Consider the following 57,671-nt stretch of genomic DNA (forward strand, 5'->3'; position numbering starts at 1 on the left):
CGGCCCACAACCGGCGCGAGATCCACGGAACCTGACCAGGCGAATACCTGCACCACCCACAACCGGACCGGTTGCGGCCGAGACACACTCGGCCGCAACCGGTCCGCGCCGCATCCAGGGTCGCGGTGACCAGATCGACGCCCAGTCCCCAGGTGCGGGCCCACGCCCTGCCCCCAATGCACCCGATTTCCGCCAGCTGTTGTGCCCGATGCCAACAGGGCGTTTCATGACATGGTGAGCGAATCCACCGGGATCGACCCCACCGCCACGCCAAGCGGCACCGGCTGCGCCGAGTGCCTCGACAACGACGGCTGGTGGTTCCACCTCCGCCGCTGCGCCCAGTGCGGCCACATCGGCTGCTGCGACAGCTCCCCCGGCCAGCACGCCACCGGGCATGCCGAGGCCACCGGACATCCGTTGATCACCAGCTTCGAACCCGACGAGGACTGGTACTACGACTTCCGGGACCAGCAGATGTACGAGGGCCCGGCACTGGCACCGCCACATCACCACCCGCTGGACCAGCCCACACCCGGACCCGCCGGGCGAGTGCCTCCCGACTGGACGCAGCGACTGCACTGACCGACGGATCCGTCACCGGCCCGTACCCCTCGGCCGTCGACACCGACCGACCGCGGGCAGTCTCGAACCGGCAACGATCGACACGGCGACGCTGTTTCGTCCCCCCACTCGGCGCCCGATTCATCCACACTGAGTGGACGACATCAGCCGAGGGGGCAGCAAGATGACGTCAGCTCAGGTTCGCCGCGCCACCATCGCGATCGCCATCACGCTCACCGCAGGCCTGCTCGTCACACCCGCTCAGGCGCAACCCGCCTCGCCACCGAGTCCCGTTGCCGCCCAGCACCGACCCGGCAGCGTGGTCACCACCACCGCACTGTCCGGCAGTGCGGTGCCGGCCGGCGTCGCGCACGCGTCGATCCTCGAGTACTGGACCACCGGTCCGCAGAACGCGCCGGCGCTGAGCACCGGCGCGGTGTTCGTACCCCCGGGCACCCCGCCGCCCGGCGGGTGGCCGGTGATCTCGTGGGCGCACGGGACCCTCGGGATCGCCGACGCCTGCGCCCCGACCGTCTCCGGGAAGATCGTCGGCCCGTACCTGCAGCGCTGGCTGGCGCAGGGATACGCCCTGGTGGCAACGGACTACGTGGGACTTGGCACCCCCGGCGTGCATCCCTACCTGGATGGTCCGTCCGAGGCGCACAGCGTGATCGACATGGTGCGGGCCTCCCGCGCCGTGACGCCGTCGCTGTCGGACCGATGGGTGGCACTGGGCCAGTCGCAGGGCGGGCAGGCCGCCATGGTCACGGCGTCCATCGCCACCGCCTACGCCCCGGAACTGGACTACCGCGGCGTCGTCGCGACCGGCGTCCCGGCGAACCTGGACCGCGTCGCCCCATTGGCCGGACCGGGATTCCCGGAACTCCCGCTCGAGGGCACGACGGTGTTCATCGCGTACGCCCTCGCCGGTCTGCGTGCGGCGCAACCGAATCTGGGACTCGACAGCTACCTGAGTCCGGTCGGCCTGCGGGTCCTCGATCAGGTGGAGTCGCTGTGCTACGCGGACGCCGCTCCCGTGCTGGCGGGCATCTCGATCGGCGACCTGATGTCCCGTCAGTTGAACGATCCCGTGGTGCTCGACGCGGTGCGGCAGTCGCTGCACGTGCCCTCGTCCGGCTACGACCGGCCGGTGTTCCTGGGGCAGGGACTGACCGACGTGATGGTGCCGGCGCCGTTCGCGCTGACCCTCGCCGCCGAGATGGCGGTCAACCGTCAGGACATGGTGTTCCGCACGTACCCGTTGGGCCACATCGACACCATGCTGGCGGCGCAACCTGAGGCCATGGACTTCGTGCGCGGACTGTTCGCCGGCTGACCGAGACTCAGCTACCCAATCACGATGACCTTGAGCTTGCGCCAGAACCCGTGCGTCGACGCGACCTTCGCACTCCAGCGGAGGTGGTAGTCGTAACTCGCGTCCGTCGCCCCCGCATAGCCGCGGGCGGCGATGCCCTTGCCGACCGCGGTCTCGGGTGGGTCGCCCCCCAGCAGCGACGCTCCGGCACCGCCGTACATCGCCAGTTCCTCGTGCGTGAGCTTCCGCCGTGGTGCGACTGGGGCTTTCTCCGGCCTGTGTCGACGCATCGCTACCAACCTCCACTTTTCGTCGAGTCTGTCACGCGGTGACCGCTCGCGGCCGAACCAGTGGGGTCGGCGACCCGGCCGGTCAGCGCCGCCGCACGTACTCGACGACGGCGACACCGGAGTCGAAGGTGCGGGTGTCCACCACGCCGAACAGGAAGCTGCTGGCAGACGCAGGTCTGCAAGTCCTGGCCGACGAGAGTTCGAGGCGGTGCCCAGGGGGACGTCGGCGGCGCGATCGACTGCGCGGTGCGTGAGCCCGCGCGCGCCGACTTCCGCAGCCGCGGCGCCCTGGTCGCCGGACTGGTCGAGCGCATCGGCGAGCGACTGACACCGAGCGAGGACGTGCTCGCCTCGCTGGCCGGCCGGGAGCCCAACCGTGAGTTGTTCGCCGACTACGTGCGCTACATCGTCCGGCGACTGACCGAGAATCGTGAGGTCACGTTGGCGCTCTTCGAGCTCCGACTCGAGAGCACGCGCCGCCCCGAGATCGCCGAGATGATCTCGGACTGGGGCGATCGGTCTTCGAGGCGGACGTAGCCTTCAACTCCGCGGCAGGCCTGCCCGGCGGCGGCCGCGAGATCACGCTGCTGCACTACGCCGTCGACGGGCTCGTCTTCGACCGGCTCACCACGCCACTGATGCCCGACCGGTCGACCGACGAGATCATCGACGACCTGGTCGCGGGCCTCCTCCCGCGGTGAGCAGCGCTCGACTCACCACGCGATGTTGATCGGCCCCGGGGTCCACGTGCCCGAGCGCGGCACCGTCGCGGAGTCGAGTTGCGCTGGTACGGCATTCGCGTCGCGGCGGGTGTACTGCTCCAGGCTGCCCCAGTCCTGGTCCCAGTCGTCCTCGAGGTAGGTCGGCAGGGTGCGGCCGGTGGCCGTCAGGTCGATCCACCCCAGGGGCCCGCCGCCGAAGTGGTCCTGCCACAGGCTCGTCATCACCGCCGCCGGACGATCCGGGAGGATGCGGTACTCCGGGATCTCCGCCACGCCGAGGCGATGGTTGAACGGCTGCTGGCACGGGAACTGCAGCGCCACCGACCAGTCGATCATCGTCGGCGTCTCGGTCCCGAGCAGGGCGTCGAGGGTCTGGGTCTGCGGGACCCGGGGCGGTGTGACGGCGAGCCACTGGTCCGGCCGGGTGTCACCGTCGGCGACCACGATCCGGACGGCGTTGGCCTCGGCCGGGAGCTGGTCGAGCGGCACCCGGAGGTTGCGCCACGACGGGGCCGGGCCAATGTCGATGGGCAGCGCGCTGCCCAGCTGCTGGACGGTCCCGTCCGCACCGCCGACACCGTAGTCGAGACCGACACGGGCACCCGGGGTCTCGATCCCGTCCGAGTTCACCGAGTACACCCGGCCCGCAACGGACATCGAGACGAGGTCGCCGCCGTCCGGCAGGGCGTACCAGTCCGAGGTCAGTGACGCCGGCCCCTTCGCCCCGTAGCTGCCGAGGACCGGCGTCCGGGCCGGGTCCAGACCGAAGGGCAGCGCGACGGAACTGCCGTTGATGCCGGAGGCACCCTGGCCGCCGGCGGTGCCGGCCGCGTTGCTGGACTTGGCGTCCTCGTTGTCCAGGGAGGTGGCCATGCCCTCGGAGGCCGCCTTCTCGTCGGACGTGAGGTCGCTCGCCACCCCGTTCGGGGTGAAGCCGACGTTCTGCACCCCGAGCGCGGTCCCGGCCGCGGCGGTGAGCGGTTGCAGCACAGACGCATTGGTGTCCGTCTCGACCAGCACGTCCTGCGCCAGGCCGCAGGAGTTCCCGGCGAGGGCACCGAAGTTCGACTTCGCCAGCGAGAACGACGGGTACTGGGCGATCGCGCCCTTGGTCATCGAGAGCACGAAGAGTGCAACCATGAGCCCGGCCGCGACGGCCAGCGGGGGGATCGACCACACGCGGCCGGGAGCCGCCGACCGGTCCTCGTGCGGTTCCCGGACGAAGCACCAGGCCGCCACGAGCAGCATCACCACCGTGCCTGCGAGCAGGACGGTGCCCGCGCCGACCCCGGCGATCATCACCGGCTTGTCCCAGAACGGGACTCCCCAGGCCGAGATGTACCACCAGCTGTTGCTGCTAGTGAAGGCGAGCGCGAGGACGAACAGCACCGCGGCCGCGAACAGTGCCCGGTTGCGCTTCGACCTCAGCACCAGCGGGCCCACCGCGACCGCGGTCAGCACCGCGAGCGAACCGGCCAGGCTGGCGAACACACCGAAGTGGTGGGTCCACTTGGTGGGCGTGAACATCATCAGCACCATCGCGGCGGCGGTGATGCCGATGATCCGGCGGGACGGGCCGGACGCGGTCCCGGGGATCCGGCCGCCGCGGCGCAGCATCACCAGCAGGCTCGTGACGATCGAGAGCACCATCACGAACACCCCGAACCGCCGCGCCAGCGACCCGTCGGCGTTGATGCTCAGCAGCCACTCGTAGCGCTTGTACTCCTCGAACCATGCGGTGGACGGCGGGATCACGTGGACCCGCTGCATCTCGAGGACCGCGGCGAGGGTCTGGTCCGAGAACGCGGCGACGAGGATGACCAGGCCCGCGGCGACGATCGGGCCGAGCAGCGCGAGGTAGCCGACGGTCTTGGCGCGGGCCCAGACGATCTGCCACACCGGCCGGGCGCCCGCGATCAGGGCGCCGAAACAGATGATGCCGGAGGGCCCGACGGTCACGGTGATCGCCGCGACGAGCACGGCGACGGCGGCCGGGAGCAGACGCCGGGTCGCGATGGCGCGCTCGACGGAGCACCACGTGAGCAGCACACCCGCTGCGACGATGGGCTCGGGGCGCAGGCCGTTGTTGTACGGCAACCAGAACGCGAGGAACACCAGCGCGCCGGTCCACAGCGCGACGCGGTTCCTGCCCACCGCGACGCCGAGTCGCGGCGCCACCTCGCGGCTGATCACCAGCCAGCAGACGATGCCGGCGATCAGCGCGGGGAGCCGGACCCACGGGCTGGCGGTGGTCACCGTCGTCATCAGCGCGAGCAGGTCGTAGTACGGGGTGCCGAACGGCGCCTCGGGGACGCCGAACCAGCGGAAGTAGTTGGCCATGTAGCCCGACTCGAGCGACGTCCTGGCCATGGTGAACTGGTAGCCGTCGTCCGAGGTGGTGGCGCCGATGAAGTGCCACAACACCAGGGTGCCGACCACCACCGCGTCGAGCCGGGTGAACTTCCACCAGCGCGCAGGCAGGAAGCGTCGGGACCGGCGGCCGTCGAGCCCGTCGATGCGGTGCAGCGCGACCAGTGCGACGGCGGTCGCCAGCACCGCGACGAGCATCGCGACGATTTTCGGCAAGGACGGCGTGGACGTGAACCGGGTGTCGAGGTCGGCATTCACCGCGAGACCGCCCGGAGGGTCACCCTGCAGGTCGCTGAACACGCCCACCAGCTGCGGGCGGAAGTCGCCGTCGAGCGTGGTGGGATCGCCGCCCGTCAGGGTGGTGACGGTCCGTTCCGGGGTCGACGTCACGGTGACCGAACGACCGGCCAGGTCGTCGACGGGAATCGAGAGCAGGGTCTGGTCCCGTTGGACGACGTCGAGCCGAGCGGGGCCGCCGTCCGCGCCGGGCGTCACCCGGGCGACGAGGCCGTAGCGCGCCGCGTCCGGCGCGCCCACCGGAGCGGTCGAGACCAGCACGCCGCCGGACGGGGCCAGCTGGGCCGCCGCGGCGGCGGGAATCGACACGTCGAACTCGACCGGGGCGTAGGAGACGAGCGGCGCCTCGATGCTGGTGAGCGAATCCGCCTGCGGCCAGGACAGACTCGCGGTCTCCTGCTGCACGGGCAGGAACGGGATCGACAGCGCGGCGAGGATGCCGACGACGGATGCGACGATCGCCACGAGCCGAATTCGAGCGGCCTCGGAACGAGGCACCGATACCACTTCGGATTGATCTGACTGGGGTCGCTCGTCCACGGCACTGTCGGTCACGACGCTCGATGCTAGACGGCTCGGCACCGGGCGGTTCGCACTCCCCACTGGTCGTTGTGGCCGATTTGCCGTTTTCCCCCGGCCACCGGCAGTTTTCCCGGAGCTCACCGAGCGGCGGGCCGAGACGAGCATCACCGACGGTGCCACTGGTCTTACCACTTGACCTCTTGCCAATTTCGGGCCTAGCCTTGGCTTCATGTTCGAGCCCATCGCACGACAGTCGGCGTCCGGCGCGGTGTACGACCAGATCACCACCCGGGTCCTCGGCGGCGACCTCGGACCGGGCGACGCGCTGCCGAGTGAGCGCAACCTCGCCGAGGCGTTCGGCGTCTCGCGTCCCGCCGTCCGCGAGGCCATCGGCAAGCTCGCACAGGCCGGGCTGGTGGAGGTCCGGCAGGGCGACGCCACCTCGGTCCGGGACTTCCGTCGACACGCCGGCCCCGAACTGCTCGGCGCCCTCCTGGTCCAGGGCGGCCGCCCCGACTGGTCGGTCGCGCGCAGCGTGCTCGAGGCCCGACGACTGATCGGCGTGCAGGTCGCCCGACTGGCCGCCAGCCGGGCCGACGACCTCGTCGCCGCGGACCTCCGCGCCGCCGTGGCCACCCTCGCCGCGGATCCGGATCCGATTGCTCAGCAGCAACACGCCCTCGCATTCTGGGAGCACGTGGTCGACGGCACCGACTCGATCGCCTTCCGGCTGATCTTCAACAGCCTGCGCAACGCCTACGAGCCGACCATGACGGCAATGGCCACGGTGATGGTCGCCGAGGTGGGCCGCACCGATCTCTACCGGGACCTCACCGCCGCGATCGAGGCCAACGACGAGGACGGCGCGGAGCGCGTCGCCACCACCCTGCTGGACCTCGGGACCACGGCGCTGACCGCGGTCATCGACGAACTGCAGTCACACGATTCGGAGCTGGAGCGATGACCACCGAGCCTTCGACGACCCGACCCGCCAAGAACCAGCCCTCCGCAGCCAAGCGCCAGCTCCGCCGCTCGCTCAGCCTGCGCGAGGCTGCCGCGGAGTTCTGGCGTCACCCGTCACCGTGGATGATCGGCGGCATGCTGGTCGCGGTCGCCGCGGCGCGGTTCGCCGTCGGCGACTGGCAGCCCACCGACGCGCTGGTTCCACTGGCGCTGCTTGCAGCATTCCCCTTGGTGGAGTGGGTAATCCACGTCTTCGTGCTGCACTGGCGGCCTCGGCGACTCCTCGGCCTCACCGTCGACTCGCTGCTGGCCCGCAAGCATCGCGAGCACCACTCCGCCCCACGGGAGGTGCCGCTGATCTTCATCCCGTGGCAGTCGCTCGTACTGGTGATCGCGGCCCTGCTGATGGTCGGCCTGCTCGCGTTCCCCCGACTCGGACTGGGACTGACCTTCCTGCTCTCCGTCGCCGCCATGGGCCTGGTCTACGAGTGGACGCACTACCTGATCCACACCGACTACAAGCCCCGGCATCGGCTATACCGCGCGGTGTGGCGCAACCACCGGCACCACCACTTCAAGAACGAGCACTACTGGTTCACCGTCACCACCGCCGGCACCGCGGACCGGCTGCTTGGTACCTACCCGGACCCCGAGTCCGTCGAGACCTCGCCCACCGCACGGAATCTGCACGCGGCGGCTCCGACGGGGCGCTGACGCCACCGGCGTTCACCCGGCGTGCAGCGCCCGGCGCAGAGCGGTCGTCGCGAGCAACATCGCGGTGCGGGCGGCGTGCGTGTCGGCCAACGCGTTGAGCATGACGAAGTCGTGGATCATCCCCTGGAACCGCACCGCGGTCACCGGCACCCCCGCCGCGCGCAGCTTGTTGGCGTACGCCTCGCCCTCGTCCCGCAGGACATCGGCCTCTCCGTTGATCACCAGGGCCGGCGCCAGCCCGGTCAGCATTTCGGTCGTCGCCCGCAGCGGCGACGCCAGGATCTCGGCACGCTGGTCGGGGTCGGTGGTGTACTGGTCCCAGAACCACTTCATCGCGTCCGCCGTGAGGAAGTAGCCGCTCGCGAACTGCCGGTACGACGGCGTGTCCTGCCCAGCGTCGGTCACCGGGTAGAACAGCACCTGCTGGCAGAACTCCGGGCCGCCCCGCTGCTTGGCCATCAGGGTCAACGCGATGGTCATGTTGCCGCCGACGCTGTCTCCGGCCACCGCGAATCGCGTCGCATCGAGGTCGGCGGCCGCGCCGTGCTCGGCGACCCAGCGGGCCGAGGCGTAGAGCTCCTCGATCGCGGTCGGGTACTTCGCCTCCGGCGACAGGCTGAAGCTCGGGAACACCAACGCGGCGTTCGCGCCCACCGCGAGCTCGCTGACCAGCCGGTGGTAGATGTGCGTGTTGCCGAACACCCAGCCGGCACCGTGGTTGTACTGGATGACCGGCAGCGGACCCGTGCTGCCCCGCGGCCGAATGATGCGGACCGGAATCGGCCCCGCCGGGCCGTCGACGACCCGGTCCTCCACGTCGACGGGCGGGACGTCGACCTCGCCGGCCTGGACCTCGTCGAACTTCGCGCGACCCTCATCGACGGGCAGCTGGTAGAGGAACGGCGGCCTGGCCGTCGCCTCGGCGAACTCGCGCGCGGCGGGTTCGAGGACCGGTTCGATGGACATCGATGGTTCCTTCCGTGGTCGAACGTGCCATGCGGTCGAACAGGCCATGCCGTCGAACCTCCCGGAGACGGCAGCGGACGGCAGGCGGTCAGCGCCCCGGGCGGCGGAAGAGCTTGTTGCCCAGCCAGACGATCGGGTCGTACCGCCTGTCCACCACCCGTTCCTTGAGCGGGACCAACGCGTTGTCGGTGATGTGGATGTTCTCCGGGCACACGTCCGTGCAGCACTTGGTGATGTTGCACAGGCCCAGTCCGTGCTGCTCCTGCGCGGCGTCCCGGCGGTCGGCGACGTCGAGGGGGTGCATCTCGAGTTCCGCGATCCGCATCAGGAACCGCGGCCCGGAGAAGGCCTGCTTGTTCTCCTCGTGGTCGCGCACCACGTGACAGGTGTTCTGGCACAGGAAGCACTCGATGCACTTGCGGAACTCCTGCGAACGCTCGACGTCCACCTGCGCCATCCGGTACTCCCCCGGTGCCAGGCCGGGCGGCGGGGTGAAGGACTGGACCTCGCGGGCCTTGACGTAGTTGAAGGACACGTCGGTGACCAGGTCCCGGATCACCGGGAACGCCCGCATCGGGGTGACGGTGACCGTCTCGGCCTCGTCGAAGGTGGACATCCGGGTCATGCACATCAACCTCGGCCGCCCGTTCACCTCGGCCGAGCACGACCCGCACTTGCCGGCCTTGCAGTTCCACCGCACCGCGAGATCGCTGGCCTGCGTCGCCTGCAGTCGGTGGATGATGTCGAGGACCACCTCGCCCTCGTTCACCTCCACCGCGTAGTCCTGCAGGTCGCCGCCGTCGGCGTCGCCGCGCCACACCCGGAAGTGCGCCTGGTAGCTCATGCCGAGTCTCCCTTCCCTGGGTGTTCGGCCAGCTCGGCGTCCGTGTAGTACTTGACGAGCTCGCCGAAGTCGAAGAGCGCCAGCAGGTCCGGCCGCATCGGCGGCTGTGGTTCCGGGACCACGCTGACGTCCGGCACCGTGACCTGGGTTCCGCCGCCACCGATCACGCTGCAGACCAGCAGGGTGTTGCGCCACTGCGCCTCCATGTCCGGGTGGTCGTCCCGGGTGTGGCCGCCGCGGCTCTCGGTCCGCAGCAACGCAGCCTTCGCCACGCACTCGCTGACCAGCACCATGTTCCGCAGGTCCACCGCCAGGTGCCAGCCCGGGTTGAACTGCCGGTGACCCTCCACGGTCACGGTCTCGATCCGCTGCCGGATCGACTCGAGCCGCTCGAGCGCGGACCGGATCTCGGTGTCCGTGCGGATGATGCCGACGAGGTCGTTCATGGTTTGCTGCAGCTCGGTGTGCAGCGTGTACGGGTTCTCCACCGGCACCCCGGCAGGCGGCGGGTCGAACGGCGCCAACGCCATGGTCGCGGCCGCGTCCACATCCGCCGCGTTGACCTGCGGACGGCGCCCCAACGCCTCGACATACCCGGCCGCACCGAGGCCCGCACGGCGGCCGAACACCAGCAGGTCCGAGAGCGAGTTGCCGCCGAGCCGGTTGGAACCGTGCATGCCGCCGGAGCACTCCCCGGCCGCGAAGAGCCCCGGGACGCTGGAGGCCCCGGTGTCCGGGTCCACCTCGACGCCGCCCATCACGTAGTGACAGGTCGGCCCCACCTCCATCTGCTCCCTGGTGATGTCGACGTCGGCAAGTTCCTTGAACTGGTGGTGCATCGACGGCAGGCGCCGCACGATCTCCTCGGCCGGCAGCCTGGACGCGATGTCGAGGTACACGCCGCCGTGTTCGGTGCCGCGACCGCCCTTGACCTCCGAGTTGATCGCCCGCGCCACCTCGTCACGCGGCAGCAGGTCCGGTGTGCGTCGGGCACTTTCGTTGTCCCGCAACCACTTGTCGGCCTCCTCCTCGGTCTCGGCGTACTGGCCCTTGAACACCGCGGGGATGTAGTCGAACATGAACCGGTCGCCGTCGGAGTTCTTGAGCACGCCGCCGTCGCCGCGCACCCCCTCGGTGACGAGGATGCCCTTGACGCTCGGTGGCCACACCATCCCGGTGGGGTGGAACTGCACGAACTCCATGTTGATCAGGTTCGCGCCCGCCCGCAGCGCCAGGGCGTGCCCGTCGCCGGTGTACTCCCACGAGTTGGACGTCACCTTCCACGACTTGCCGATGCCGCCGGTCGCCAGCACCACCGCGGGCGTCTCGAACAGCACGAACCTGCCGGATTCGCGCCAGTAACCGAACGCGCCGGCCATGGCCCCGTCCGCACGCAGCAGTTCGGTGATCGTGCACTCGGCGAACACCTTGATCCGGGCCTCGTAGTCACCGGTCGCCGCGAAGTCCTCCTGCTGCAACGAGACGATCTTCTGCTGCATGGTGCGGATCAGTTCGAGGCCGGTACGGTCGCCGACGTGCGCCAGCCGCGGGTAGGTGTGGCCGCCGAAGTTGCGCTGGCTGATCCGGCCGTCGGGCGTGCGGTCGAACAGGGCGCCGTAGGTCTCGAGTTCCCACACCCGGTCCGGCGCCTCGCGGGCGTGCAGCTCCGCCATCCGCCAGTTGCCCAGGAACTTCCCGCCGCGCATGGTGTCCTGGAAGTGCACCTGCCAGGAGTCCTTGGAGTTGGCGTTGCCCATCGCCGCCGCGCAGCCGCCCTCGGCCATCACGGTGTGCGCCTTGCCGAACAGCGACTTGCACACCACCGCGACCGAGAGGCCACGCTCGCGGGCCTCGATCACCGCGCGCAGGCCGGCGCCGCCCGCCCCGATCACCACGACGTCGTAGCTGTGCCGTTCGACCTCGGCCACCGGTGCTCCCCTCCGTAGACGCTGTGTCTTCGTCGTAAACGCAGTGCTTCCGGCGCCGTCCTAGTTGATCAGGCGCAGGTCCGAGATGGTGCCGCTGGCGACCAGCATGATGTAGAAGTCGGTGATCATCAGGGTGCCGAGGGTGGTCCAGGCGAGCTGCATGTGCCGGGTGTTGAGCAGGCTGATCTTGGTCCAGATCCAGTACCGCACCGGGTGCGCCGAGAAGTGCTTGAGCCGCCCGCCGGTGACGTGCCGGCAGGAGTGGCAGGAGAGCGTGTACGCCCACAGCAGCAGCACGTTGACCGTGATGATCAGGCTGCCCAGACCCACACCGAATCCGCCGGAACCGCCGTGGAAGGCCTTGACCGCGTCGTAGCTGTTGATCAGCGACACGATCAGCGCGACGTAGAAGAAGTAGCGGTGTGCGTTCTGCACGATCAGCGGCAGCCGGGTCTCGCCGGTGTAGCGGCCGTGCGGCTCGGCGACCGCGCAGGCAGGCGGCGCCATCCAGATCGAGCGGTAGTAGGCCTTGCGGTAGTAGTAGCAGGTGAGCCGGAAGCCGAGCAGGAACGGCAGCACCAGGAAGCCGAGCGGGATCCACATCGGCAGCTCGCCGACCCAGGTGCCGAAGTGGCTGGCGCCGGGCACGCAGGAGTCACTGATGCACGGCGAGTAGAACGGCGTCAGGTAGTGGTACTCGTCCACCCAGTACGCGGTCCGCACGAACGAACGAACCGTCGCGTAGACGACGAAGACCGCCAGACCCAGTGCGGTGAGCAGCGGCGACTGCCACCAGCGGTCGGTGCGCAGCGTGCGCGCGGCGATGCTCGCCCGGCCCGGCGAGTGAACGCCGACCGGCTCTCGCGCCGGCGCGCTCACCGGTGCTGGTGGGGATGACCGCCGACGCCCTCGTCGTCGGCGCCCAGCCAGAGCGTCTGGTCGTAGGGGCCCTCCGGCACCGCCACCCGATCGGCCTCGCCGACGGGCCGCGAGACCCGCGGCGGCGACTCGTCGAGTTCGTTGGCGTCGATGCCCAGGCGTTCGACGTCGTTGGCGAGCCTGCGGACCGCCACCGCGTCGCCGTACACCGTCCGCAACGACCCGACGCACTGGCGCAGGTGACCGATCGTGCGGTTGAGCTCCATCATTTCGGTGGTAGACATTCGAACCTCCGACACAGTGATGTGACTGCTATCACAGTACGTCATCCGCGCGCCACCGGAGTGCGGTTGACCGAGGTCAGGTCACCGCACCGAATACCGCGCCGTCGAACCAGCCGGGCGCCGCCGCGACGAAGTCCGCGCCGGTCAGCGCGCCGGACCCCGCCGGCACCCGGCCCAGCAGCGGCACCCCGGTGACCTCGGCCAACTCGTCGAGATTGCAACGGGCGGCCAGGTCCGGCTCGGCGGGCCACGACCCGATGACCAGACCCCGGCAGCGGATGTCGGCGGCGCGAAGCGCCTGCACGGTCAGCGCGCTGTGGTTGAGCGTGCCCAGCCCGGCGGCGGCCACCACCAGCACCGCCGCGTCGAGTTCCCTCGCCACGTCGACGAGCGTGAACCCCTGCGCGCCGAGGCGAACCAACAGCCCGCCCGCGCCCTCGACCAGCGTGAGGTCGTGGCCGGCGTCGAGGACCCGGACGGCGTCGACGACCGCGCCGAGTTCGAGCATCGGCAGATCCGCCCGCCGAGCGGCGGTGTCCGGGGCCAGCGGCTCCGGGTAGCGGGCCAGCTCGACGACGTCGTCGACACCCGAGAGTCGTTGCACCTCGGCAAGGTCGCCGGGCTCACCGGGCGCCACCCCGGTCTGCGCGGGCTTGCACACCGCGACCGTCCGGCCCAGCGAGCCCGCCAGCGCGGAGAGTGCGGCGGTGACCACGGTCTTGCCCACGTCGGTCGAGGTCCCGGTCACCACGAGGACGCTCATGCCGGCGCCCCGGCGAGCACGTCGGTCAACACCTGGTCGATGAGCGCCATCTCCCGATCGGTGAGATTCGCCCGCGCGGTCAGCCGCAGCCGCGACGTGCCCGCCGGGACGGACGGCGGCCGGAAGCACCCGACGTGCAGCCCACGCTCACGGCAGGCGCGGGCGGCGTCCAGGGCGCGCTTCGGATCGCCGAGCACGACGGAGACCACCGCGGACTCGGGCTCCGGGACACCGGCGATCCGAGCCAGGTCCGCGGCCCGGGACAGGACGGCCGCCGCCCGGCCCGGTTCGCGTTGCAGCACCGCGAGCGCGGCCCGCGCGGCTCCCACCGCGGCGGGCGCGAGGCCGGTGTCGAAGATGAAGGGGCGGGCGGCGTCGATCAGGTGCGCGCGGATCCTTCCGTCGCCGAGCACCACGCCGCCCTGGCTGGCCAGCGACTTCGACAGTGTCGCGGTGATCACCAGGTCCGGCTCCCCCGCGAGTCCGACCTCGTGGACGAGCCCGCGCCCGCCGTCGCCCCGCACCCCGATGGCATGGGCCTCGTCGACCAGCAGTACCGCGCCGTGCTCGCGGCAGATCCGGTGCAGCTCGCGCACCGGCGCCAGGTCGCCGTCGGCGCTGTACACCGAGTCGGTGAGCACCAGGGCCCGCTCCTCGGTCCGGGTCGCGAGCGCGTCGCGCACCGCGTCCACGTCGCCGCGCGGGCTGACCTGTACCCGCGCGCGGGACAACCGGCAGGCGTCGACGAGCGAGGCGTGGCTGCCCGCGTCGGAGACGACCAGCGTGCCCTTGCCGGACAGCGCGGTCACGGCGCCGAGGTTCGCGGTGTAGCCGGACGAGAAGACGAGCCCGGACTCCGCCCCGACGAACTCGGCGAGTTCGAGCTCGAGCAGTTCGTGTTCGGTGGTGGTGCCGGTGACCAGTCGCGACCCGGTGGCGCCCGCGCCCCAGCGCCCCAGCGCCGCGGCCGCGCCTGCGAGCACTTCGCGGTGGCGGACCAGGCCGAGGTAGTCGTTGGACGCGAGGTCCACGGGCTCGAGGCCGGCCGAGCGCGGGCGCAACTCCCGGCGCAGACCGGCGTCGCGACGCTCGGCCGCGACGTCGTCGAGCCAACTCAGAGCGGTGCCGTCACTTCCCATGGAACGGCAGCCTACGCAGACACTTGAACACTGTTCAAGTGGGCGGGGGCGGTGACCCCGGTGCCACCGCCCGGGTCGCGCTCACGAACACCGCCATCGGCACCGACACTCCCACCGCAAGCACCACGGTGAGCACCCCGAGGGGACGTGGATCCAGGACCCCGGCCACCACGACCGTCGCGACCGGAGTACCGACCACCGCGACCAACCGCGCCGAGAGCTCCATTCGGCGCCCGTCCGCGGCGACCAGGGCGGCCCCGAGGCCCGCGACCGCGGTGGCGAGCAGCACGGATCCGGCGACGTCGCTGAGCCGGTGCCAGCCCGCACCCATGATGTCTCGGCTGACCAGGGTCACCCACACCGCACACGGGACGAGCCCGAGCAGGCGCATCCACCCCGGCGCGATCAGGACCAGCCCGAGCGCCACTCCCATCGCGCCGGCGACGTGGCCGCTCGGGAACGTGTTTGCCATCGGCCACGGCGCATCCGGATCGAGCTGTGGCCGGTCCAGCACACCGAGACGCAATGCCCGGGCCGCCACCACGCTCAGCACCGGAACCGCGAGTGCCACGGCGACCGCCAGCGGCCGTCGAACCGCGGACCCGAACACCAGGACTACGGCCGTGACGCAGATCCACAGGAGCGGATTCGTCATGACGTCGAGCCGCAGGACCCCGGGCACGGATCCGCCGTCCTGCGCCGACGTGGCGGCCGCGAATACGTCCTGGTCGAACCGTTGGCCTGCGGCGGTGCCGACCAGCAGGAGGTAGACGGCTGCCACGCCGACCGCCGAGGTCGCGCCGACGACGATCGCCGTCCAGCGAGATCTCTCGGGGGCCGTCGTCACGACGTCGGCGCGGTCGAACGCGTCGCGCCCAGATGTCGCTGTCCATGCCGGTGTTCCCATGGTTCGGAAGGTAGGCGGCGAGCATTAGGACAGGATCAGAGCGACCGCCCCGCTGCTCACCCGGAGTTCGGCAGCCGCACGGTGAACACCGCGCCGCCGCCGGGACGGTTGCCTGCGCCGATCGCGGCCCCGTGCGCCTGCGCGATCTGTTGCACCATGGCGAGGCCGAGACCGGAGCCGGAGGTGCCCCGGCTGCTGGAGGACCGGTAGAAGCGTTCGAATATCCGCGGCAGATCCTCGTCGTCGATCCCGGGTCCGCTGTCGGAGACCGTGAGAACGCCGTCCGCCAGGTTCACGTGCACTGCCCCACCCTCCGGGGAGAACTTGGCCGCGTTGTCGACCAGGTTCGACACCATCTTCGCTAGCCGCGCGTCGTTCCCTTCCACCGTGTGTGGGGCTGTCGTGCAGTGGAAGTCGACCTCCGGCCAGTGCGCCCGGGCCGCGTCCACCACTCGCTCGACGACGCCGTCGAGCGAGACGTCCTCCCGCTCGAGGTCCGGCTCGGTGCCCCGGGCGAGATCGACGATGTCGTCGATCAACGTGCGCATGTCCGCGGTGCTCCGAGTGAGCGCGGCCCGTACCCGCCGGCGCTGCTCCTCGGTCAGCATGTCGCTTCGGGCCAGGAGTTCCGCGTTCGCGATGATCCCGGTCAGCGGGGTGCGCAACTCGTGCGAGGCATCGGACACCAGCTGCTTCTGGGACCGCACCGAGTCGTCGAGCGCCCGCAGCATGGTGTTGATCGCCTCCCCGAGGCGGGCGAGCTCGTCGGATCCGTCGACCGTGATCTCCCGGCTCGGATCCCGTTCCTTCGCAACCAGTTCGGCCTCGCGGGAGAGCTTGGTGACCGGGCGCAACGTGTAGCGGGCGACCGCGTAGCCGAGGACGGCGCTGACGCCGATGCCGACGCCGCACAGCAGTACCAGCAACCGGGCGATCCGGTCGAGCGCCCGGTCCTGCTGATCAGCCCGGACGCCGACCAGCAGGGCACCACCGTCCGTCAGGGGTGTCACGTACATCCGCCCCGGCAGGCCCGCGAGGTCGAAGTTCGTCAGGAACGGGCCTGCCTCGCCATCGATGACGGCGTCGAGCCCACCGGGTTTCGGCAGAATCTCGGCGGGTACATCGGTGCCGGTCGGCTCGCCCCTGTCGTCGAGGATCTCGAAGCATGCCGGGGAGGAGAGGTAGGCGCATTCGGTGCCGTTGCCCAACTCCTGGCCGGCCGCAATCCGCAGTTGGAGCGCCGTCGCCTCCCGGATGAGACCGATGTCGAGGCTGCGGTACACCTCCCGCGAGGCGATCCAGTACGCCCCCGCCGCGCAGACCAGTACCACCGCCGCGACGGCGACCGAGGTGACGACGGCCATCCGGATCCGGAGGGCCGGGCGTGTGCGTCTCACGGCAGGTCCAGCCGGTAGCCGATCCCTCGAACGGTGTGGATGATGCGCGACTCGCCACCCGACTCCAGTTTGGTGCGGAGGTAGTTGACGTACACGGCGAGGGAGTTCGACTGCGGTCCGAAGTCGCGTCCCCAGACCCGGTCGGTGATCATCTCCCGGGTCAGCGTCTGGCCGGAGTTGGCGATCAGCAACTCCAACAGCGCGAACTCGGTCTGGGTGAAGTCCATGCTCCGCCCCTCCCGGACACCGCGCCGGGTCTCCGGGTCGAGCGACAGGTCCCCGAACGCCACCCCCGCCTCGGGCTCCGACGGCGCCGCCCGCCGCAGCAGGGCCCGCACCCGCGCCCCCAGTTCGTCGATGTCGAAGGGCTTCGGCAGGTAGTCGTCGGCCCCGGCATCGAGCCCGGCGATCCGGTCGCCGACCTCCGAACGGGCCGTCAGAACCAGAATGGGGATCCGATTGCCCTGCTCACGCAGGATTCGGCACACGGCGAGGCCGTCGATTCCCGGCATCATGACGTCGAGGACCATCGCATCGAACGAATGCTCCGAGACCGTGGTCAGCGCGGTCACGCCGTCGGACACCGCCCGCACCTCGTGACCGTCGGATTCGAGGGTGGTCACCACCGCGTCGCGGACCGACGGATCATCGTCGACGACAAGGATCATCCACCCATCGTGCCCGACCTGAGCCCGCTGCGGGTACGACCCACAGCGGGTCGAGGCCGGGCCGTCGCGGGCGTCGCGACGCAGGTCGGCTCCGGAATCCCCGCCTTCCCTCACACGCGGTAGCGGCGTGGGTCTGCCACCGGATGAGATTCGATCCACTCCGAGGTGCGCGTGAGACCCTCGCGCAGGGAGATCCGCGGGCTCCAGTCCGTCAGCTCCCGCACCCGACTGTTGTCGGACACCAGTCGATGAACCTCGCTGCCTGCGGGGCGCTGGCGGGTGTCCTCCGCGGTGACGGTCGCGGAGGAGCCGGTGACGTCGATGAGCACATCGATCAGGTCGCGGATCGAAATCTCCCTGCCGGTACCGAGATTCACCGTCCGGCCCACTGTCCGCTCGGACTCTGCGATCGCCATGAAGCCACGCGCGGTGTCCTCGACATAGGTGAAGTCCCGGGTCGGGGTCAGCGCCCCGACGGCGATCTCGGCTGCGCCGGAGTGCAACTGGTGCAGGATCGCGGGAATCACGGCGCGCGGAGACTGTCGTGGGCCGAATGTGTTGAACGGGCGGCAGATCGAGACCGGAGTGTCGAACGAGTGAAAGTGGGACAACGCGACCATGTCGGCGGCGATCTTCGATGCGGAGTACGGCGACTGCGGTTGCAGCGGGTGCGATTCGGAGATGGGCACCTCCCGCGCTGTTCCGTACACCTCGCTCGTCGACGTGTGCACCACCCGTCGCACGTCGTGCCGACGCGCAGCGTCCACGATGTTCTGGGTGCCGAGCACATTCGTCTCGAGATACGTCTGGGGCGCCTGGTAGCTGTACGGGATCCCGATCAGCGCTGCGAGGTGGAAGACGGTGTCGATTCCCTCCGCGGCATCGAGGACCTGTCCGCTGTCCCGCACGTCGCCTGCGATCATCTCGATGTCACCGAGGTGATCCGCGAGAAAGCCCGCCGACGCATACGGCTTGTAGTGCGCCAGGACTCGCACTCTCGCCCCCTGGCTGAGCAACTGCTCGACCAGACAGCTTCCGATGAAGCCCTCACCACCGGTGACCAGGACACTTCTACCCGACCAGAACGTATTCACTGCTGACTGCCTGCTTTCGATGTGGCTCATGCGTTGACAACTTCACGGGCAGCGGCCTGGAGTCCGCCGAGCTGCAGCAGCCAGTTCGCCACCGTTCGCGCCGAGTCGTTCGGTCCCGCCGGGAGATCGGTCGTCGTCGCGCGCTCGGCGGGACTGCCGATGAGGTCCTGAACCGAACGCTCCAGATTGGCGGTGGTCAGCTCGCCGTCCTCGAGCATTCTGGCGACGCCACGGGTCACGAGAGCCTGGGCGTTGTGCCGCTGATGGTCACCGATCGCGTGCGGGTAGGGCACCAGGACGCTGGGCACACCCACGTGCGAGATCTCCGCAACCGTCATCGCCCCGGACCGTCCGACGAAGACGTCCGAGCCCGCGTACACGTGGTCCATCCGGTCCAGGTACGGCAGCACCAGCACGTTGCCGAGGTCCTCGACGGCCGCCGACGCCGCCGCGAAATGCTCGGATCCCGCCTTCACCACCAGGCGTACGTCGTTGCGGTAACGCCACCGGCGCGCCAGCGAGAGCGCGGTGTCGGTCAACCGGCGGGACCCGAGGCTGCCGCCGCAGACGACGACGAGCGCCTGGCCCGGTGCCGCTCCGAAACCGGCACGGGCTTCGTCGCGAAGCGCGCGCCTGTCGAGACCCGCGATGTCCGCCATCAGCGGGGTCCCGACCACCCGGACCTCGTTGCGCGTGAATCCACGCGCGGCCTCCGGAAACGCCACGGCGACCCGGGCGGACAGGCTCGCGGACAGGCGGTTGGCCCGCCCGGGCACGGCGTTGGATTCGTGAATCAACGTCGGTACGCCCGCGAGACGGGCGCCCAGCACGATCGGCAGGCTGGGATACCCGCCGGTCCCGAAGACCACGTCCACACCGAGCTCGCGGATCTGCCTGGCACAGTGAGCGCCCGCCCGCGCGAGCCGGCTTGCCGCCCTCGCGCTGCCACGTACGCCGGTCAGCCCGTCGACCTCGGCGGTGTGCAGCCGGTAACCCGCCGCCGGGACGAGCGTTTCCTCCAGCCTGCCTCTGGCGCCGAAGAAGTCGATCTGGACATTGACGTCGGGGGTCTCGCGCAGGGCTTCGGCGACGGCAAGGCCCGGGTAGATGTGCCCACCGGTGCCCCCGGCGCCGATGGCGACCCGAAGCGACGATCGCGGTTCGTTTGTCATACCGCGCACTGTGCGCGGCGGAGATTAGAGGTCTGTTAGTGCCGGATCTACCGGGCCACCTGCACGCGGGCCGCGGCCACCATCGCCGCCGCGATCGCGTCCACGTCGTCGGGGGTGCACACGTACGGCGGCATTGCGTAGATCAGCTTCCCGAACGGCCGCAGCCACACCCCGGAGTCGACGGCGGCGTCGGTCGCGGTCCGCATGTCCACCGGTTCGCGCATCTCGATCACGCCGATCCCGCCGAGCACCCGGACGTCGGCCACCGCGTCGAGCTCCCTGGCCGGCGCCAGGCCCGCGGTCAGGCCCGCACCCAGCGCCGCGACCTCGGCGCGCCAGTCCCGCGAGAGCAGTAGCTCGACGGCCGCGACGGCGATCGCGCAGGCCAGTGGGTTCGCCATGAAGGTCGGACCGTGCATCAGCCCACCGGCCTCGCCACCACTGATCGCCGCGGCCACCTCGGTGGTACACAGCGTCGCGGCCAGCGTCAGGTAGCCGCCGGTCAGCGCCTTGCCGACGCACATGACGTCGGGGCTCACGGCCGCGTGGTCGGCGGCGAACAGCGCGCCGGTGCGGCCGAAACCGGTGGCGATCTCGTCGAAGACCAGCAGCACGTCGTTCTCGTCGGCGAGGCGTCGCAGCTCGCTCAGGTAGCGCGGGTCGTGGAAACGCATGCCGCCGGCGCCCTGCACCACCGGCTCGACGATGATCGCGGCCAGCTCGTCGCGGTGCCGGACCAGGATCGCCTCGAACTCGGCGACGTAGGCCGGGTCGAACTCGCGCGGTGGGATCGGCGCGAACACCTGCCGGGCCAGCACGTCGGTCCACAGCGAGTGCATGCCGCCGTCGGGGTCGCACACGCTCATCGGCGCGAAGGTGTCGCCGTGGTAGCCGCCGCGCCAGGTCAGCAGCCGCTTCTTCGCCGGCCGGCCGAGTGCCCGCTGGTACTGCAGGCACATCTTGACGGCCACCTCGACGGACACCGACCCCGAGTCGGCCAGGAACACCTTGTCGAGCCCGGACGGGGTGATCGAAACCAGTAGTTCCGCGAGCCGGGCGGCGGGTTCGTGGGTGAGCCCGCCGAACATCACGTGACTCATCTTCGCCAGCTGCGCCGCGGCGGCGGAGTCGAGCACGGGGTGCCGGTAGCCGTGCACGGCAGCCCACCACGAGCTCATGCCGTCGACCAGCTCCCGGCCGTCGGCGAGCGTCAGCCGGGTGCCGGCCGCGCTCTCGACCACCAGCGGATTGGTCGACGCCGGGAACGCGCCGTAGGGATGCCACAGGTGGTCCGCGTCCAGGGCGGAGATGCGGTCGGACGAGAGGTGCTCGGTGCTCACGCCGACCGACGATAACCGTCGGCGATGAGTTCCCGACCTCCCGGGTGTCTACTCAACCAAGCACGTCCGACAGAAGGGAAGCGATCGTGATCATCGTTGCCGGGGCACTGCACGTCGATCCCGCGGGGCGGGAGAACTACCTCACAGGCTGCGTCGAGGCGGTGCGGCAGGCCCGCGCGAGCGACGGCTGCCGGGACTTCGCGCTCTCGCCCGACCTCCTCGACGCGGGACGGATCAATGTCTTCGAGTGCTGGGACTCCGAGGCACACCTGCAACGGTTCCGCGGTTCCGGCCCGAGCGAGGATCAGCAGCACGCGATCCGCAGCGCCGACGTCCGCGAGTACCACGTCGGCGGGTAGCAGGCGGCACGCACACGGATCGCGTTCTCCCTCGTCGACACCGTCGCCCACCCGTGTCGACGACCCGATTGTCGACCTACGTCGCGTTGCGACGGAAGTGATTGCAGCCCAACCGAAGCCGGCGATCCTCTACGCACCCCGACGTTCGGACCGCGGGCGGCACCTCACGCACTCGGAGACCGCGGCCGGGCAGTATGCATCAATGCCTACGAAAGCGATCCGGTTTCGAGCGAATCGGAGAAGTTGCGGGAGAAATGGCGGCCCAGTCGCCAACCATTTCGTCAGCCATCCGAATTAAATTGATTCCACCGAGCGTCGACGAGAAAGAAATTCGCCGCGGCACGCCGCCCCCAAGCGGTCAAGAAGAACGGTGTTCAGGGCTATTTTCATCCGAAATTGCCACGCCACGAGATCGACGGATTCACGTTTAGTCCATTCATCGGACAAATTTGCAGCAATTTGACCGCAATTGACGATCAGCTGCGCTACCTTGGGCCGGATCAACTCAACTGGACGCTCGTCTAGTGCGGTCGTCTGGGACGTTCCGAGAGAGGAAACCATGACGCAGAGCAGTACCCTTCGCGCCGTCGGAGGCTTGAGTGTGTTCGCCGTGGCCGCCGGATTCGCGGTCGCCCTGGGCGCCGGAACCGCCAACGCAGCAGAGCAGTCTGTGAGCTGGTCCGACGGCAGCAGCAGCTACACCCGCACCATCAGCAACGTGAATCCCGCCGGCGGAGAGATCATCACGATTTCGACCCAGTTCAAGCGGAACTACGCCACGAGCGACGAGAAGATCACCATGGTCCGGGACCAGCACCCGGCGTGCCTGACCTACGTCCCGGACTCGGCGCACATCAATGACGACGGCCCGCTGTCCGACGTGACCGTGGCCGCGGACTCGGTCACGCTCCAGGGAAATCCCATGACGACCGTGAAGAACCCCTTCATCCCTCCCGCGTTCTGGCCCACGTTCAAGATCTCCTACAAGGTCGGACTCGACTGTGCGCAGGGCGTCGCTCTGGCAACGGGATTGAACTACAACGGCAGCCTCGGCGCAGGCTCCTACCCCGGCAAGGGGCCGAGCATCACCGTCGGCAAGAACAACACCACGACGACGCTCGCGGCGACTCCGTCCTCCGTGCAGCAGGGCGCCGTGGTCTCGCTGAGCGCGACGGTGGCCGGTGGTGCAAACGGCAACACCGTCGAGTTCTACGAGGGCGCAAACAAGCTCGGCGAGGGCCAGCTGACCGCAGGCGTGGCGACGTTCGCGTGGACCCCGCCCGCGGAGGGCCAGTTCTCGGTGACCGCGAAGTTCCTCGGGACGACGGCGGCCAACGAGTCGGTCTCGACTGCGCAGGCCGTCTCGGTCACCCCGGCCAACGTCAACACCCAGACCGCACTGACCGCTCCCACCACCGCAGTGGTCGGTGAGGATGTCACCCTCACCACCACCGTCACCCCGGCCACCGCGACCGGCACGGTCCAGTTCAAGGACGGCGACGTCAACATCGGCGAGCCCGTCACCGTGGCGAACGGCACGGCCTCGATCACCCGCAGGTTCGACGAGGCCTCGACGCACAGCTTCACCGCGCACTTCACCGGCACCGGCCTCTACCAGAACTCCGTGTCGGCCGCGTCCGAGCTGACGGTCAAGGATGCCGACTTCAACACCACCACCACCGTCCTCGAGCCGGTCACCGCGACCGTCGGTGTCCCGGTGAACCTCGCCGCCACCGTCCTGCCCATCCCGGACTCCGGACAGGTCGAGTTCTCCGTCGACGGCGTCCCCGTGGGCACCGCGGACGTCGGCACCGGTGACGGCGTAGCAACCCTTCCGCACACGTTCGCCAACGTCGGAACCGCCAACGTGACCGCCAAGTTCCTCGGCAGCACCGGCTTCACCACCTCCACCTCCGCCGGCTTCTCGGTCACCGTGAAGGCCCCGGAGCCCAGCCGCGAGGCCACCACCACCGCACTCGCGGTGTCCGGTCCCTCCGTGGTCGGTCAGGCGATGACCTTCAAGGCCACCGTCGCCCCCGCCGGCGCAGGCGGCACCGTCCAGTTCAAGGCCGGCACCACCGAGATCGGCGGCCCGGTCGCCGTCGTCGACGGTGTCGCGACCACCACCCACACCTTCGACACCGCCGGCACCTACGGCATCACCGCCGTCTTCACCGGCGGCGCGGGCTACCAGGACTCCGTCTCGGGCCCGACCGTCATCGGTGTCACCGAAGCCGGCCCGGGTACCCCCAGCGGCGGCTCGCTCGCCAGCCTGTTCAACAGCTGACCACGCTCTGCCCACCAGGTCCGGGGCGTGAGCCACTCACGCCCCGGACCGGGTGAGTCCCTGTCTTTCCCTCGTTCGTAGGAGAATTCATGCAGAACAAGAAGATTCGCGGGCTCGTGACACCGCTCGGTGTCGGAGCACTCGTCGGCGTCACGATGCTCGGCGGCGTCCCCGCCCAGGCCGAGACCACGAGCACCACGTTCGTCGCGGCCTGCCTCGCCACCCCCTCGGCGGTGGCCGGCCCGACCACCGAGGCGCAGAACGCCACGGTCACAGTGGACGCGCCCACGGTGGTCAACGCCGGTGACGAGTTCGAGGTCATCATCTCGCCGCCGCCGATCACCTACCCCAACAAGGTCTCCGTCGCGAACGTGACGAACGTCTCGCGGATCAAGATCGACGTCGCCATGCCGCAGAACGCCGAGTTCCTCGGCGCCGAGACCGTGGCGGGTACCGCATCGGGCCTGAGCGGTGTGGCACCGAACGTGCTGCGGGTCAACGAGGCCGGCAGCGTCGACGCAAACGGAACGATCATCCGCCTCTCCGGAAACAACGTCACGCTCGGCAACAGCCCCAGCTCGAGCATCAACTCCGAGGGCGGCATCGTGGCCAGCTCCGCCGGCGGAGCATCCACCACCTTCCAGCTGCCGAAGGTCAAGGCACGGCTCAAGGCAGGCCCGTCCGGCAAGGTGGAGATGAAACTGCGCACCGACGGCGCCGCCGGCACCTGGAACAACGACAAGAACTTCCTGACCTTCCTGCCGAAGGCCTCGGCCCCGTTGGGTATCACGGCGTGGGCACCGACCAAGTGCACCCCGCGCGACAGCGAGACCGCACCGCTCAACGCCGGCGCAGGCCCGCTGGCCACGATCAACATCACCGAGGCCGACAAGCAGACCACCACCACCGTGGTGGCCCCCGGCTCGGTGAAGAACGGCAGCGAGGTCACCCTCACCGCGAACGTCAACCCCGCCGCACCGGGCGGCACCGTCCAGTTCTCCGACGGCGCAACGCCTCTCGGCGGACCGGTCACCGTCGCGAACGGCACCGCCTCGACGACGCACACCTTCACCACCGACGGTGACCACGCCATCACCGCGGCGTACTCCGGCACCACCGGCTTCATCGCCTCCACCTCGGCGGTCAAGACCATCAACGTCAGCACCGACGACACCGTCACCACAGTGGCGATGACCAGCCCGGACACGGCATTCGTCGACCAGGACGTCAACCTGCACGCACAGGTCAGCCCCGCCGTGCAGGGCGGCACCGTCGAGTTCACCGTCGACGGCGGCACCAAGGTCACCGGCACGGTCGGCACCGACGGCGTCGCGATCGCACCGTACAAGTTCACCACCACCGGCACCCACCGCGTCCTCGCTCGCTACTCCGGCACCACCGGTGTCGCGGGTTCGGTCGCACCGCTGTTCCCGGTCAGCGTCACCACCGCGCCCGCGGCGGCCGTGCAGACCAGCACCACCCTCGCCCCGGTCGGCACCGTGGCGAAGGGCCAGCCGGTCACCCTGTCGGCGACGGTCGACCCGACCAACGCCAACGGCAAGGTGCAGTTCAAGCTCGGTGACACCCCGCTCGGTGCGCCGGTGAACGTGGTCAACGGCGTCGCGACGCTGCCCACCACCTTCGCGGCCTCCGGAACCTTCAGTGTCACCGCTGAGTTCATCGCCTCGACCGGCTTCGTCGACTCGGCCTCCGCACCGCAGACGCTGACCGTGCCGGGCGACACCGATCCGGGCAACCCGGGCGGAACGGGCAGCCTGGACGGCCTGTTCGGCGGTCTCTTCCAGTCCTGATCGACACCGACCCGGGACTGTTCGGCAGTCCCGGGTCGGAGCAACAACCTCAGTAGCAACGGGGGCGCCGTCGGCCTGGCCGACGGCGCCCTCCGCACACCTGCGGCAGCTGGCCACAACCCAGGCTCCGGCTTCCCCTCCGCAGCACCTCCGACACCGAACGTGAAGGCGGCCCCTCGTGCCCACATGACTCTCACGCAACGACGGAAGCTGGTTTGACGATGAATGGTTTGACACGCCGACAGATGTTCAAGGCCATGGCGGTCACCGCGGGCGCGGTGACACTCGGCACCGGCACCCGGATCGCAGGTGCCGCCCCCGGCACCGAGATCCGGGTGCTCGCGATCAACACCTGGCTCAACGGCACGAGCGTGTCGGGCGGCCTGAGCATGGTCGCCGACATAGTCACCGCCACCCGGGCAAACGTGGTGATCCTCACGGAGTCGAACAGCAGCGCGACAAACTCGGTGGCGAACAGGCTGACCAACGCCGGCACCAAGTTCTACGCGGCGTCCACGTCCGACACCGGAATCATCTCGCAGTTCCCGATCTCGGAGGCATCCAGCCTGGGCTGGATGACCAAAGCCGTCGTCACCGCGGGCGGTATTCAAATTGCCACGTACGCAGCGCACCTGAACTACAAGTACTACGCCACCTACCTCCCCCGAGGATACGGAGCCGGCAATGACACGGGTGAGTTCTCCGGCTGGAACAAGTTGCCCGGAGGGCCTGTCACCGACATCGCAAAAGTACAGCTCAACAACATGAATTCCGGTCGGCCCCAGGCCATTACCAATTTCATCAACGACGCGGCGCTGGAGCAGGCCAAGGGCCGCTCGATCATCCTCGGCGGCGACTTCAACGAACCGTCGACCCTGGACTGGACCGAGGCCGCCAAGAACCTGTTCGACCACAACGGTGTCGTCATTCCGTGGGAGACCACGCGACGCCTCCAACAGGCCGGATTCGTCGACTCCTACCGCAGCAAGTACCCGGATCCGGTGACCCACCCGGGCTTCACCTGGCCCTCGGACAACCCGGCCAAGTCGCCGTCGCAGCTCACCTGGGCGCCGGCCGCCGACGAGCGCGACCGCATCGACTACATCTTCACCGACGGCGCCTCAAAGCTCACGTTGACCGAGGCCGGCATCGTCGGACCCCGCTCGACCATCGTGCGCAACCAGCGGGTGACCGAGACCAGCCAGGACAACTTCGTCGTCTCGCCGACCTCGTGGCCGACCGACCACAAGGCGGTACTCGCGGTCTACCAGATCAGCACCGCGACCCCCGACGCCGAGACCGCCACGACCGTCGCGGCTCCCGACTCGGTCAAGAACGGCGCCACGGTCACCCTCACGGCCACCGTCGCCCCGGCCGCGCCGGGCGGCACCGTCCAGTTCCTCGACGGCGCCACGCCTCTCGGCGAACCCGTCGAGGTCACCGGCGGCACCGCCGCCATCACGCACACCTTCACCGCCGACGGCGCCCACCCGATCACCGCGGTGTACTCCGGGGCGCCGGGCTTCCTCGCTTCCACCTCGGAGGTCACGACCGTCACCGTGAGCACCGACCCCGTCGTCACCACCACCGTGATGACGGCGCCGAGCGGCGCGGTCGTCGGTCAGGACGTCAACCTGACGGCGCAGGTCTCCCCCGCCGTCCAGGGCGGCACCGTGGAGTTCACCGTCGACGGCGGCGCCAAGGTCACCGGCACGGTCGGCACCGACGGTGTCGCCGTCGCGCCGTTCACCTTCGCCGCCGCAGGCGCCCACAGCGTGGTCGCCCGCTACTCCGGCACCACCGGCGCCGAGGCCTCGGTGGCACCGGCCTTCACTGTCGACGTCACCGCCGCGCCCGCGACCGACATCCAGACCACCACCACCCTCGACCCCGTCGGCACCGTCGTGAAGGGCGCCCCGGTCACCCTGCGGGCCAAGGTCGACCCGGCCGGCGCCAACGGCAAGGTCCAGTTCAAGCTCGGCGACGCCCCACTCGGCGGCCCGGTGAACCTGGTGGGTGGCGTCGCGACGCTGCCCACCACCTTCGCGGCCGCCGGCACCTTCAGTGTCACCGCGGAGTTCATCGCCGCGGCGGGCTTCGTCGACTCGGCCTCCGCGCCGCAGACGCTGACCGTTCCGGGCGACCCCGATCCGGGCAACCCGGGCACTCCCGGCGGACTCGGCAGCCTGGAGAACCTCTTCCAGTCCTGATCCCCGAACTGACCGATACAGAAACGGAGGGCGCCGTCGGCAGTCGGCCCTCGGCGCCCTCCGCGGACACGGCCCGTGCACTCTCTCGCGCACACGACGGAAGCTGGTTCGACGATGAATGCTCTGACTCGCCGACAGATGTTCAAGGCCATGGCGGTCACGGCGGGTGCGATGACGCTGGGCACCGGTACGCGCGTCGCCGGGGCGTCCCCCGGCACGGAGATCCGGGTGCTCTCGTTCAACATCTGCCTCGACGGGACCACCATGTTCGGCGGGCTGAGGCAGGTCGCCGAGATCATCACCGCCACGCGGGCCAACGTGGTGCTGCTCGCGGAGTCCAAGAACGCAACAAAGTCACTGGCGACCGCACTGACCAAGGTCGGCACGAAGTTCCATGCGGCGTCCGCGGCCGACACCGGAATCCTCTCGCAGTTCCCGATCTCGAAGACCGCCCACTTCGACTGGATGAACAAGGCCGTCATCACCGTCGGCAACACGGAAGTTGCCACGTATGCGGCGCATTTGAACTACGAGTACTACGCGACATACCTCCCCCGCGGCTACGGACCGGGCGCCGAGTCCGGTGAGTTCTCCCAGTTCGGCTGGACCAAGATGCCCGGAGGGCCCGTCACCGACGGCGCGACGGTCCAGCGCGTCAACGTCAGTTCCGGTCGGCCCCAAGCCATTACGAACTTCATCAACGATGCCGCACGGGAGCAGGCCAAGGGTCGCTCGATCATCCTGGGCGGAGACTTCAACGAGCCGTCCCACCTGGACTGGACCGACGCCACGAAGGACCTGTTCGACCACAACGGTGTCGTCATTCCCTGGGAAACCACCCGACGCCTCGAGCAGGCCGGCTTCGTCGACGCGTACCGCAGCAGGTATCCGAACCCGGTGACCCACCCGGGCTTCACCTGGCCCTCGGACAACCCGGCCAAGTCACTCTCGCAGCTCACCTGGGCGCCGGACGCCGACGAGCGCGACCGCATCGACTTCGTCTTCACCGATGGCGCGTCGAAGCTGCAGCTGACGGAGGTCGGCATCGTCGGGCCGCTCGAGACCGTCGTGCGGAACCAACGGGTCGCCGAGACCGGCCAGGACAACTTCATCGCCTCGCCGACGCCGTGGCCGACCGACCACAAGACGGTTCTCGCGGTCTACCGGGTCGACGCGGCGAACACCGTCACCACCACCGCGACGACGGCGCCGCGCGGTGCGTTCGTCGGGCAGCACGTCAACCTGTGCGCCACGGTCTCCCCCGCCGTCCAGGGCGGCACCGTCGAGTTCACCGTCGACGACGCCGACACGGTGACCGGCGCACTGGGCACCGACGGCGTCGCGGTCACGCCGTACGCCTTTACCGCCGCGGGCACCCACAGCATCGTGGCCCGCTACTCCGGCACCACCGGTGCCGACGCCTCCGTCGCACCCGCGTTCCGGGTCGACGTCACCGTCGCACCGCCGACCGACGAGCAGACCATCACCGCCCTCGAGCCGGTCGGCACCGTCGGGAAGGGCGCACCGGTCACGCTGCGGGCCAGGATCGACCCGGCGGGCGCCGACGGCGCCGTCCAGTTCGCGCTCGGCGCCACCCCGCTCGGCGACCCGGCGACGGTGTCAGGCGGCGTCGCGACACTGACGACCGCGTTCACGACCTCCGGAACCTTCAGTGTCACCGCGGAATTCATTGCCGCCGCGGGCTTCGTCGGATCGGCGTCCGCGCCGCAGACACTGACCGTTCCGTTCGACACCGATCCGGGCAACCCGGTCGGCGGGAGCCTGGGCGGCCTCGAGAACCTCTTCGGTTCCTGATCGACCCGGCATCCGGGACGCACCTCGCCCCCGGCCGGTACCGCAATGTCAGCGACATTCGAACCCGAGTTTTCCTCCGCCCGCGCCGCCCGGCGACGCATGATGCACGTATTCGGGTTTCGGAGCAGCTGAGGAGAACCATGGGAAAGCTCGACGGCCAGGTCGCGTTCATCACCGGTGCGGCGCGCGGTCAGGGCCGCGCACACGCCGTGCGGATGGCAGCGGAGGGTGCCGACATCATCGCGGTCGACCTGTGCGCGCCGGTGCCGACCGCCAAGTACGACATGGCCACGGAGGCCGACCTCGCGGAGACGGTGGCGCTGGTCGAGGCGCAGGGCCGCGGCATCGTCGCGACGGTGGCCGACACCCGGGATCTCGACGCGATGCAGAAGGCGGTCGACGCCGGCGTCGAGCGGTTCGGCCGACTCGACATCGTCGTCGCCAACGCCGGCATCGCCGCGTCGCCGAACCTGTCCTGGGACCTGTCCCCCGAGCAGTTCCGCGAGATGATGGACATCAACGTCACCGGCGTCTGGCAGACCACCAAGGTCGCCATCCCGCACATCCTGGCGGGCAAGCGTGGCGGTTCGGTGGTGCTGATCAGTTCGATGGCCGGCCTACGCGGCGTCCCGGGCATCGTGCACTACTCGACCGCCAAGCACGCGGTCCGCGGCATGGCGAAGGCACTGGCCAACGAGGTGGCGTGGGCGAACATCCGGGTGAACTCGGTGCACCCCGGAAACGTCCGGACGACCATGATCGACAACGAGTCGATGGTGCGCGGGTTCCGCCCGGACCTCGAGAACCCGGTCCTCGACGACACCGCCGCAATCATGCAGAAGCTGAACCTGTTGCCGCAGCCGTGGGTGGAGGCCGAGGCGATCGCGGACGCGGTCCTGTACCTGGTCGGCGACACCGGTCGGGCCATCACCGGCATCGCGCTGCCCGTGGATCTCGGCACCTCGGAGAAGTTCGCCGGCGGATAGGCGGTCCCGCCCGACCTACTCGGCAACGAGTGCGTCCCCGAATTCGACGGCAATCAGAGCGCGTCCAGCAGGTCGATCCCCCTGTTCTCGATGTCGCCGAGTCGGTTGGTCTGGATGACGACTGCGCGGTGCCGCGCGCGGTCCATCACGATGACGCCCAGGAAACCGCCGGTCTCGCCGGCGTGCATGGTGTACTCGCGGCCGTCACGGTTGAGGATTGTCCACGTCATGCCTCCGCGAGTGCCGCCGATCTTGTCCCATCGGGGGGTCATGGCACTCGAACCCGGGACGGTCTCGTCGAGAAGCGCTGATGCGTAGCGAGCCATGTCCGGCAGGGTCGAGCGCACCCCGCCGGCCGGCGAGTAGGCGTCGAGCGGCCATGGGTCCTGCGGTCGGCCCTGGGCATCGACACCGGTGCTGACGTCGGCGGGAAGGTCGGCGGCGGTACTGGGCAGCCAGGTGTGCGACATTCCGAGCCGATCGAACATCCGCTCGCGCAACAGCGTCGAGTAGTCGGTGTGCGCGGCCGCCGCGACCGCCTGACCGAGCAGTGCGTATCCGAGCGTGGAGTAGGAGACGACGAGGCCGCGGCCGACGAGCGGCGACCACCGCGCCTGATTCAGAAGTGCTTCCCGATCGAAGGTGAAGGGGTTCTTCCCCTCGAGCTTCCACGCGATCCCACCCATCGCCATGTCCGGAGTGAGCGCGAACTGCGGCAGGCCGGAGCGGTGGCTCGCCAGCTCGATCAGCGTGACGTCCGCGACGGGGGTGCCCCCGACGGGAAGGAGTTCGCCGACCTTGGTGTCCTCGCGGACCTCGCCGCGCGCGACCGCATCGGCGAACAGTTCCGCGGTGAAGGTCTTGGTGATGGACCCGATTTCGTACTCGGAGTCCTTCGTCGCGCCGAAGTAGGCGTAGCGGGCACCCGAGGAATCGATGTAGGCGACGGCGGCCGCATCCTGTGGTGTCCGGTCCAGGATCGGTCGGGCTACCTCCGCAAGACGGGCATCCCCCTCGCCGGTGAACGGCGCGAGCGCGGCCGCGGCGGGAGCTGCGCCCACCGTCAGTGCGACCACGCAGGCGGCAGCGGTCATCAGGGTCGATCGGCGCAATTCTCTGTCCCCCACGGATGTCGAGCGCGAAAGCTGAACCGACACTTTCGCACACATGGGTGTGGCCCAATGCATTTCGCCCTCCCGGTGGCGACTGTCACATCGCCGTCGGCGTGCCGAACCGAGGGCTGCACCGCTCGCCCGCGCTTACACCGTCGCCGACTCCGCCTGACGGATGACGATGTCTCCGAGGCTGGTGTTGGCGCTGAGCTCGAGCGTCTCGTCGGTGGACTCGGGTCCGTCGACGGACCGGAGGTGGTTGTGCACCCGGCCGAGCACCGTGCGCGCGGTGAGGCGGGCGGCGGTGCCGGAGCGGATGCCGACCTCGATCCGGCCGTATGCGGTCTTGAGTGCGGCCCGACCGCGGGTGACGTCCTCGATCCGGACGTCGCCGCACGCGGTCGCGGCGATGACGTCGGTGTGGGCGCGTTCGACCGAGATGTCGCCCTTGTCCGTCTGCGCCCGCAGCTCGCCGCGGATCGTGCCGATCCGGATGTCGCCGTGAGAGTTCTTCACCAGCGCACTGCCGTCGAGCTCGCGCAGCCGGATCCGGCCCGAACCCGCACTGACCACCGCGTCGCCGCCGACCCGGTCCACCGCGATCGCGCCGCAGCTGCTGGTGACCGTCAGGGCCCCGACCTCCTCGAGCGAGACGTCGCCCCGACCGGTCCGCACCGCGCCGGTACCCAGGGTGCCCACGACCCGGAACACCGCCGCGCCGCCTGACGCGTCGAGGTCCGAGCCTGCGGGGAGTCCGATCGTCACCTCGATCGACCCGGTCCGGCTGATCAGGCCGGCCGACCGCAGGATCGGACCCATGACCCGCAGCCGTCCGTCCGCGAATTCGACGCGAGTCTGTTCGGCCGCCCGCACGTCGACCTCCTGGGTGCCGTCGGTGGGGCGGACGTCGACCACGGTGTCGGTGCGGTCGGTCGCAGTGATCCGCGCCTCGCCTGCCTCGAACTCGACGGTCGCGACAATTGGTTCCGGGGTGCTGAAGGTGGGCATGACGAAACTCCGATGCACTGAGGGACTGGCGAGAGATCAGGGACTGACGAGGTGGTCGAACCTCCGGACGGGTCTTCGACGCCGGACCTCGGCTAGCGAACCCACCCGTTGACACTCTGGCCTGCGCGCGGGCCGCTCGCGTCGATGCGACGACCGGCGTCGCTCAGGGCCGCCGCGGCCGACCGGACCAGCCAGGCGTTCGCGGAGAGCCCGAAGTCGCGGGCTGCGGCCTCGACGCGCTCCTTGAGTTCCTGGTTCAGCCGGAGGTTGATGCGCGTCATCTCCTCGGCGTCCGACGACGTCCGGTAGGTGGCGCCGATCTCGGGCGACTCCGCCCGCACCGGACGCGCCTCCGCGGGCGGGGGCGTGACGACAAAGGTGGGTTCGCGGCCCTGCAGGCGCAGTTCCACCGAGCCCGGCGCGAGATCGCGGGTGATCTCACTGGCCGCCGCGGACAGCGCGTCCAGCAGGGTGAGCCGGACCGCGGATTCGAGCGGCGCGATCAACCGTTCGGCGAGGGCCCGGGCCTCCGGACCCGCGAATTCGGCCGCCTGCGCGAGTTCGTTCCGGAGTGAGTCGACATAGGGCGTGAGATCCATGATGCCAGTGTGGCACCACTCTGATGCCACCACAAGGGAAACGGAAAAGTCGGTGCCGGAATGGCACCAGAGTGGCACCGCGCCAGGTTGTCGGCCCCGTCGCCACGACCGGACGTCTCTCCCCCCCCCCCCCCCCCGCGTTCTGCGGTCGGGCGAGTCCGCAGGCGCGGTGGCCGCAACCGGCTTGACTGTCCGGCGTGGGCTCCCCAATCATCGCTGCATGCCAACCACCGATTCGGTGCTCGAAACCGCGCCGCCGGAAAGCCATCTGGCCGGCAACGAATTCATCGATGTCGACGACCGATCAGTCCGAGCTCTCGCGCTGACGCTGCGGCGGAGCGCGGGCAGCGACCTGTCCTTCGCCAAGGCTGCCTTCGAGTGGGTGCGCGACGAGGTGGGGCACTCGTACGATGTGCGGCATCCACGGGTCACCCTGGCCGCGAGCGAGGTTCTCGCGCAGCGCGTCGGACTCTGTTATGCCAAGTCGCACCTGTTGGCGGCGTTGTTGCGATCCGAAGGCGTTCCGACCGGCCTGTGTTACCAGCGTCTCGCGCACGGAGACGGGCACGTCCTGCACGGGTTGGTCGCGGTCCATCTCAACGGCGCCTGGCACCGGCAGGATCCGCGAGGAAACAAGGACGGTGTCGACGCACAGTTCTCACTCGGTTCGGAACAACTCGCGTGGCGCGTCGTCCCTTCCCTCGGGGAGGTCGACTATCCGGGGATCTTCGCCTCGCCTGCACCGTGTGTCGTCGAAGCGCTCCGCGGCACGGACGACGTGCTGTCGCTCTACGACGCAGGCCTGCCGACGAGCCTCTGACGCACACCGGCCGACCGTCGTTCTGATCGCGTCGCGGTGCTGCCGCCGTCGCCGTGCCGCCGGTCACCGGACTCGTCCCGCCGGACGGTAAAACCCCAGGCACTTGTCGCGAGATCTCGCACGGTTCGATCCTCGTCTCACCCTTCGGCGAGCGCGGCAGCGGGCGAATTCGTCACCGCGCGTACGCCAATAGCATCCCGGAACTTCATGTCACGTTCACCCGGTCGCACCGGCGCGTCGCCGGTCCGCCATGATGAACGCCGCCGCCACCACCCGAGAGGACCGAGTGTCAGTTCAGACGACCACCGACAGCACGCTCGGCATCGCCCACCGCGAGAGCCGACCGGCCCCGGTCCACCGCCACGATCTCGACGGCCTCCGCGGCCTCGCCATCGGCCTGGTCGTCGTCTACCACGTGTGGTTCGGCCGGGTGTCCGGCGGCGTCGACATCTTCCTGGCCCTGTCGGGCTTCTTCTTCGTCGGTTCGCTGCTGCGGACGGCCGAGTCGAGGGCGTCACTCGATCCGCGGCCGGTCGTGCGGCGCGTCGCGCGCAGGCTGCTGCCGCCGCTGGTCCTCGTCCTGGCGGCGGCCGTGGTATTCACCCTCCTTGCCCAGCCCGCGACGCTGTGGTTCGACACCGCCCGCCAGACCGTGGCGTCGCTGCTGTTCCTGCAGAACTGGCACCTCGCGGAGACCGCGAGCGACTACCTGGCCGCGGACCCGTCGGTGAGTCCGCTCCAGCACCTGTGGTCGATCTCGGTGCAGGGCCAGTTCTATCTCGCGGCCGTGGCGGTCGTGTTCACCCTTGCCTGGTTCCAGCGCTCCCGTGGGCGTTCGATCCGCCGCCCGCTCGCCGCCCTCCTTGCCGTGCTGGCCGCCGTCTCGCTGGTCTACGCAACGACGAGCGCCCTGCCGCAGACCTGGCTCTACTACGACTCCGGCGCCCGGATGTGGGAGTTGCTCGCCGGCGGTCTGCTCGCCTGCGTCGCGCATCGCGTGCGGGTGCCCCGCCAGGTGGGCGTCGCGCTCGCCGTCGTCGCGCTGGCGATCATCTTCGGCTGCGGAATGCTGCTCGAGGGCCGATCCCAGTTCCCCGGCCCGTGGGCGCTCGTGCCGGTCGGTGCCGCGCTCGCGCTGATCGTCTCCGGCGCGCACGCCCCGACCGGAGCGGCCGCCGACCCGGTCACCCGCATGCTGACCTCGACCCCGCTGCTGCGCCTGGGCACCGTCGCGTACTCGCTGTACCTGTGGCACTGGCCGCTGCTGATCGGCTATCTCGTGATCAGGCACCGGACCACGCCCGGCCTGCTCGGCGGCGCCGCCGTGATCGCCGCGTCGCTGGTGCTCGCGGAGCTGACCACCAGGCTGGTCGAGACGCCGATCCGTCGAGCATCCGGCGGCGGGAGGCGACGCACCGCGCTGGTCACCGCCATCACAGTGCTGGCGGCCACGGTCGCGACGTCGACGGTGACGTGGTCCGTCTACGTCGATCACAAGACCACGAAGTCGGCCCAGCACGGCGAACTCGATCCCGCGCTCTTCCCCGGGGCCGCCGCACTCACCTCGGGCGCGGTCGTGACGCCTGCCCGCGAACAACCGTCCCGCCTCGTCGCGTACGCGGACGTGCCGGACGCGGCGCCCGACGGGTGCATGACCCAGCCGGGCCAGGTGGACGCCCTCACCTGTACCTACGGCGACCCCGACGCGGAGCGGTCCATCGCCCTGATCGGCGGGTCGCACGCGGAACACTGGCTGCCCGCCCTCGACGTCCTCGCCCGGGACCACCCCTTCCGGATCGAGGTCTTCGTCAAGGTCGGCTGCCCGGCGAAGCTCCCGATCGGCGACGACGGCTGGGTCGGCGAGTGCGAGGAGTGGACGCTCAACGTGCTCGCCGCCCTCTCCGCCAAGCCCGTCGACTTCGTGGTCAGCACCTCGACCCGGCCCCGCGACGACGGGCCGGGCGACCAGACACCCGAGAACTACGTCGCGCTGTGGCGCGAACTTGCGGACCGCGGCGTGCCGTTCGTCGGCATCCGGGACACCCCCTGGTTGTCGCACGAAGGCGTCAAGTACCGGGCCGCCGACTGCCTCTCCGCCCGCGGCGGCGACGCCGACACCTGCGGCATCGACCGCGGTCAGGTGCTCGCCCCGGTCGACCCCGCGAGGGAGGCCGCCGAGCAGCTGCCGTCGGTGCATCTGCTCGACCTCTCGGACGCCGTGTGCGGCGGTGACCGCTGCCGGGTGGTCGAGGGCAACGTGCTGATCTACCGCGACGCCGATCACCTCACCGCCACCTACGTGCGCACCATGGCGCCCGAGCTCGGGCGCCAACTCGGTCCCGCCACCGGCTGGTGGTGACGGCGAGCGGGGCGCTCGGGCGTCCCGGTCCCCTATCCTGGCGCGATGAACGCACCCCGTGAAGGCCGGATCGACCTGCCGACGGTGTCGCTGGCGACGCTCGAGTGGGGACCGACGGACGGTCCGCTGGCGCTGTGCCTGCACGGCTATCCCGACACGGCATGGACGTGGCGCCATCTCGGACCGGCGCTGGGCGCGCGCGGGTGGCGGGTGATCGCACCCTTCACCCGTGGCTACGCACCGTCGTCGATCCCCGCGGACGGCAGCTACCAGGTCGGCGCGCTGGCGGCCGACGCCGTCGGGATCCATGCCGCGGTCGGCGCGGACGAGTCGGCCGTGCTCGTCGGGCACGACTGGGGCGCGATGACTGCGAACTCCCTGGCCGCACACCCCGATTCGCCGTTCCGCCGCGTCGTGTCGATGGCGGTCCCGCCCGTCCCGGCCTTCTTCCCGCGGCGGTCCGCGTCCGAGATCCTCGCGCAGCCGCGACTGCTCGCCGCCCAGCTGCCGAAGAGCTGGTACATCGCGTTCAACCAGGTTCCCGGCGCGTCCGAGCGGTCCCTCGACCGCCTCGTCCCGCACCTGTGGCGCCGCTGGTCACCGTCCTACGACGCGGCCGAGGACCTCGAGCACGTCGCGGCGGCACTGCCGAGCACCGCGCACCGGACGGCGGCGCTCGGCTACTACCGCGCGGCGCTGCGACCGGGTTCGCGGCTGCCTGCCGGGTACCGCCGCTGGCAGTCGGCCTTCGCGCGGGCACCGGTGGTGCCGACGCTCTACCTGCACGGCGACCAGGACGGCTGCATGACGCCGCGCTACGCGGACCGGGTGGCGGCGGTCCTGCCGCCGGGCAGCCGGGTCGAACGCGTCACCCACGCGGGCCACTTCCTGCAACTGGAGCGTCCGGAGGCCGTGAACCGGTCGGTCCTGGACTTCGTCGGCGGGGCCTGAGCACCCCGCCCGGCGCGACGGCCGGGCACCCGCCCGCCGCCACCTCGGGCCGCGGCGCCGCGGGCTAGGGTCGTGCAATGGGAGAGCCCGAGAGCGACCCGGACCGGGACGCCGAACTGGCGGTGTGGCCGGGGTCCGCGTACCCGCTGGGTGCCACCTACGACGGTGCGGGCACCAACTTCTCGCTGTTCTCCGAGATCGCCGACGCGGTGGACCTGTGCCTGATCGCGCGGGACGGCACCGAGACCCGGGTCCGCCTCGACGAGGTCGACGGCTACGTCTGGCACGCCTACCTGCCGACCGTCGGCCCCGGTCAGCGCTACGGGTACCGGGTGCACGGGCCGTACGAGCCGGCCGCCGGTCACCGCTGCGATCCCGCGAAGCTGCTGCTCGATCCCTACGGCAAGGCCTTCGACGGGCACTTCGTCGGCGGCCCCGCGTTCCACACCTTCGGCGCGGACACGTTGGGCCACACCATGACCACGGTGGTGATCAACCCGTTCTTCGACTGGGCGTCGGACCACCCGCCGCGGCGGCCGTACCACGAGACGGTGATCTACGAGGCGCACGTGAAGGGCATGACCGCCACCCACCCCGGCGTCCCGGAAGCACTGCGCGGCACCTACGCCGGTCTGGCGCACCCGGCGATCATCGACCACCTGCGCGACCTCGGCGTCACAGCGATCGAGCTGATGCCGGTGCACCAGTTCCTGCACGACCAGGTGCTGCTGGACCGGGGGCTGCGGAACTACTGGGGCTACAACAGCTTCGGATTCCTGGCACCGCACGCCGACTACGCGTCTGCGGCCAAGCCGGGTGCGACGGTCTCCGAGTTCAAGGCCATGGTCCGGGCGTTCCACCGCGCCGGCATCGAGGTGATCCTCGACGTGGTCTACAACCACACCGCCGAGGGCAACCACCTCGGACCGACGCTGAACTTCCGCGGCATCGACAACGCCGCGTACTACCGACTCGTCGACGACGACCGGTCCGCATACATGGACTACACCGGCACCGGGAACAGCCTCAACGCGCGGCACCCGCACACCCTGCAGCTGATCATGGACTCGTTGCGCTACTGGGTGACCGAGATGCACGTCGATGGCTTCCGCTTCGACCTCGCCTCGACGCTGGCCCGGGAACTGCACGACGTGGACCGGCTCTCGGCCTTCTTCGACCTGGTCCAGCAGGACCCGGTGGTCAGCCAGGTGAAGCTGATCGCCGAGCCCTGGGACGTGGGCGAAGGCGGCTACCAGGTCGGCAACTTCCCCGGCCTGTGGACCGAGTGGAACGGCAAGTACCGCGATACCGTCCGCGACTACTGGCGCGGCCAGCCGGCGACGCTGGGCGAGTTCGCCTCCCGGTTCACCGGCTCGTCCGACCTGTACGAGGCCACCGGCCGCCGGCCCGGCGCGTCCGTCAACTTCGTCACCGCGCACGACGGCTTCACCCTCGCGGACCTGGTGTCCTACAACGACAAGCACAACGAGGCCAACGGCGAGGACAACAACGACGGCGAGGGCCACAACCGGTCCTGGAACTGCGGGGTCGATGGCCCCACCGACGACCCGGAGATCGTCGGACTGCGCGCCCGGCAGCGCCGGAACCTGCTCGCCACACTGATCCTGAGCCAGGGCACCCCGATGCTCGCCCACGGGGACGAGATGGGCCGGACCCAGCTCGGCAACAACAACGTGTACTGCCAGGACTCGCCGCTCTCGTGGATGGACTGGTCGCTGGCGCAGACGAACTCGGAGCTGATCGAGTTCACCCGCCGGGCGATCGCGCTGCGCACCGCGCACCCGGTGTTCCGGCGTCGCCGGTTCTTCGAGGGCCTGCCGATTCGCAGCGGCGAGCAGGCTCGCGACATCGCCTGGCTCACCCCGTCCGGCGTCGAGATGACGCCCGCGGACTGGGACAGCGGCTTCGGCCGGTCGCTGGCGGTGTTCCTCAACGGCGACGGCATCCCGGAGCCGAACGAGCGCGGTGAGCCGGTGCGGGACGACTCGTTCCTGCTGTGCTTCAACGCCCACGACGAGCAGATCGAGTTCACCGCCCCCGGCGACGGCGACGGCGGGCACTGGGAGGTGGCCCTGGACACGGCAGCCCCGACCGGGGCGTCCACGACCGTGCTCGCGCCCGGTGCGTCGCTGACCGCGCCGGCCCGCTCGCTGACCGTGCTGCGCAGGCGGGGCTGAGATGCGGGCGGTCACCGGGACCTACCGGTTGCAGCTGCGCGGCGACGCGTTCACCCTGGCCGACGCGCTCGGGCTCGTCGACTACCTCGACGACCTCGGCGTCTCGCACCTCTACCTCTCCCCCGTGCTGACCGCCGCCGACGGGTCCACCCACGGCTACGACGTCACCGACCCGACCACCGTGTCCGCGGCGCTCGGCGGCCGGGAGGCCTTGGCGGCCCTGGTCGCCGAGCTGCGACGACGCGGCATGGGCGTGATCGCGGACCTGGTGCCGAACCACGTGGGCGTCGCCGACCCGCGCCAGAACCACTGGTGGTGGGACCTGCTCGCCCGCGGCCGGGACTCCGAGTACGCGTCCTACTTCGACGTCGACTGGGCGGCGGGGCGGATCGCGCTGCCCGTGCTCGGCGACGACGGACCGGCGGCCCTGCGGATCGAGTCCGAGGGCGGCGTACCGATGCTCTGCTATCACGACAAGCGGTTCCCGATCGCGGCAGGCACCGAGGGCGCCGACCCCGCGGCGGTGCACGCCCGGCAGGCCTACGAGCTGGTGGACTGGCGCAGCGGGCGGGTCGGCTACCGGCGGTTCTTCACCGTCGACTCCCTCGCCGCGCTGGCGCAGGAGCGCCCGGACGTGTTCGCGGCCACCCACCGAGAGCCGGCGTCCTGGTTCGCAGGCGACCTGGTCGACGGGGTCCGGGTCGACCACCCGGACGGCCTGACCGACCCGGCCGGCTACCTCGCTTCGCTGCGCGCCCTGCTGGGCCCGGACCGGTGGCTGGTGATCGAGAAAATCCTCACCGCCGGTGAGGAACTCGACCCCGCACTGCCCGTCGACGGCACCACCGGGTACGACGCGCTCGCCGAGTTCGGCGGGGTGTTCCTGGACCCGGACGGGGCGTCCGAGCTGACCGCCCTGCACGACGCGTTGGCAGGCAACCCCGGCGACGCCGCGTGGCTGCGCGAGGCCGAACACGCGCTCAAGCTCGAGGTGCTGCGCGGACCGCTGGACCCGGAGGTGCGCCGCCTGGTCGCCGCCGTCGGCCGGGACGCCGCCACCGACGTCGATCCGGCACAGCTGACCGAGGCGACGGTCGCGGCGCTCGCGGCGATCCCGGTGTACCGCACCGACACCGGACCCAACGCGGGGCTGCTGGCCGCGCATCTGACCGCCGTCGCGGGCGCCCGGCCGGAGCTGGCACCGGCACTGGGCGCCCTCGCCGCGGCCGTCGCCGCCGGCGCGGAGGCGGCGGCCCGGCTGCAGCAGGTGTGCGGGGCGGCGACCGCCAAGGCGGTGGAGGACCGACTGTTCTACCGCACCGCCCGGCTGATCTCGCTGCAGGAGGTGGGCGGCGACCCGGGCCGGTTCGCGCTGTCCCCCGGTCAGTTCCACGCCGCGCAGTCGCGGCGGGCGCGGCGGTGGCCTGCGACGATGACCACGCTGTCCACCCACGACACCAAACGCGGCGAGGACGTCCGCGCCCGGATCGGGGTGCTCTCCGAGCTGGCCGGGCAGTGGTCGCGGCGCGTGCGCGAGTGGGAACGGACCACCCCCAGCCCGGACGGCGTGACGGGGCTGTTCCTGTGGCAGAACATCTTCGGGGTGTGGCCGGCGGACGGGCCGGTCGAGCAGGCGCTGCGCGAGCGGCTGCACGCCTACGCGCACAAGGCGATCCGCGAGGCCGGCCTGTTCACCGGCTGGGACCGCGTCGACGCCGGCTACGAGAGGAGGGTGCACGACTGGCTCGCGGCGGTGTTCGACGGCCCGGTCGCGGCGTCGATGTCCGACTGGGTGCGGGCGGCGGCGCCGCACGGCCGGGTGGTCGCGCTCGGGCAGAAACTGTTGCAGCTCACCGGCCCCGGCATTCCCGACGTGTACCAGGGCACCGAGTTGTGGGAGGACTCGCTGGTGGACCCCGACAACCGTCGGCTCGTCGACTTCGATGTCCGCCGCGCGCTGTCCGCCGGGCCGGTGCCCGCACCGCCGTCGGGCGTCGTCGACCCCGGCGCCGCGAAGCTGGCGGTGACGCGGGCGGCGCTGCGGCTGCGCCGCGAGCGCCCGGCCAGCTTCGTCGGCGGCGCCTACGCACCGGTGCGGGCGCACGGGACCGCGGCCGAACACCTGGTGGGCTTTGCACGGGGCGAGGACGTGCTCGCGCTGGCGACCCGGTTGAGCGTCCGCCTCGGCGAGAACGGTTGGCGCGAGACCACACTGCGGCTGCCACCGGGTACCTGGTCCGACCGGGTGACCGGCGCGCGGTTCACCGGAGAAGTGGCGGTGCGCCGGGTCCTCGGCGGCCTGCCCGTGGCCCTGCTCGCCCGGGACTGAAGCGTTCCGCTGGACGGGACCGCCGTGCGGGCACCGCCGGCGGCCCGCCTATCGTGACGGGGGACACAACCACTAGCGAATTCTGGAGGACCCGGCAATGGCGAATCGGTTCGAGGGCAAGGTCGCATTCATCACCGGCGCGGCGCGCGGTCAGGGCAGGGCCGAGGCGGTCAAGTTCGCCTCCGAGGGTGCGGACATCATCGCGCTCGACGTGTGCAAGAAGCTCGACTCCACCGCCTACGAGGGCGCCACCGAGGAGGATCTCGCCGAGACGGTGCGCCTCGTCGAGGAGCAGGGCCGCAAGATCGTCGCCACCAAGGCCGACGTGCGGGACTTCGACGCCGTCTCCGCCGCGCTGGACGCCGGCGTCGAGGCCTTCGGCCGGCTCGACTACGTGGTCGCGAACGCGGGCATCTGTTCGGCCAACCTGTCCTGGGAGATCACCCCGGAGCAGTGGCGCGAGACCATCGACGTCAACCTGACGGGCGTCTTCTTCACCTGCAAGGCCGCCATCCCGAAGCTGATCGAGCAGGGCGAGGGCGGTTCCATCGTCATCACCAGCTCGGTCTCCGCGCTCACCGGCGCCTCGTTCTTCGGTCACTACGTGGCCAGCAAGGCCGGCGTCGCGGGCCTGACCCGGACCATGGCCAACGAGCTGGGCATGCACAAGATCCGCGTCAACAGCGTGCACCCGTACGGCGTCAACACCGGCATGATCATGCACGATGTGGTCCCGCTGATGGGCCAGTTCGCCGACACCCTCGCCCCGACCTTCATGGCGTCGCTGCCCTACGGCTTCAGCGAGCCCGAGGACGTCGCGAACGTGGTCGCGTTCCTGTCCTCGGACGAGGCGCACCACATCACCGGCATCAACATGCCGATCGACCTGGGCAACGCCGCGCGCTGACCGAAGTTCCTCACGACGGCGGGCGCACACCGGAATCGGTGTGCGCCCGCCGTCGTCTTCGGGTGTCAGCTGTCGAGCGCGACGATCACCTGGGTCTTGCCCAGCACGGTCTGGCCCGCACAGGTCACCGAGAGGTCGATCCGGGCGGTGCCGGCGTCGGGGTCGACGCGTCCGACCTTGGCGCTGATCTCGATGTTCGCGCCGGTCTTCGGGTCCACGACGACGGGGCGGGTGAACCGGGTCTCGTAGCTGACGATCCGCGCCGAGTCGCCGAGCCAGTCGACCACGCACTGCAGCCCCAGCCCGGTGGTCAGCATGCCGTGCGCGAGGACGCCGGGCAGGCCTGCCTCCGCGGCGATGTCGTCGCGGTAGTGGATCGGGTTGAAGTCGCCGGAGGCGCCCGCGTACCGCACCAGGGTGTCCCGGGTCAGCGTGTGGGCGGCCTTCGCGACGACGTCGCCGAGGGTGAGCGTGCCGAGAGTCGGGCCGGTCATGCGTCGTCTCCTCGGGTGAGAATGGTGGAGGTGATGGTCGCGACGTGGCCGCCCGCGCTGTCGCGGATGTCGCTGTCGATGCCGAGGATCGCGTTGCCGGCCCGCTCGGTGACCGAGGTGATGGTCAGCACGGCGGTGAGCTCGTCCCCCGCCACGATCGGCCGGCTGAAGACCGCCTTCTCGGTGGCGTGCACCACGCGGGTGGGATCCAACCCGGTGTTGGGCGCCGCGACCAGCTGGGCCAGGGCCCGCTCCTGGATCACCACGGTGAAGGTCGGCGGCGCGACGAGGTCGGCGTGGCCGGCGGCGCGGGCCGCGTCGACGTCGACGTTGGTCGGGCTGGTGGCGAAGACCGCGCGGGCGAACTCGCGGATCTTCTCCCGGCCGACGAGGTACGGGGCGGTCGCCGGGAAGACGCGACCCTGGAGGTCAGGATTCAATGGCACCGCGCCACCCTACCGACCGTCCAGTCGCCTGCGAGCGGGTTCTGGTTCGAGACTGTGTCAGTTTCCTGCCGCGGCGGCCGGCTTCTTGTCAATGACGACGTGGTCGAAACGACTGCCGTCGAAGCTGACCTCGAAGGCCTTCCCGAAACCGACGACGTAGCGGCCTGCCTGCGGGGTCAGGCGGAACAAGTGGAAGTCGAGGCCGCGGAGAAGGTCGACCAGTTTGGCGTTCGTGCGTTCGGCGAACTTCTCGAACACGCCGTCGTGTCCGTCGTCCGTGGTCTGCTCGGCGGTGCAGACGAAGCTGGCCCGCTCGACACCGAAGATGTTGGCGGACGTCGCCTCGTCGCCGTGAATCATGACGCGGACGCTCTGGGCGTCCCGCAGGTAGGCGTAGTGTTCCGCGATCTCGCTCACGTAGACGTAGAGCGCACCGTCGTGCACGACGAAGGGCGCGATCGACAGGAACGGGTCGCCGTTCTGGTCCGGGGTCGCGATGACGACGGTCTTGCGTTCGGCAAGAAAGGCGCGGTAGTCGTCGAGTGCCTTGGCGTGTTGCGTATCGGTCAGCATCAGTTCTCCTCGGATGTGGGTACAGCGGCGGCGGGTTCGCGGGTCGGAACCTCGACCGGTCGACGGTCATCGGAAACGGGCATGTTCCATTGCCTGCGCACGAGGTGAATTCTGGGCCGCGTGGTGACGGGATGCTCCTCCACCTCGGCTTCCATCCCGTACACCTCACGAATCAGGTTCGCGGTCAGGACCTCGCGAGGAGCGCCCTCGGCGACGACCCGCCCCGAGGCGAGCGCGACGATGCGGTCACTGAACGTCGACGCCTGATTGAGGTCGTGCAGCACCATCAGTACCGCGATTCCCAGCGTGCGGTTCAGCGACGTGACCACCTCGAGCACCTCGTGCTGGTGCGCGATGTCGAGGTACGTCGTCGGCTCGTCGAGGAGCAGCACCCGGGGGCGTTGGGCGAGGACCATGGCGAGCCACGCCCGCTGCGCCTCGCCGCCGGAGAGCTGCGACACCGGTCGCTGCGCCATCGCCGCGAGCTCGGTGTGGGCGATCGCCCACTCGACGGCCTCGTTGTCGTCGGGGGTGGTTCGCTCGTACCAGCGGTGGTGCGGGTGCCGTCCGTAGCCGACCAGCTCGCGCACCGTCATGTCCGTCGGCGCCGTGTTCTTCTGGTTGAGCATCCCGATCGCCTGCGCGCGCCGCCTCGGCGGCCACGACGACAGGTCGGAACCCTCGAGTTGCACGGTCCCGGAACGAGGCGAGAGTTGCCCGCTCAACGCCTTCATGACGGTGGACTTTCCGGAGCCGTTCGGACCGATGAGGGTGACGATCTCGTTCGCACCCACCGTGATCGACACGTTCTGGACCACGTGGTTGTCGCCGTAGGAGACGCTCACGTCGCGGGCTTCGAACAACATCACTGCACTCCCTGTCGCCGCATGAGGTAGAGGAAGTACGGGGCGCCGATCGCCGCCATGATGATGCCTGCGGGAATCTCGGTGGGACTGAAGATCGTCCGCCCCATCGTGTCCGACAGGAGCACCAGGAGGGCGCCGACCGCGGTGCTCATCGGGATGAGCACCGCGTGGTTCGATCCGACGATCATGCGGGCGATGTGCGGTACGACCAGGCCCACGAAGCCGATGATCCCGACGGCCGCCACCGCGATCGCGGCGAGGAAGACCGCCACCAGCGACAGCAGGATGCGGGTGAGGTTCACTCCCTCGCCGAGGTTGCGGGCGACGTCGTCACCCAGTCGCATGACGTTGGCCGAGCGGATGCACAGGAGGGAGACCAGCAGCCCGACGACGGTGTAGGGCAGGATCATCCAGACCGAGTTCATACCTTTCGCGGCGAGGCTGCCGTTCATCCACTGGATGGCTGCGGGGAGTCGATCGCTGTAGCGCAGCGAGAGAAAGGCGATGAACGCGCCCGCGAGGGCGTTGACCGCGACGCCCGCCAGGATGATGTTCAGCGGTTTGATTCCCTCGCGGCGCCAGGCCAGCGCGTAGACGATCGTCGCGGCGATCACGCCACCGACGAAGGCGGCGACGGGAATCATCGAGTGGTAGCTGGGCGCCGCCAGCAGGATCACCAGGACGAGCGCGGCGGCGCCGCTGGTGACCCCGGTCAGCCCGGGGTCGGCCAGCGGATTGCCCATCACGGTCTGCAACAGCGCACCCGAGACCGCGATGCTCGCTCCGACCAGGAGTGCAAGCAGCACGCGCGGCAACCGCACGTCCCACAGGATCGTGCCGAGGGCGCCACCCTCGGAGCGGCCCGTCAGGAGTGCGATGATCTCCGCCGGGGAGATGTGCACGCTGCCGAGTCCGAGGCTGACCACCGCAACCACCGCGAGCAGGGTCCATGCGGTGGGGAGGGCCCACTTCGCCCGATCACGAGTGGGCGCCGAGGGGGAACTCACGGGAAGAGCACGCCCGCGAGGGCGGGGACGGCCTGATCGAGCCGGCCGACCGAGGTGTAGCCGAAGCTCGCATAGTCCAGCACGTGAATGCGGTCGTTCGCGTACGCGGGCAGGCTCTTCCATGCAGCGTTCTTCCCGACCTCGGCATCGAAGGCCGCCTGTCCCTCGGCGACGTCGCCCGACTGCAGCACCAACACCACGTCCGGGGCCGCCGCGATGATGTTCTCCAGATTCACCGCGCTGTAGGTCTCCTTCGCCCCGAGCGCCGAGACCGCGACGTTGTCGGCCCCGGACAGGTCGATGAGGCTCCCCAGGAAGGAGTCGTTGTTCATCACCATGAACGAATCCGTGGCACCGATCAGGACCAGGACCTTCGGCGCATCGGTGGATGCGCCTGCGTCGGCGAGAGTCGACTCGTGCGCCGTCATGGTGCCGAGGATTTCGCCGGCCCGGTCTTCGCGGTCGAAGGCCGCACCCAACACCTCGACGGCCAAGGCGAGATCACCGAAGCTGTCGGTGGCGAGGAAGGCCGCCGGTGTCGCGGTGGATGCCAACGTGGCCTCCACCGTGCTGCGTGAGGTCTCGGCCGCGATCACCAGGTCGGGGGCGAGCGCGACGATCTTCTCCGCGTCGGGCGCCATCGTCGAGCCGATGCGGGGCACGTCGTCCAGTGCCGAGGGGAGCTGCTGCGTCGTCGTGGACGGGACGCCTGCAACCGGCACGCCCAGCAGGGTGAGCACTTCTGCCAGGGGAACCGAGGCCGCGACGACCGTGGCCGGTGGGGTCGCGGGGAACTGCGCGAGTGCGGCGTCGCGCTTGTCGGCGTCCACCGCCGGAGCGGCATTCCCGGACGTCGCTGCCGGCTCCACGGAGCCCGGAGCCTCAGTGCTGCACCCGGTCAACCCGCCCACGAGAGCCAGGCTGACCAGCAGCGACGCTATCGACGCGGAACGAAATCGCACAGCAGGGCACTCCTTGGGTGGATCGGAATCCATTCGGTCGGACCACCCGAACTCAGGGCAGCCTAGGCTTCCTGAGGGCAGCCTAGGCTTCGAATAGTTCTTTACTGTCCCTTGACCTGTCAACTCGGACCCGCGGACGGCTTGCCGTGGCGACCCGGACCACCCGACGGCCGGCGACGGCGCCACCCGACAACCGGCGACGAGGTGGGGCATGCTGAAGTAATGACTTCCGTGCACGAATTCGAGGTCTGGGCGCCGCTCCCGAACCGGGTACGGCTGCATCTGGACGGCATCCTGCACCCCATGACCCGCGACGACGCCGGCTGGTGGCGCGCGAGAGTCCCCATCGAGCCCGGCAGTCGGTACGGCTTCGTACTCGACGACGACGACGCCATCGTGCTGCCCGACCCGCGCTCGCCGCGCCAGCCGGACGGGGTGCACGCACCCTCCCAGCTGGACACCGTCGACCCCGACGCGTGGACCGACCGGGACTGGACCGGACGGCAGCTCGCCGGCAGCGTCGTCTACGAACTGCACGTGGGCACCTTCACCCCGGAGGGCACCTTCGACGCCGCCGTCGATCGGCTGGACCACCTGGTGGACCTCGGCGTCGGGTTCGTGCAGCTGATGCCGGTCAACGCCTTCAACGGCGAGCACAACTGGGGGTACGACGGCGTCCTCTGGTACGCGGTGCACGAGGCCTACGGCGGACCGGACGGGCTGCGGCACCTCGTCGACGCGTGCCACCGCCGCGGGCTCGGCGTGCTCCTCGACGTCGTCTACAACCACCTCGGCCCCTCCGGCAACTACCTCGACCGGTTCGGCCCGTACCTGTCGGAGAGCGCCAACCCGTGGGGGCGCGCGGTGAACATCGACGGCCCGTCGTCCGACGAGGTGCGTCGCTACATCATCGACAACGCGCTGCGCTGGATGCACGAGTTCCACCTCGACGGCCTGCGGCTCGACGCGGTGCACGCGCTCGAGGACCGCACCGCGACGCACCTGCTCGAGCAGCTGTCCGTCGAGACCCACACGCTGTCGGCGCACCTGCGACGGCCGCTGACACTGATCGCGGAGAGCGACCTCAACGACCCCGTCCTGGTCACCGCCCGCTCCGGCGGCGGCTACGGCCTCGACGCCCAGTGGAACGACGACATCCACCACGCCGTGCACGCCGCCGTCTCCGGGGAGCGGCAGGGCTACTACGGCGACTTCGGTTCGCTGCAGGGGCTGGCGAACACGTTGCGGCAGGGCTTCTTCCACTCCGGCACCTACTCCAGCTTCCGGGGACGGCTGCACGGGCGACCGCTCGACATCCGCCGCACCCCGGCCAGCGCGCTCCTCGCGTACACCTGCACTCACGACCAGGTCGGCAACCGGGCCGTCGGCGACCGGCCGGGGCACTACCTCTCCCCCGGCCAGCTCGCCGTCAAGGCGGCGCTGGTCCTGGGCTCGCCGTACACCCCAATGCTGTTCATGGGCGAGGAGTGGGGCGCATCGAGCCCGTTCCAGTTCTTCACCTCGCACCCGGAACCGGAACTGGCCCGCGCCGTCGCGGCGGGCCGGACAGGCGAGTTCGCCCAGCACGGCTGGGACCGAGCCGACGTGCCGGACCCGCAGGACCCCGCGACGTTCCTGCGGTCGAAGCTGAACTGGGACGAGCGCACCGTCGACCACCATGCGGAGCTGCTCGACTGCTACCGCGGGCTGATCGAACTGCGAAGCCGGCGAACCGAACTCACCGACCCGTGGCTCGAGCACCTGTCCGTCGAGTACGACGAGGAGCGGCGCTGGATCGTGCTGCACCGCGGTGACCTGCACGTGGCGTGCAACCTCGGACCGGACCCGGTGACCGTCCCGGTCGGCGGCCGCCCGTTGCTGTGGTGGGAGCCGCCGACCCAGGACCCGACCGGCGCGGCGACCGTGCTCCCCGGCCACTCGTTCGCGATCCTCGACACGGGCCGCGCCAGTGCGTCCGACGCGTCCCGCGTCGAGTGGAACTGACGCGGCGACCGGCGGCCCCGCCCGGTCGATGCATGCACCCTCGACTACTTGTTATTGATTGTCATTTCCATTTAGTGTCTGCACTGCGGGGCGGGAAGCACTCCGGCCCCGCTCCATCAGCACCACCATGCGGAAAGGCCAACAATGGAGTTCGATCAGTTCATCAGCCTGCTCAGCGCCCTCGGCGACTTCGGCGCACTGCTCAGCGGCGCGGGAGACGTCATGAGCGGGTCGGCATCGCTCACCGACAGCATCGGCGGCGCGCAAGCCTGACGACCGGCTGGACACAGGAGAAGGGGCGCACCCGCGATCGGCGGGTGCGCCCCTCCTCTCGGTGACTGCGGCGAGGGCTAGCGCGAGCGCATCATCCGGAACACCAGTGCCGCGTTGGCGAGCAGCACCACCGCGGTCGCGACGGCCGCGACGTGCATGCCGTCGACGAACGCGGACTGCGCCGCGCCCAGGACCTGCGCACCGACCTCCGACGGGACCGACTGCGCGTAAGCCACCGCACCGCCGAGGGTGTCGTGGGCCGCGTCGCCCGCCTCCGCACTCAGCGCGGACACGTCGAGCCCGCGCCGGTAGATGGCCATCACGACACTGCCCAGGACGGCGACACCCAGCGCGACACCCAGCTCGTAGGCGGTCTCGGACACCGCCGAGGCGGCCCCGGCCCGCTCCGGCTCGACCGAGCTGACCACCAGGTCGGAGGTGAGCGTCAGCGCCATGCCGACACCTGCGCCCGCCAGCATGAAGCCGAGGACGAACAGGCCGGCACCGCCGTCGACCCGCAGGAACGCCAGGATCGCGGCGCCGAGCGCGGCGAGCACCATGCCGAACCCCAGCACCGTGCCCGGCTGCCAACGCCGGACGAACCACGCCGCCAGCAGGGCAAACACCATGCTCATCGCGGTTCCGGGCAGCATCAGCAGACCGGCCTGCAGCGGCGAGTTGCCGAGCACCAGCTGCAGGTACTGCGAACCGAAGAACAGCACGCCCGCCAGCGCGAAGATCGAGAGCAGGTTGGTCAGCACCGCCGTGGAGAAGGCGGGCCGGGCGAACAGGCTCAGGTCCACCATCGGGTCCGCGAGCACCTTCTGACGGTGCACGAAGGCGAACCCGGCGGCAATGCCGACGAGGGCGACCACGGCGAGCGTCACGCTCGGCCCGTGCACGACGGTCTCCTTGATCGCGTAGACCAGCGGGATCAGGGTCAGGATCGACAGGCCCGCGCTGGGCAGGTCGAAACGGCCCGGGTTCGGGTCCTTCGACTCGGGAATCACGATCGGCCCCAGCACGATCAGGGCCAGCATCACCGGGATGTTGATCAGGAACACCGAACCCCACCAGAAGTGCTCGAGCAGCCAGCCGCCCACCAGCGGTCCTGCCGCCGCGCCGCCGCTGGCCATCGCGCCCCACACCGCGATGGCAGTGGTGCGCTGACGCGGGTTGACGAACATGGTGCGGATCAGGCCGAGGGTGGCCGGCATCAGGGTGGCGCCGGAGATGCCCTGCAGCACCCGCGCCGCGATCAGCATCTCCGGGCTCACCGACCAGGCCGCGACCAGCGAGGCGACGCCGAATCCGGCGGCGCCGATCAGCAGCAGGCGACGGCGCCCGATCCGGTCGCCGAGGGTGCCCATGGTGATCAGGAGGCCGGCCAGGACGAAGGAGTAGACGTCGATGATCCAGAGCAGCTCGTTGCCGGTCGGCGCGAGGTCGGCGCTGATGAACGGCAGCGCCAGGTCCAGCACCGTGGCGTCAACCGAGATCAACAGCACCGCGAACGCGAGCACGACGAGGCCGACCCAGTCGCGCGCGGTGGCCCGCACGTCGAGCGGGTTGGCTTGCGGGCGGTTGTCCGTCCGGACAGACACGATTTCTCCCAGGGGATGAAAGTAGCGGATGTGGTGAACCACGACCGGGACAGACTTAACCGTCCAGCCGGTACAGTTGCCCACCCAGGTTAACAGTGAACCGTCCAGCCGGTACAGTGATGTTCGTGACAGAAGCCGCCGATCCCGCCGCCCCCAGCACCCGCGACCGCATCCTCGACGCGCTCGAGAAGCTGCTGCTCGACCGCGGGTTGTCGCACATCACCCTCGAGGCGGTCGCGGCCGCGGCCAGCGTCTCCAAGGGCGGACTGCTCTACCACTTCCGCAGCAAGGACGCCCTGATCGCGGGCATGGTCCGGCGCCTCGGCGAGCGGTCCGACCAGCAGCTCGCCGAGTCCGGCCGCTCGGTGGCCGAGTGGTACCTGCAGACGATGGACGCCGGCAGCACCAACGAACTGGCCCTGTTCCAGTCCACCATCGCGGCGCTGCGCAGCGTCGACGGCGAGGGCGAGATCCAGCAGGCCGTCACCGAGGTGATGCGCGCCTGGGACACGGGCCTGCGCGCGGAGATCGACGACCCGGTCCAGGCCGAGATCGTCCGGCTCGCCGGCGACGGCATCTACCTCGCCGCCCTGATGGGCCTGCCGCAGCCCGAGCCCGAGCTGCACCGGAAGGTCGTCGACCGGCTACTGGGGCGCGAGGCCGCGGCGGACGACGACACCGCGCCGTAACCGATGCAATTTGCCGTCAGGGTCAGCTCCACCTGCCCGCTGTGAACGACGAGCCACTCGACGATGCTTGACCAGGCAGGCCGACGAGGGGCCGCGGACGTGCGTCCGCGACCCTTCCACGTCACATCGGCAGGGCGATGTACTTGGTGTCGAGGTACTCCTCGATCCCCTCGGTGCCGCCCTCGCTGCCGAGCCCGGACGCCTTGACGCCGCCGAACGGGGCCGCCGGATCGGAGATCACCCCGCGGTTGACGCCCACCATCCCCGACTCGAGCGCGTCCGCGACGCGCAGCGCCCGCTCCAGACCCTGCGTGTAGATGTATGCGGCCAAACCGAATTCGGTGGAGTTCGCCGCGGCGATCGCCTGCTCCTCGGTGTCGAAGCCGGTGATCGCGGCGACCGGGCCGAAGATCTCCTCGGCGACGATCCGCGCGTCGGCGGGCACGTTGTCGAGCACCGTCGGCCGGTAGAAGAACCCCGGCCCCTCGACCACCGCTCCCCCGGTGCGCACCCGCGCCCCGGCAGCGACGGCGTCGTCCACCAGCGCGGCCACGTTGCCCCGCTGCTTCTCGTTGATCAGCGGGCCGATCGCGGTGCCGTCCCGGTAGCCGGGGCCGACGGTCAGCGCGGCGATCCGCTCGGTGAGCTTGGCGGTGAACTCCTCGCGCACCGGGTTCGCGACGATCAGCCGGTTCGCCGCGGTGCAGGCCTCGCCGCCGTTGCGCATCTTCGCGGCCATCGCGCCGTCCACCGCGGCGTCGACGTCCGCGTCGTCGAACACCACGAACGGCGCGTTGCCGCCGAGTTCCATCGAGGTGCGCAGCACCTGCTGCGCGGACTGCTCGATCAGCAGCCTGCCGACCCGGGTCGACCCGGTGAACGTCACCTTCCGCAGCCGCGAATCCGCCAACAGCGGCGCGGTCACGGCCGCGGCGTCGGACGCCGGCAGCACCGAGAGCACCCCCGCCGGCAGCCCCGCCTCGGCGAAGATCTCGGCGAGCAGCAGCATGGTCAGCGGGGTGTCCTCCGCCGGCTTGACGATGATCGTGCAGCCGGCGGCGAGCGCGGGCCCGATCTTCCTGGTGCCCATCGCGAGCGGGAAGTTCCACGGGGTGATGGCCAGGCACGGCCCGACCGGCGCCTTGGTCACCAGGATCCGGCCGTTGCCCGACGGCGCGGTGGTGTAGCGGCCCTGGATCCGCACCGCCTCCTCGCTGAACCAGCGCAGGAACTCCGCGCCGTACGCCACCTCGCTGCGGCTCTCCGCGAGCGCCTTGCCCATCTCGAGGGTCATCAGCAGGGCCAGGTCCTCGGTGCGAGCGGTGACCAGTTCCCATGCCGCGCGCAGGATCTCGCCCCGCTGCCGCGGCGCGGTGGCCGCCCACGCCGGCCCGGCGGCGCACGCGGAGTCCAGCGCCCGCAGCGCGTCCTTGCCGGTGGCGTCCGCGACCTGCGTCAGCCGTATCCCGGTCGCCGGGTTCAGGACCTCGAAGGTGCCGCCGTCGACGGCGTCGGACTGAACCCCGTCGAGCCAGAGCCCGGTGGGCACGGTGGACAGGAACTGATCGAAACTGGTCATGGTCTTCCCTTGCCGGTGAGCGTGCGGATGGCGCCCTCGAGGACCTCGAGTCCCTCGACGAGCAGGTCGTCGCCGATCACCAGCGGCGGCGCCAGCCGGATCACGTTGCCGTAGGTGCCGCAGGTGAGCACGATGACGCCCTGTTCGAGCGCCCGCGCCGCGACCGCCGCGGTGAGCTCGGGGTCCGGTTCGCGGCCGCCGGGCCGGACCAGCTCGACGGCCAGCATGGCGCCGCGACCACGGACGTCGCCGACCGCGTCGACGTCGGCCGCCAGGGCGCGCAACAGTGGCAACGCGATCGACTCGATGCGGCGGGCCCGCGCGGGCAGGTCGTGGTCCCGGATGAAGTCGACGGTGGCGAGCGCGGCGGCGCAGGCGACCGGGTTGCCGCCGTAGGTGCCGCCGAGCCCGCCCGGGTGCACGGCGTCGAGCAGCTCGGCCCGGCCGGTGATCGCGGACAGCGGCAGGCCCGCCGCGATGCCCTTGGCCGTCGCCACGATGTCCGGGACGATGCCCTCGTGCTCGCTGGCGAACCAGGCGCCGGTCCGCGCGAAGCCGGTCTGCACCTCGTCCGCGACGAACACCGTGCCGGTGGCCCGCGCCCAGTCGACCAGCGTCGGCAGGAAACCCGGTGCGGGGACGATGAATCCGCCCTCGCCCTGGATCGGCTCGAGGACGATCGCCGCGACCGAGTCGGCGCCGATCTGCTTCTCGATCCGGCTGATCACCCGACGGGCCGCCTGCTCGCCGGTGAGGCCGGGCCCGTCCCGGTACGGGTACGACATCGGCATCCGGTAGACCTCCGGCGCGAACGGACCAAAATGCGCCTTGTACGGCATCGACTTCGCGGTCAACGCCATCGTCAGGTTGGTCCGCCCGTGGTAGGCGTGGTCGAACGCCACGACGGCGGCACGCCCCGTGGCCAGCCTGGCGACCTTGACCGCGTTCTCCACCGCCTCGGCGCCGGAGTTGAACAGCACCGACCGCTTCTCGTGGTCGCCCGGGGTCAGCGCCGCCAGTTCCTCCGCCACCCGCACGTACCCCTCGTACGGGGCGACCATGAAGCAGGTGTGGGTGAAGTGCCCGACCTGTTCCGAGACCGCCCGCGCGACCTCCGGGTTGCCTGCGCCGACGCCGGTCACCGCGATGCCCGAACCCAGGTCGATCAGCGAGTTCCCGTCGACGTCGACCAGCACGCCGCCGTCGGCGTCGGCCGCGTAGACCGGCACACTGGAACCGACGCCTGCCGCGACGGCGGCCCGCCGCCGCGCAGTCAGCGCCCGTGACCGCGGGCCCGGCAACTCGGTGACGAGCAACCGCCGCTGAGGCAGGCGGTACCGGATCTCCGTGGCCATGTGCCCATCCTCCCCGACGACTGTCAGTGGCGCGCTCCGACCAGTGTGCGCCACCCCGCCGCCGCGGAGCCATGCCCTCCGGTCAGAACGGCACCGCGGTGACGACGACGTTCTCCAGGTAGGTCCCGCGCCCCTGCGCGTCCTGCACGACGCCGCCGCCGCAGGTCACGATGTGCAGCTCCCGCGGGCCGCCGGCCCCCTGGAACCCCCAGTCCGGCAGGGCCTGCTTGACGAAACGTTCCATCCGGACGACCTTCCAGCGGGTGACCACCCCGTCGCGGGTCAGGTAGACCGCGTCCCCCGGGTACAGGGTGTGCATCCAGTACAGCGCTCCCTCGCCCTGGTTCGCGTTGTCCACGTGCCCGGCCACCAGGATGCCGCCGTCGGCGGCGTCGATCGGCGCCGAACCCGTCCAGTACGTCACGTCGGCGACGTTCCGCGGCAGCAGCAGGCTCCCGTCCGCCGCCAGCCCCAGCGGGTCCAGCGCGGTCGACGTCGCGATCGCCGGGACCACCAGGTGGTTGTCCGGCAACGGCCCGGACGGCACCTGCGGCCGGGCCGCCGGATCCGCCGCCGCGGGCCCCGGCGTGGGTGCCGTCCCGGCTGCCCCGATCACCGGCGCTCCGCCTGCGACCGGGTCCGCCACCCCATCCAGCGACAGGTCGAACGTCGACTCCGGCACCGGCGCCGACCCTGCATCCCCCGAGGACAGTCCCCGGGTGAGGAGAAAACCACCACCGGCGAGCAGTACCAGGGCGACGACCACCAACACGATCGAACCCGTGCGGCCCGAATCGCGTACGCCCGCATGCCTGCTCACGATGGAAACCCTCCACTCACCCATACAGTTGCCGAACAGTCGGGTGGCCCGGGACCGCAACACGGTCCCGGGCCACCCGATCACACCTCAGTGATCGTCACAAGTGCTCTGCGACTTCACCGTTCAGTGGTTCCCCTGGTTGCGACGCCGCAGTGCGACGAGCAGGACACCACCGGCAGCGACCAGCAGCGCGAGGCCGCCGGCGACCAGTCCGGCGTTGACGCCGCCGTCACCGTCGGCGCCCAGGCCGGCGTCGATCAGCCCGCCCTGCTGGCCCGATCCACCGCCGGAGGTTCCGGGGTTCTGCTCACCCGAACCGCCGGGGGTTCCGGGGGTACCCGGGTTGCCGGGGGTACCCGGGTTGCCGGGGGTACCCGGCCCGCCGGGGGTGCCGGGTTCGCCGGGCGTACCGGGGCCGGCCGGAGTACCCGGGTTACCGGGAGTACCCGGGCCGCCAGGGGTACCGGGCGTACCCGGTCCGGTCGAGCCGAGGGAGCCGTTCGGGCCGTCCGAGCTGCCGAGATCGGCGCTGCCCGAATCCGGGATCCCCAGGTCCGCACTTCCCGAGTCCCCACTGCCCGAGTCCGAGCTGCCCAGATCGGAGCTGCCCAGCAGGAGGCCGCCCAGTCCGACGCTGCCCAACGCCGCGCTACCGAGCAGCAGGCCGCCGAGCGAACCCGCGCCGCCGACGGACCCCACGCCAACCGAAGGCTTGACGAAGCCGAAGTCCAGGGTCATGTCCTGGTCACCGGCCTCGGGCAGGTTCTCCGAGGTCTCCGTCCACAGCGACGAGTCCTTCGCGCGGTCGTCGCCCGCGTTCTCCTTCGTCGGCTCGAAACCCTTCAGGGCCTCCTTGGTGGACGGGTCGTCCTCGACGATCTTGACGACGTACTTCTGGCCCGGGGCCAGACCCTCGAAGACGTACTTGCCGTCCGCGTCGGTGGTCACCGTGTTGGTGTAGTCCTTGCCCAGGTAGTCCTTCGCGACGGGCGTGCCGTCCTCGTTGAGCACCTCGAGCACGACGCCGCCGATGCCGGGCTCCTCGGAGTCCTGCAGGCCGTCACCGTTCTCGTCGAACCACACGTAGTCGCCGACCGAGACCGCGCCGAGGGACTTCACGAAGCCGAAGTCCAGCGTCAGGTCCTTGTCACCGGAGTTCGGCAGGAGCGCCGACTCGGCGGTCCACGAGGAGGAGTCGGTCGCCTCGTCGTCGCCCGCGTTCTCCTTCGTCGGCTCGAAGCCCTTCAGTGCCGTCACGGTCGACGGGTCGTCCTTGACGATCTCGACGGTGTACTTCTGCCCGGAGGGCAGGTTCTCGAAGAGGTACTTGCCGTCGGCGTCCGTCGTGGCGGTGCCGGTGTAGGGGTCACCCTGGTAGTCGACGGTGACGGGGTCGCCTTTCTCGTCGAGGACCCGGAGCACGACGCCGGGCAGCCCGGTCTCGGTCGGGTCCTGGACGCCGTCCTTGTTCTCGTCGAACCAGACGTAGTCACCGACGGTGACCGCACCGACGGACTTGACGAAACCGAAGTCCAGCGTTAGGTCGCGGTCGCCCGCCTTCGGCAGGACCACCGAGGTGGCCTCCCAGGTGGACGAGTCCAGGTCGGTGCCGCCGGCGTTCTCGGCGGTCGGCGCGAGGCCCTTCAGAGCAGCCTTGGTGCCCGCATCGTCCTGCACGATCTTGACGACGTACTTCTGGCCGGGCTTGAGACCGGTGAAGGTGTACAGGCCGGTGGCACTCGTGACGGTGGTGTTCTCGTACGGCTGGTCGCGGTAGTCCTTCGTGACCGGGGTGCCGTCCTCGTTGAACACCTGCAGCTTCACGCCGGCGAGCGGCTCGTCGGTGCCGTCCTGCAGGCCGTCCTTGTTCGCGTCGAACCAGACGTAGTTGCCCACGGTCGCGGACAGGGTGCCGACGCCCTCGGCGCCGCCGTCCTGGCGCAGCGTGGCCGTCCAGGACTTGGTGCCGTCCCAGCCGCCCGCGGTGTTCGTCAGCGGCAGGAAGTCCTCGAAGTCCTCGGTCAGGTCCGCCTTGTAGGTGATGATCAGGCCCTCGTGCTGGACCAGGGCAGGCGCACCCGCGGTCTCGCCGCGGACGGTGACCTTGACCTGG

At 70.4% G+C, this 57,671-nt stretch carries 48 protein-coding genes and 1 pseudogene (1 of these 49 running past the window's edge); 20 read left to right on the top strand and 29 right to left on the bottom strand.

Annotated features, from left to right (window positions below; genetic code table 11):
* Positions 1 to 234 precede the first annotated feature (234 nt).
* Positions 235 to 582 carry a UBP-type zinc finger domain-containing protein gene (locus ACFO6S_RS00005; protein WP_378412945.1) on the top strand — a complete coding sequence of 116 codons (348 nt, stop codon included), beginning with the start codon at positions 235 to 237 and terminating at the stop codon, positions 580 to 582.
* Positions 583 to 745: 163 nt separating this feature from the next.
* A complete protein-coding gene (locus ACFO6S_RS00010; RefSeq protein ID WP_378412947.1) occupies positions 746 to 1,897 on the top strand; it encodes a lipase family protein in 1,152 nt (383 codons plus the stop codon).
* A gap of 11 nt (positions 1,898 to 1,908) precedes the next feature.
* Here the strand turns inward: ACFO6S_RS00010 and ACFO6S_RS00015 are convergent, their stop codons facing one another.
* Positions 1,909 to 2,097 carry a hypothetical protein gene (locus tag ACFO6S_RS00015; protein WP_378412949.1) on the bottom strand — a complete coding sequence of 63 codons (189 nt, stop codon included), beginning with the start codon at positions 2,095 to 2,097 and terminating at the stop codon, positions 1,909 to 1,911.
* Between the two features lie 465 nt (positions 2,098 to 2,562).
* On the opposite strand from ACFO6S_RS00015, the pseudogene ACFO6S_RS00020 reads away from it, so the two are divergent.
* Positions 2,563 to 2,867: pseudogene (locus tag ACFO6S_RS00020) on the top strand (hypothetical protein).
* A gap of 12 nt (positions 2,868 to 2,879) precedes the next feature.
* On the opposite strand, the gene ACFO6S_RS00025 reads toward ACFO6S_RS00020, so the two are convergent.
* Positions 2,880 to 6,062 (bottom strand): arabinosyltransferase domain-containing protein, encoded by a 3,183-nt coding sequence (locus tag ACFO6S_RS00025; RefSeq protein ID WP_378414008.1) that lies wholly within the window; start codon positions 6,060 to 6,062, stop codon positions 2,880 to 2,882.
* Positions 6,063 to 6,306: 244 nt separating this feature from the next.
* Between ACFO6S_RS00025 and ACFO6S_RS00030 the strand changes: the two genes are divergently transcribed.
* Both ACFO6S_RS00030 and ACFO6S_RS00035 read left to right on the top strand, forming a co-directional pair.
* The gene (locus ACFO6S_RS00030) at positions 6,307 to 7,041 is read left to right on the top strand and encodes a FadR/GntR family transcriptional regulator (RefSeq protein ID WP_378412951.1); all 735 of its coding nucleotides are present in this window, start codon (positions 6,307 to 6,309) and stop codon (positions 7,039 to 7,041) included.
* The gene (locus tag ACFO6S_RS00035) at positions 7,038 to 7,754 is read left to right on the top strand and encodes a sterol desaturase family protein (RefSeq protein WP_378412953.1); all 717 of its coding nucleotides are present in this window, start codon (positions 7,038 to 7,040) and stop codon (positions 7,752 to 7,754) included. Before ACFO6S_RS00030 ends, ACFO6S_RS00035 begins: the two co-directional genes overlap by 4 nt.
* A 12-nt stretch (positions 7,755 to 7,766) precedes the next feature.
* Here ACFO6S_RS00035 and ACFO6S_RS00040 read toward each other — a convergent pair whose 3' ends face one another.
* From ACFO6S_RS00040 to ACFO6S_RS00100, 13 genes are all read right to left on the bottom strand, one after another.
* Positions 7,767 to 8,720 carry an alpha/beta hydrolase gene (locus ACFO6S_RS00040; RefSeq protein WP_378412955.1) on the bottom strand — a complete coding sequence of 318 codons (954 nt, stop codon included), beginning with the start codon at positions 8,718 to 8,720 and terminating at the stop codon, positions 7,767 to 7,769.
* 88 nt (positions 8,721 to 8,808) lie between these two features.
* Entirely contained in the window at positions 8,809 to 9,564 is a 756-nt protein-coding gene (locus ACFO6S_RS00045; RefSeq protein WP_378412957.1) for a succinate dehydrogenase/fumarate reductase iron-sulfur subunit, read from the bottom strand.
* On the bottom strand, positions 9,561 to 11,492 hold the full coding sequence (locus tag ACFO6S_RS00050) for a fumarate reductase/succinate dehydrogenase flavoprotein subunit (protein ID WP_378412959.1): 1,932 nt from the start codon (positions 11,490 to 11,492) through the stop codon (positions 9,561 to 9,563). The genes ACFO6S_RS00045 and ACFO6S_RS00050 overlap by 4 nt, the downstream gene beginning before the upstream one ends.
* A gap of 60 nt (positions 11,493 to 11,552) precedes the next feature.
* A complete protein-coding gene (locus ACFO6S_RS00055; protein ID WP_378412961.1) occupies positions 11,553 to 12,371 on the bottom strand; it encodes a hypothetical protein in 819 nt (272 codons plus the stop codon).
* On the bottom strand, positions 12,368 to 12,655 hold the full coding sequence (locus tag ACFO6S_RS00060) for a hypothetical protein (protein WP_378412963.1): 288 nt from the start codon (positions 12,653 to 12,655) through the stop codon (positions 12,368 to 12,370). Before ACFO6S_RS00060 ends, ACFO6S_RS00055 begins: the two co-directional genes overlap by 4 nt.
* 76 nt (positions 12,656 to 12,731) lie before the next feature.
* On the bottom strand, positions 12,732 to 13,418 hold the full coding sequence (gene bioD / locus ACFO6S_RS00065) for a dethiobiotin synthase (RefSeq protein WP_378412965.1): 687 nt from the start codon (positions 13,416 to 13,418) through the stop codon (positions 12,732 to 12,734).
* The gene (locus ACFO6S_RS00070) at positions 13,415 to 14,557 is read right to left on the bottom strand and encodes an 8-amino-7-oxononanoate synthase (protein WP_378412967.1); all 1,143 of its coding nucleotides are present in this window, start codon (positions 14,555 to 14,557) and stop codon (positions 13,415 to 13,417) included. Before ACFO6S_RS00070 ends, bioD begins: the two co-directional genes overlap by 4 nt.
* Positions 14,558 to 14,591: 34 nt before the next feature.
* Entirely contained in the window at positions 14,592 to 15,464 is an 873-nt protein-coding gene (locus ACFO6S_RS00075) for a phosphatase PAP2 family protein (protein WP_378412969.1), read from the bottom strand.
* A 56-nt stretch (positions 15,465 to 15,520) separates the two neighbouring features.
* Positions 15,521 to 16,861 (bottom strand): HAMP domain-containing sensor histidine kinase, encoded by a 1,341-nt coding sequence (locus ACFO6S_RS00080; RefSeq protein ID WP_378412971.1) that lies wholly within the window; start codon positions 16,859 to 16,861, stop codon positions 15,521 to 15,523.
* Positions 16,858 to 17,529: a response regulator transcription factor gene (locus ACFO6S_RS00085; protein ID WP_378412973.1), complete on the bottom strand. Its 672-nt coding sequence runs from the start codon at positions 17,527 to 17,529 to the stop codon at positions 16,858 to 16,860. Before ACFO6S_RS00085 ends, ACFO6S_RS00080 begins: the two co-directional genes overlap by 4 nt.
* 110 nt (positions 17,530 to 17,639) lie before the next feature.
* Positions 17,640 to 18,653, bottom strand: a complete 1,014-nt coding sequence (locus ACFO6S_RS00090; protein WP_378412975.1) for a GDP-mannose 4,6-dehydratase — start codon at positions 18,651 to 18,653, stop codon at positions 17,640 to 17,642.
* Complete coding sequence (locus ACFO6S_RS00095; RefSeq protein ID WP_378412977.1) at positions 18,650 to 19,795, bottom strand: UDP-N-acetylglucosamine--N-acetylmuramyl-(pentapeptide) pyrophosphoryl-undecaprenol N-acetylglucosamine transferase; 1,146 nt, start codon at positions 19,793 to 19,795, stop codon at positions 18,650 to 18,652. The genes ACFO6S_RS00090 and ACFO6S_RS00095 overlap by 4 nt, the downstream gene beginning before the upstream one ends.
* Before the next feature lie 47 nt (positions 19,796 to 19,842).
* Complete coding sequence (locus ACFO6S_RS00100) at positions 19,843 to 21,135, bottom strand: adenosylmethionine--8-amino-7-oxononanoate transaminase (RefSeq protein ID WP_378412979.1); 1,293 nt, start codon at positions 21,133 to 21,135, stop codon at positions 19,843 to 19,845.
* A gap of 86 nt (positions 21,136 to 21,221) precedes the next feature.
* Here ACFO6S_RS00100 and ACFO6S_RS00105 point away from each other — a divergent pair, with 86 nt between their 5' ends.
* From ACFO6S_RS00105 to ACFO6S_RS00130, 6 genes are all read left to right on the top strand, one after another.
* Entirely contained in the window at positions 21,222 to 21,494 is a 273-nt protein-coding gene (locus tag ACFO6S_RS00105) for a putative quinol monooxygenase (RefSeq protein ID WP_378412981.1), read from the top strand.
* A 559-nt stretch (positions 21,495 to 22,053) separates the two neighbouring features.
* Entirely contained in the window at positions 22,054 to 23,781 is a 1,728-nt protein-coding gene (locus ACFO6S_RS00110; protein ID WP_378412982.1) for an Ig-like domain-containing protein, read from the top strand.
* A gap of 89 nt (positions 23,782 to 23,870) precedes the next feature.
* Positions 23,871 to 25,592, top strand: coding sequence for an Ig-like domain-containing protein (locus tag ACFO6S_RS00115; protein WP_378412984.1), 1,722 nt, complete (start codon positions 23,871 to 23,873; stop codon positions 25,590 to 25,592).
* A 230-nt stretch (positions 25,593 to 25,822) separates the two neighbouring features.
* Complete coding sequence (locus ACFO6S_RS00120) at positions 25,823 to 27,802, top strand: Ig-like domain repeat protein (protein WP_378412985.1); 1,980 nt, start codon at positions 25,823 to 25,825, stop codon at positions 27,800 to 27,802.
* A 114-nt stretch (positions 27,803 to 27,916) separates the two neighbouring features.
* Entirely contained in the window at positions 27,917 to 29,617 is a 1,701-nt protein-coding gene (locus ACFO6S_RS00125) for an Ig-like domain repeat protein (protein ID WP_378412987.1), read from the top strand.
* 140 nt (positions 29,618 to 29,757) lie between these two features.
* The gene (locus ACFO6S_RS00130; protein ID WP_378412988.1) at positions 29,758 to 30,603 is read left to right on the top strand and encodes a mycofactocin-coupled SDR family oxidoreductase; all 846 of its coding nucleotides are present in this window, start codon (positions 29,758 to 29,760) and stop codon (positions 30,601 to 30,603) included.
* 53 nt (positions 30,604 to 30,656) lie between these two features.
* Here the strand turns inward: ACFO6S_RS00130 and ACFO6S_RS00135 are convergent, their stop codons facing one another.
* The 3 genes from ACFO6S_RS00135 to ACFO6S_RS00145 form a co-directional block, all read right to left on the bottom strand.
* Positions 30,657 to 31,697 (bottom strand): serine hydrolase domain-containing protein, encoded by a 1,041-nt coding sequence (locus ACFO6S_RS00135; RefSeq protein WP_378412990.1) that lies wholly within the window; start codon positions 31,695 to 31,697, stop codon positions 30,657 to 30,659.
* Positions 31,698 to 31,862: 165 nt separating this feature from the next.
* Positions 31,863 to 32,723: a DUF4097 family beta strand repeat-containing protein gene (locus ACFO6S_RS00140; protein ID WP_378412992.1), complete on the bottom strand. Its 861-nt coding sequence runs from the start codon at positions 32,721 to 32,723 to the stop codon at positions 31,863 to 31,865.
* A gap of 92 nt (positions 32,724 to 32,815) precedes the next feature.
* Entirely contained in the window at positions 32,816 to 33,322 is a 507-nt protein-coding gene (locus tag ACFO6S_RS00145; protein WP_378412994.1) for a hypothetical protein, read from the bottom strand.
* Positions 33,323 to 33,542: 220 nt separating this feature from the next.
* On the opposite strand from ACFO6S_RS00145, the gene ACFO6S_RS00150 reads away from it, so the two are divergent.
* The 6 genes from ACFO6S_RS00150 to ACFO6S_RS00175 all read left to right on the top strand — a co-directional run bounded on the left by ACFO6S_RS00150 (position 33,543) and on the right by ACFO6S_RS00175 (position 42,886).
* Complete coding sequence (locus ACFO6S_RS00150; RefSeq protein WP_378412996.1) at positions 33,543 to 34,142, top strand: transglutaminase-like domain-containing protein; 600 nt, start codon at positions 33,543 to 33,545, stop codon at positions 34,140 to 34,142.
* A 286-nt stretch (positions 34,143 to 34,428) separates the two neighbouring features.
* Positions 34,429 to 36,501 carry an acyltransferase family protein gene (locus ACFO6S_RS00155; RefSeq protein ID WP_378412997.1) on the top strand — a complete coding sequence of 691 codons (2,073 nt, stop codon included), beginning with the start codon at positions 34,429 to 34,431 and terminating at the stop codon, positions 36,499 to 36,501.
* 45 nt (positions 36,502 to 36,546) lie between these two features.
* Positions 36,547 to 37,452, top strand: a complete 906-nt coding sequence (locus tag ACFO6S_RS00160; protein ID WP_378412999.1) for an alpha/beta fold hydrolase — start codon at positions 36,547 to 36,549, stop codon at positions 37,450 to 37,452.
* 77 nt (positions 37,453 to 37,529) lie between these two features.
* The gene (gene glgX, locus ACFO6S_RS00165; RefSeq protein ID WP_378413000.1) at positions 37,530 to 39,650 is read left to right on the top strand and encodes a glycogen debranching protein GlgX; all 2,121 of its coding nucleotides are present in this window, start codon (positions 37,530 to 37,532) and stop codon (positions 39,648 to 39,650) included.
* A 1-nt stretch (position 39,651) separates the two neighbouring features.
* Positions 39,652 to 41,979 carry a malto-oligosyltrehalose synthase gene (treY, locus tag ACFO6S_RS00170; RefSeq protein WP_378413002.1) on the top strand — a complete coding sequence of 776 codons (2,328 nt, stop codon included), beginning with the start codon at positions 39,652 to 39,654 and terminating at the stop codon, positions 41,977 to 41,979.
* A gap of 97 nt (positions 41,980 to 42,076) precedes the next feature.
* On the top strand, positions 42,077 to 42,886 hold the full coding sequence (locus ACFO6S_RS00175) for a mycofactocin-coupled SDR family oxidoreductase (RefSeq protein ID WP_378413004.1): 810 nt from the start codon (positions 42,077 to 42,079) through the stop codon (positions 42,884 to 42,886).
* A gap of 65 nt (positions 42,887 to 42,951) precedes the next feature.
* On the opposite strand, the gene ACFO6S_RS00180 is transcribed toward ACFO6S_RS00175, so the two are convergent.
* From ACFO6S_RS00180 to ACFO6S_RS00205, 6 genes are read right to left on the bottom strand one after another with little or no spacing between them, the layout of a single operon-like run.
* The gene (locus ACFO6S_RS00180) at positions 42,952 to 43,380 is read right to left on the bottom strand and encodes a MaoC/PaaZ C-terminal domain-containing protein (RefSeq protein ID WP_378413006.1); all 429 of its coding nucleotides are present in this window, start codon (positions 43,378 to 43,380) and stop codon (positions 42,952 to 42,954) included.
* Positions 43,377 to 43,826: an FAS1-like dehydratase domain-containing protein gene (locus ACFO6S_RS00185; RefSeq protein ID WP_378413008.1), complete on the bottom strand. Its 450-nt coding sequence runs from the start codon at positions 43,824 to 43,826 to the stop codon at positions 43,377 to 43,379. Before ACFO6S_RS00185 ends, ACFO6S_RS00180 begins: the two co-directional genes overlap by 4 nt.
* Before the next feature lie 57 nt (positions 43,827 to 43,883).
* Positions 43,884 to 44,399, bottom strand: coding sequence for a HugZ family pyridoxamine 5'-phosphate oxidase (locus ACFO6S_RS00190; RefSeq protein WP_378413010.1), 516 nt, complete (start codon positions 44,397 to 44,399; stop codon positions 43,884 to 43,886).
* Positions 44,399 to 45,265, bottom strand: coding sequence for a heme ABC transporter ATP-binding protein (locus ACFO6S_RS00195; protein ID WP_378413012.1), 867 nt, complete (start codon positions 45,263 to 45,265; stop codon positions 44,399 to 44,401). Before ACFO6S_RS00195 ends, ACFO6S_RS00190 begins: the two co-directional genes overlap by 1 nt.
* Positions 45,265 to 46,272 carry a FecCD family ABC transporter permease gene (locus ACFO6S_RS00200; protein ID WP_378413014.1) on the bottom strand — a complete coding sequence of 336 codons (1,008 nt, stop codon included), beginning with the start codon at positions 46,270 to 46,272 and terminating at the stop codon, positions 45,265 to 45,267. Before ACFO6S_RS00200 ends, ACFO6S_RS00195 begins: the two co-directional genes overlap by 1 nt.
* Positions 46,269 to 47,102 (bottom strand): ABC transporter substrate-binding protein, encoded by an 834-nt coding sequence (locus ACFO6S_RS00205; protein WP_378413015.1) that lies wholly within the window; start codon positions 47,100 to 47,102, stop codon positions 46,269 to 46,271. The genes ACFO6S_RS00200 and ACFO6S_RS00205 overlap by 4 nt, the downstream gene beginning before the upstream one ends.
* A 363-nt stretch (positions 47,103 to 47,465) precedes the next feature.
* Between ACFO6S_RS00205 and treZ the strand changes: the two genes are divergently transcribed.
* Both treZ and ACFO6S_RS00215 read left to right on the top strand, forming a co-directional pair.
* On the top strand, positions 47,466 to 49,238 hold the full coding sequence (gene treZ / locus ACFO6S_RS00210) for a malto-oligosyltrehalose trehalohydrolase (protein WP_378414010.1): 1,773 nt from the start codon (positions 47,466 to 47,468) through the stop codon (positions 49,236 to 49,238).
* A gap of 144 nt (positions 49,239 to 49,382) precedes the next feature.
* Complete coding sequence (locus ACFO6S_RS00215) at positions 49,383 to 49,511, top strand: hypothetical protein (protein ID WP_378413017.1); 129 nt, start codon at positions 49,383 to 49,385, stop codon at positions 49,509 to 49,511.
* A gap of 77 nt (positions 49,512 to 49,588) precedes the next feature.
* Here ACFO6S_RS00215 and ACFO6S_RS00220 read toward each other — a convergent pair whose 3' ends face one another.
* Positions 49,589 to 51,115 carry an MFS transporter gene (locus ACFO6S_RS00220; protein WP_378413019.1) on the bottom strand — a complete coding sequence of 509 codons (1,527 nt, stop codon included), beginning with the start codon at positions 51,113 to 51,115 and terminating at the stop codon, positions 49,589 to 49,591.
* Positions 51,116 to 51,234: 119 nt separating this feature from the next.
* Here ACFO6S_RS00220 and ACFO6S_RS00225 point away from each other — a divergent pair, with 119 nt between their 5' ends.
* Positions 51,235 to 51,804 (top strand): TetR family transcriptional regulator, encoded by a 570-nt coding sequence (locus tag ACFO6S_RS00225; protein WP_378413021.1) that lies wholly within the window; start codon positions 51,235 to 51,237, stop codon positions 51,802 to 51,804.
* Positions 51,805 to 51,925: 121 nt separating this feature from the next.
* On the opposite strand, the gene ACFO6S_RS00230 is transcribed toward ACFO6S_RS00225, so the two are convergent.
* From ACFO6S_RS00230 to ACFO6S_RS00245, 4 genes are all read right to left on the bottom strand, one after another.
* Positions 51,926 to 53,383: an NAD-dependent succinate-semialdehyde dehydrogenase gene (locus tag ACFO6S_RS00230; protein ID WP_378413023.1), complete on the bottom strand. Its 1,458-nt coding sequence runs from the start codon at positions 53,381 to 53,383 to the stop codon at positions 51,926 to 51,928.
* Entirely contained in the window at positions 53,380 to 54,738 is a 1,359-nt protein-coding gene (gabT, locus tag ACFO6S_RS00235; RefSeq protein WP_378413025.1) for a 4-aminobutyrate--2-oxoglutarate transaminase, read from the bottom strand. Before gabT ends, ACFO6S_RS00230 begins: the two co-directional genes overlap by 4 nt.
* Before the next feature lie 82 nt (positions 54,739 to 54,820).
* Positions 54,821 to 55,558: a class F sortase gene (locus tag ACFO6S_RS00240; RefSeq protein ID WP_378413027.1), complete on the bottom strand. Its 738-nt coding sequence runs from the start codon at positions 55,556 to 55,558 to the stop codon at positions 54,821 to 54,823.
* Positions 55,559 to 55,681: 123 nt separating this feature from the next.
* A protein-coding gene (locus tag ACFO6S_RS00245; protein WP_378413029.1) for an SdrD B-like domain-containing protein crosses the window boundary here: on the bottom strand, positions 55,682 to 57,671 show its 3' portion. It continues 890 nt past the right edge of the window; the window shows 1,990 of its 2,880 coding nt (coding positions 891–2,880); its start codon lies beyond the right edge, outside the window; the stop codon is at positions 55,682 to 55,684.

Origin of the sequence: Rhodococcus kronopolitis, assembly GCF_042654025.1 — a bacterium.
In the GTDB taxonomy this organism is placed as follows: Bacteria; Actinomycetota; Actinomycetes; order Mycobacteriales; family Mycobacteriaceae; genus Rhodococcus_G; species Rhodococcus_G kronopolitis.

What these genes read in the sequence shown, in the direction of transcription:
- ACFO6S_RS00070 (WP_378412967.1), bottom strand. Translation starts at nt 14,557, where the DNA reads ATGGGAAGTGACGGCACCGCTCTGAGTTGGCTCGACGACGTCGCGGCC.
- ACFO6S_RS00160 (WP_378412999.1), top strand. Translation starts at nt 36,547, where the DNA reads ATGAACGCACCCCGTGAAGGCCGGATCGACCTGCCGACGGTGTCGCTG.
- ACFO6S_RS00125 (WP_378412987.1), top strand. Translation starts at nt 27,917, where the DNA reads ATGAATGCTCTGACTCGCCGACAGATGTTCAAGGCCATGGCGGTCACG.
- ACFO6S_RS00015 (WP_378412949.1), bottom strand. Translation starts at nt 2,097, where the DNA reads ATGTACGGCGGTGCCGGAGCGTCGCTGCTGGGGGGCGACCCACCCGAG.
- ACFO6S_RS00150 (WP_378412996.1), top strand. Translation starts at nt 33,543, where the DNA reads ATGCCAACCACCGATTCGGTGCTCGAAACCGCGCCGCCGGAAAGCCAT.
- gabT (WP_378413025.1), bottom strand. Translation starts at nt 54,738, where the DNA reads ATGGCCACGGAGATCCGGTACCGCCTGCCTCAGCGGCGGTTGCTCGTC.
- bioD (WP_378412965.1), bottom strand. Translation starts at nt 13,418, where the DNA reads ATGAGCGTCCTCGTGGTGACCGGGACCTCGACCGACGTGGGCAAGACC.
- ACFO6S_RS00045 (WP_378412957.1), bottom strand. Translation starts at nt 9,564, where the DNA reads ATGAGCTACCAGGCGCACTTCCGGGTGTGGCGCGGCGACGCCGACGGC.
- ACFO6S_RS00215 (WP_378413017.1), top strand. Translation starts at nt 49,383, where the DNA reads ATGGAGTTCGATCAGTTCATCAGCCTGCTCAGCGCCCTCGGCGACTTC.
- ACFO6S_RS00140 (WP_378412992.1), bottom strand. Translation starts at nt 32,723, where the DNA reads ATGCCCACCTTCAGCACCCCGGAACCAATTGTCGCGACCGTCGAGTTC.
- ACFO6S_RS00110 (WP_378412982.1), top strand. Translation starts at nt 22,054, where the DNA reads ATGACGCAGAGCAGTACCCTTCGCGCCGTCGGAGGCTTGAGTGTGTTC.
- ACFO6S_RS00030 (WP_378412951.1), top strand. Translation starts at nt 6,307, where the DNA reads ATGTTCGAGCCCATCGCACGACAGTCGGCGTCCGGCGCGGTGTACGAC.
- treY (WP_378413002.1), top strand. Translation starts at nt 39,652, where the DNA reads ATGCGGGCGGTCACCGGGACCTACCGGTTGCAGCTGCGCGGCGACGCG.
- ACFO6S_RS00095 (WP_378412977.1), bottom strand. Translation starts at nt 19,795, where the DNA reads ATGACAAACGAACCGCGATCGTCGCTTCGGGTCGCCATCGGCGCCGGG.
- ACFO6S_RS00230 (WP_378413023.1), bottom strand. Translation starts at nt 53,383, where the DNA reads ATGACCAGTTTCGATCAGTTCCTGTCCACCGTGCCCACCGGGCTCTGG.
- ACFO6S_RS00225 (WP_378413021.1), top strand. Translation starts at nt 51,235, where the DNA reads ATGTTCGTGACAGAAGCCGCCGATCCCGCCGCCCCCAGCACCCGCGAC.
- ACFO6S_RS00035 (WP_378412953.1), top strand. Translation starts at nt 7,038, where the DNA reads ATGACCACCGAGCCTTCGACGACCCGACCCGCCAAGAACCAGCCCTCC.
- ACFO6S_RS00040 (WP_378412955.1), bottom strand. Translation starts at nt 8,720, where the DNA reads ATGTCCATCGAACCGGTCCTCGAACCCGCCGCGCGCGAGTTCGCCGAG.
- ACFO6S_RS00060 (WP_378412963.1), bottom strand. Translation starts at nt 12,655, where the DNA reads ATGTCTACCACCGAAATGATGGAGCTCAACCGCACGATCGGTCACCTG.
- ACFO6S_RS00130 (WP_378412988.1), top strand. Translation starts at nt 29,758, where the DNA reads ATGGGAAAGCTCGACGGCCAGGTCGCGTTCATCACCGGTGCGGCGCGC.
- ACFO6S_RS00145 (WP_378412994.1), bottom strand. Translation starts at nt 33,322, where the DNA reads ATGGATCTCACGCCCTATGTCGACTCACTCCGGAACGAACTCGCGCAG.
- ACFO6S_RS00175 (WP_378413004.1), top strand. Translation starts at nt 42,077, where the DNA reads ATGGCGAATCGGTTCGAGGGCAAGGTCGCATTCATCACCGGCGCGGCG.
- ACFO6S_RS00075 (WP_378412969.1), bottom strand. Translation starts at nt 15,464, where the DNA reads ATGGGAACACCGGCATGGACAGCGACATCTGGGCGCGACGCGTTCGAC.
- ACFO6S_RS00135 (WP_378412990.1), bottom strand. Translation starts at nt 31,697, where the DNA reads ATGACCGCTGCCGCCTGCGTGGTCGCACTGACGGTGGGCGCAGCTCCC.
- ACFO6S_RS00115 (WP_378412984.1), top strand. Translation starts at nt 23,871, where the DNA reads ATGCAGAACAAGAAGATTCGCGGGCTCGTGACACCGCTCGGTGTCGGA.
- glgX (WP_378413000.1), top strand. Translation starts at nt 37,530, where the DNA reads ATGGGAGAGCCCGAGAGCGACCCGGACCGGGACGCCGAACTGGCGGTG.
- ACFO6S_RS00180 (WP_378413006.1), bottom strand. Translation starts at nt 43,380, where the DNA reads ATGACCGGCCCGACTCTCGGCACGCTCACCCTCGGCGACGTCGTCGCG.
- ACFO6S_RS00190 (WP_378413010.1), bottom strand. Translation starts at nt 44,399, where the DNA reads ATGCTGACCGATACGCAACACGCCAAGGCACTCGACGACTACCGCGCC.
- ACFO6S_RS00090 (WP_378412975.1), bottom strand. Translation starts at nt 18,653, where the DNA reads ATGAGCCACATCGAAAGCAGGCAGTCAGCAGTGAATACGTTCTGGTCG.
- ACFO6S_RS00010 (WP_378412947.1), top strand. Translation starts at nt 746, where the DNA reads ATGACGTCAGCTCAGGTTCGCCGCGCCACCATCGCGATCGCCATCACG.
- ACFO6S_RS00195 (WP_378413012.1), bottom strand. Translation starts at nt 45,265, where the DNA reads ATGTTGTTCGAAGCCCGCGACGTGAGCGTCTCCTACGGCGACAACCAC.
- ACFO6S_RS00085 (WP_378412973.1), bottom strand. Translation starts at nt 17,529, where the DNA reads ATGATCCTTGTCGTCGACGATGATCCGTCGGTCCGCGACGCGGTGGTG.